The sequence below is a fragment of the Streptomyces sp. NPDC001700 genome, from assembly GCF_053596435.1.
The window spans coordinates 685,914-734,164 of the sequence record NZ_JBSFGE010000001.1 but is presented as its reverse complement, the minus strand read 5'-3'; the positions used below and the strand labels follow the sequence as shown (position 1 = coordinate 734,164).

42 protein-coding genes, 1 pseudogene and 1 riboswitch (1 of these 44 only partly in view) are annotated in these 48,251 nt (G+C 72.3%); of the genes and pseudogenes, 23 read left to right on the top strand and 20 right to left on the bottom strand.

Annotated features, from left to right (window positions below; translation table 11 throughout):
• Window positions 1–271: 271 nt before the first annotated feature.
• Window positions 272–409, top strand: a riboswitch (cobalamin riboswitch).
• A gap of 132 nt (window positions 410–541) precedes the next feature.
• The 8 genes from ACWC5C_RS03410 (at window position 542) to cobC (ending at window position 9,811) form a co-directional block, all read left to right on the top strand.
• Complete coding sequence (locus ACWC5C_RS03410; RefSeq protein WP_450873197.1) at window positions 542–1,504, top strand: cobalamin biosynthesis protein; 963 nt, start codon at window positions 542–544, stop codon at window positions 1,502–1,504.
• Entirely contained in the window at window positions 1,501–3,033 is a 1,533-nt protein-coding gene (locus tag ACWC5C_RS03405) for a cobyric acid synthase (protein ID WP_450873195.1), read from the top strand. Before ACWC5C_RS03410 ends, ACWC5C_RS03405 begins: the two co-directional genes overlap by 4 nt.
• A gap of 91 nt (window positions 3,034–3,124) precedes the next feature.
• Window positions 3,125–5,293, top strand: coding sequence for a putative cobaltochelatase (locus ACWC5C_RS03400; protein ID WP_450873193.1), 2,169 nt, complete (start codon window positions 3,125–3,127; stop codon window positions 5,291–5,293).
• Window positions 5,293–5,889, top strand: coding sequence for a cob(I)yrinic acid a,c-diamide adenosyltransferase (gene cobO, locus ACWC5C_RS03395; protein WP_385448225.1), 597 nt, complete (start codon window positions 5,293–5,295; stop codon window positions 5,887–5,889). The genes ACWC5C_RS03400 and cobO overlap by 1 nt, the downstream gene beginning before the upstream one ends.
• Window positions 5,883–7,325: a cobyrinate a,c-diamide synthase gene (locus tag ACWC5C_RS03390; protein WP_450873190.1), complete on the top strand. Its 1,443-nt coding sequence runs from the start codon at window positions 5,883–5,885 to the stop codon at window positions 7,323–7,325. The genes cobO and ACWC5C_RS03390 overlap by 7 nt, the downstream gene beginning before the upstream one ends.
• An 18-nt stretch (window positions 7,326–7,343) precedes the next feature.
• Window positions 7,344–7,817 carry a cobalamin biosynthesis protein gene (locus ACWC5C_RS03385; RefSeq protein ID WP_450873188.1) on the top strand — a complete coding sequence of 158 codons (474 nt, stop codon included), beginning with the start codon at window positions 7,344–7,346 and terminating at the stop codon, window positions 7,815–7,817.
• 64 nt (window positions 7,818–7,881) lie between these two features.
• Window positions 7,882–8,718: a sirohydrochlorin chelatase gene (locus tag ACWC5C_RS03380; RefSeq protein ID WP_450873186.1), complete on the top strand. Its 837-nt coding sequence runs from the start codon at window positions 7,882–7,884 to the stop codon at window positions 8,716–8,718.
• The gene (cobC, locus tag ACWC5C_RS03375; RefSeq protein WP_450873184.1) at window positions 8,708–9,811 is read left to right on the top strand and encodes an Rv2231c family pyridoxal phosphate-dependent protein CobC; all 1,104 of its coding nucleotides are present in this window, start codon (window positions 8,708–8,710) and stop codon (window positions 9,809–9,811) included. The genes ACWC5C_RS03380 and cobC overlap by 11 nt, the downstream gene beginning before the upstream one ends.
• 182 nt (window positions 9,812–9,993) lie before the next feature.
• Here the strand turns inward: cobC and ACWC5C_RS03370 are convergent, their stop codons facing one another.
• The gene (locus tag ACWC5C_RS03370) at window positions 9,994–10,896 is read right to left on the bottom strand and encodes an SCO1860 family LAETG-anchored protein (RefSeq protein ID WP_450873182.1); all 903 of its coding nucleotides are present in this window, start codon (window positions 10,894–10,896) and stop codon (window positions 9,994–9,996) included.
• A gap of 216 nt (window positions 10,897–11,112) precedes the next feature.
• The gene (locus ACWC5C_RS03365; RefSeq protein WP_450873180.1) at window positions 11,113–12,216 is read right to left on the bottom strand and encodes an amidohydrolase family protein; all 1,104 of its coding nucleotides are present in this window, start codon (window positions 12,214–12,216) and stop codon (window positions 11,113–11,115) included.
• A 136-nt stretch (window positions 12,217–12,352) separates the two neighbouring features.
• Here ACWC5C_RS03365 and ACWC5C_RS03360 point away from each other — a divergent pair, with 136 nt between their 5' ends.
• The 6 genes from ACWC5C_RS03360 to thpD all read left to right on the top strand — a co-directional run bounded on the left by ACWC5C_RS03360 (window position 12,353) and on the right by thpD (window position 17,474).
• Window positions 12,353–13,075 (top strand): SigE family RNA polymerase sigma factor, encoded by a 723-nt coding sequence (locus ACWC5C_RS03360; RefSeq protein WP_450873178.1) that lies wholly within the window; start codon window positions 12,353–12,355, stop codon window positions 13,073–13,075.
• Window positions 13,075–13,857 carry a hypothetical protein gene (locus ACWC5C_RS03355; RefSeq protein ID WP_450873176.1) on the top strand — a complete coding sequence of 261 codons (783 nt, stop codon included), beginning with the start codon at window positions 13,075–13,077 and terminating at the stop codon, window positions 13,855–13,857. Before ACWC5C_RS03360 ends, ACWC5C_RS03355 begins: the two co-directional genes overlap by 1 nt.
• 346 nt (window positions 13,858–14,203) lie before the next feature.
• Entirely contained in the window at window positions 14,204–14,752 is a 549-nt protein-coding gene (gene ectA / locus ACWC5C_RS03350; RefSeq protein ID WP_450873174.1) for a diaminobutyrate acetyltransferase, read from the top strand.
• A 121-nt stretch (window positions 14,753–14,873) separates the two neighbouring features.
• The gene (gene ectB / locus ACWC5C_RS03345) at window positions 14,874–16,136 is read left to right on the top strand and encodes a diaminobutyrate--2-oxoglutarate transaminase (protein ID WP_450873172.1); all 1,263 of its coding nucleotides are present in this window, start codon (window positions 14,874–14,876) and stop codon (window positions 16,134–16,136) included.
• A 41-nt stretch (window positions 16,137–16,177) separates the two neighbouring features.
• Entirely contained in the window at window positions 16,178–16,582 is a 405-nt protein-coding gene (locus ACWC5C_RS03340) for an ectoine synthase (protein ID WP_450873170.1), read from the top strand.
• A 4-nt stretch (window positions 16,583–16,586) separates the two neighbouring features.
• On the top strand, window positions 16,587–17,474 hold the full coding sequence (gene thpD, locus ACWC5C_RS03335) for an ectoine hydroxylase (RefSeq protein ID WP_450873168.1): 888 nt from the start codon (window positions 16,587–16,589) through the stop codon (window positions 17,472–17,474).
• 137 nt (window positions 17,475–17,611) lie between these two features.
• Here the strand turns inward: thpD and ACWC5C_RS03330 are convergent, their stop codons facing one another.
• Window positions 17,612–19,147 carry an aldehyde dehydrogenase (NADP(+)) gene (locus tag ACWC5C_RS03330; RefSeq protein ID WP_450873166.1) on the bottom strand — a complete coding sequence of 512 codons (1,536 nt, stop codon included), beginning with the start codon at window positions 19,145–19,147 and terminating at the stop codon, window positions 17,612–17,614.
• 132 nt (window positions 19,148–19,279) lie between these two features.
• Between ACWC5C_RS03330 and ACWC5C_RS03325 the strand changes: the two genes are divergently transcribed.
• The 5 genes from ACWC5C_RS03325 (at window position 19,280) to ACWC5C_RS03305 (ending at window position 24,174) form a co-directional block, all read left to right on the top strand.
• Complete coding sequence (locus tag ACWC5C_RS03325; protein WP_385448265.1) at window positions 19,280–20,050, top strand: IclR family transcriptional regulator; 771 nt, start codon at window positions 19,280–19,282, stop codon at window positions 20,048–20,050.
• A 111-nt stretch (window positions 20,051–20,161) separates the two neighbouring features.
• Window positions 20,162–21,181 carry a hypothetical protein gene (locus tag ACWC5C_RS03320; RefSeq protein ID WP_450873164.1) on the top strand — a complete coding sequence of 340 codons (1,020 nt, stop codon included), beginning with the start codon at window positions 20,162–20,164 and terminating at the stop codon, window positions 21,179–21,181.
• Complete coding sequence (locus ACWC5C_RS03315; RefSeq protein ID WP_450873163.1) at window positions 21,178–22,458, top strand: sensor histidine kinase; 1,281 nt, start codon at window positions 21,178–21,180, stop codon at window positions 22,456–22,458. Before ACWC5C_RS03320 ends, ACWC5C_RS03315 begins: the two co-directional genes overlap by 4 nt.
• Window positions 22,455–23,129 carry a response regulator gene (locus ACWC5C_RS03310; protein ID WP_450873161.1) on the top strand — a complete coding sequence of 225 codons (675 nt, stop codon included), beginning with the start codon at window positions 22,455–22,457 and terminating at the stop codon, window positions 23,127–23,129. The genes ACWC5C_RS03315 and ACWC5C_RS03310 overlap by 4 nt, the downstream gene beginning before the upstream one ends.
• Window positions 23,130–23,193: 64 nt before the next feature.
• Window positions 23,194–24,174 carry an aldo/keto reductase gene (locus ACWC5C_RS03305; protein ID WP_450873159.1) on the top strand — a complete coding sequence of 327 codons (981 nt, stop codon included), beginning with the start codon at window positions 23,194–23,196 and terminating at the stop codon, window positions 24,172–24,174.
• A 319-nt stretch (window positions 24,175–24,493) separates the two neighbouring features.
• On the opposite strand, the gene ACWC5C_RS03300 is transcribed toward ACWC5C_RS03305, so the two are convergent.
• The 13 genes and pseudogenes from ACWC5C_RS03300 to ACWC5C_RS03240 all read right to left on the bottom strand — a co-directional run bounded on the left by ACWC5C_RS03300 (window position 24,494) and on the right by ACWC5C_RS03240 (window position 39,794).
• Window positions 24,494–25,714, bottom strand: coding sequence for a right-handed parallel beta-helix repeat-containing protein (locus ACWC5C_RS03300; protein ID WP_385448634.1), 1,221 nt, complete (start codon window positions 25,712–25,714; stop codon window positions 24,494–24,496).
• A gap of 293 nt (window positions 25,715–26,007) precedes the next feature.
• The gene (locus ACWC5C_RS03295) at window positions 26,008–27,309 is read right to left on the bottom strand and encodes a pectate lyase family protein (RefSeq protein WP_450873157.1); all 1,302 of its coding nucleotides are present in this window, start codon (window positions 27,307–27,309) and stop codon (window positions 26,008–26,010) included.
• Between the two features lie 40 nt (window positions 27,310–27,349).
• On the bottom strand, window positions 27,350–28,174 hold the full coding sequence (locus ACWC5C_RS03290) for a rhamnogalacturonan acetylesterase (RefSeq protein WP_450873155.1): 825 nt from the start codon (window positions 28,172–28,174) through the stop codon (window positions 27,350–27,352).
• A gap of 101 nt (window positions 28,175–28,275) precedes the next feature.
• Complete coding sequence (locus ACWC5C_RS03285; RefSeq protein ID WP_450873153.1) at window positions 28,276–29,607, bottom strand: ABC transporter substrate-binding protein; 1,332 nt, start codon at window positions 29,605–29,607, stop codon at window positions 28,276–28,278.
• Window positions 29,604–30,536 (bottom strand): annotated as a pseudogene (locus tag ACWC5C_RS03280) (pectinesterase family protein); the annotation flags it as partial. The pseudogene ACWC5C_RS03280 and the gene ACWC5C_RS03285, both read right to left, overlap by 4 nt.
• 368 nt (window positions 30,537–30,904) lie before the next feature.
• Window positions 30,905–32,446 carry a family 43 glycosylhydrolase gene (locus ACWC5C_RS03275; RefSeq protein ID WP_450873151.1) on the bottom strand — a complete coding sequence of 514 codons (1,542 nt, stop codon included), beginning with the start codon at window positions 32,444–32,446 and terminating at the stop codon, window positions 30,905–30,907.
• Window positions 32,443–33,273 carry a DUF6807 domain-containing protein gene (locus ACWC5C_RS03270; RefSeq protein ID WP_450873149.1) on the bottom strand — a complete coding sequence of 277 codons (831 nt, stop codon included), beginning with the start codon at window positions 33,271–33,273 and terminating at the stop codon, window positions 32,443–32,445. Before ACWC5C_RS03270 ends, ACWC5C_RS03275 begins: the two co-directional genes overlap by 4 nt.
• Window positions 33,270–34,475: a Gfo/Idh/MocA family protein gene (locus ACWC5C_RS03265; RefSeq protein ID WP_450873147.1), complete on the bottom strand. Its 1,206-nt coding sequence runs from the start codon at window positions 34,473–34,475 to the stop codon at window positions 33,270–33,272. Before ACWC5C_RS03265 ends, ACWC5C_RS03270 begins: the two co-directional genes overlap by 4 nt.
• A 38-nt stretch (window positions 34,476–34,513) precedes the next feature.
• Complete coding sequence (locus tag ACWC5C_RS03260) at window positions 34,514–35,416, bottom strand: carbohydrate ABC transporter permease (RefSeq protein WP_450873145.1); 903 nt, start codon at window positions 35,414–35,416, stop codon at window positions 34,514–34,516.
• A complete protein-coding gene (locus ACWC5C_RS03255; RefSeq protein WP_450873143.1) occupies window positions 35,413–36,318 on the bottom strand; it encodes a carbohydrate ABC transporter permease in 906 nt (301 codons plus the stop codon). The genes ACWC5C_RS03260 and ACWC5C_RS03255 overlap by 4 nt, the downstream gene beginning before the upstream one ends.
• A gap of 115 nt (window positions 36,319–36,433) precedes the next feature.
• Window positions 36,434–38,176 (bottom strand): L-arabinonate dehydratase, encoded by a 1,743-nt coding sequence (gene araD, locus ACWC5C_RS03250; protein ID WP_450873141.1) that lies wholly within the window; start codon window positions 38,174–38,176, stop codon window positions 36,434–36,436.
• A complete protein-coding gene (locus tag ACWC5C_RS03245) occupies window positions 38,173–39,075 on the bottom strand; it encodes a dihydrodipicolinate synthase family protein (RefSeq protein ID WP_450873139.1) in 903 nt (300 codons plus the stop codon). Before ACWC5C_RS03245 ends, araD begins: the two co-directional genes overlap by 4 nt.
• Before the next feature lie 11 nt (window positions 39,076–39,086).
• Window positions 39,087–39,794, bottom strand: coding sequence for a GntR family transcriptional regulator (locus ACWC5C_RS03240; RefSeq protein ID WP_450873137.1), 708 nt, complete (start codon window positions 39,792–39,794; stop codon window positions 39,087–39,089).
• Between the two features lie 150 nt (window positions 39,795–39,944).
• On the opposite strand from ACWC5C_RS03240, the gene ACWC5C_RS03235 reads away from it, so the two are divergent.
• Window positions 39,945–40,475, top strand: a complete 531-nt coding sequence (locus ACWC5C_RS03235; RefSeq protein ID WP_450873268.1) for a kinase — start codon at window positions 39,945–39,947, stop codon at window positions 40,473–40,475.
• Here the strand turns inward: ACWC5C_RS03235 and bla are convergent.
• Complete coding sequence (bla, locus tag ACWC5C_RS03230) at window positions 40,472–41,389, bottom strand: class A beta-lactamase (protein ID WP_450873135.1); 918 nt, start codon at window positions 41,387–41,389, stop codon at window positions 40,472–40,474. The genes ACWC5C_RS03235 and bla overlap by 4 nt on opposite strands.
• 89 nt (window positions 41,390–41,478) lie before the next feature.
• Between bla and ACWC5C_RS03225 the strand changes: the two genes are divergently transcribed.
• Both ACWC5C_RS03225 and ACWC5C_RS03220 read left to right on the top strand, forming a co-directional pair.
• Window positions 41,479–42,396, top strand: a complete 918-nt coding sequence (locus ACWC5C_RS03225; RefSeq protein ID WP_450873133.1) for a LysR family transcriptional regulator — start codon at window positions 41,479–41,481, stop codon at window positions 42,394–42,396.
• Window positions 42,393–43,295 (top strand): serine hydrolase, encoded by a 903-nt coding sequence (locus ACWC5C_RS03220; protein ID WP_450873131.1) that lies wholly within the window; start codon window positions 42,393–42,395, stop codon window positions 43,293–43,295. The genes ACWC5C_RS03225 and ACWC5C_RS03220 overlap by 4 nt, the downstream gene beginning before the upstream one ends.
• Before the next feature lie 351 nt (window positions 43,296–43,646).
• Here the strand turns inward: ACWC5C_RS03220 and ACWC5C_RS03215 are convergent, their stop codons facing one another.
• Both ACWC5C_RS03215 and ACWC5C_RS03210 read right to left on the bottom strand, forming a co-directional pair.
• Complete coding sequence (locus ACWC5C_RS03215) at window positions 43,647–45,254, bottom strand: VWA domain-containing protein (RefSeq protein ID WP_450873129.1); 1,608 nt, start codon at window positions 45,252–45,254, stop codon at window positions 43,647–43,649.
• Window positions 45,251–46,441 (bottom strand): AAA family ATPase, encoded by a 1,191-nt coding sequence (locus tag ACWC5C_RS03210; RefSeq protein WP_450873127.1) that lies wholly within the window; start codon window positions 46,439–46,441, stop codon window positions 45,251–45,253. Before ACWC5C_RS03210 ends, ACWC5C_RS03215 begins: the two co-directional genes overlap by 4 nt.
• A gap of 83 nt (window positions 46,442–46,524) precedes the next feature.
• Between ACWC5C_RS03210 and ACWC5C_RS03205 the strand changes: the two genes are divergently transcribed.
• Window positions 46,525–47,028, top strand: a complete 504-nt coding sequence (locus tag ACWC5C_RS03205; protein WP_450873125.1) for a hypothetical protein — start codon at window positions 46,525–46,527, stop codon at window positions 47,026–47,028.
• A gap of 30 nt (window positions 47,029–47,058) precedes the next feature.
• On the opposite strand, the gene ACWC5C_RS03200 is transcribed toward ACWC5C_RS03205, so the two are convergent.
• Window positions 47,059–48,251 carry the end of a tetratricopeptide repeat protein gene (locus ACWC5C_RS03200; protein WP_450873123.1) on the bottom strand. The gene runs 2,002 nt beyond the window's last position, so only the last 1,193 of its 3,195 coding nucleotides appear in the window; its start codon lies off the right edge, out of view — the gene reads right to left on this strand; it ends in the stop codon at window positions 47,059–47,061.

The window sequence follows — 48,251 nt, the reverse complement described above, 5'->3', positions numbered from 1 at the left end:
TTATCTTCCCCGCCCACCCCCTATATACACCCCCCTCACCACACATTCTTCCCCCCCCCCCCCCCCGGGGGGGGGGGGGGCCCCCCCCCCCCCCCCACCGCCCCGCGGTCGTTGCTCCGGGTGCTCCTGCGCACCCGTAGGTCTGTGGGCCTGTGGGTCTGTGGGCCTGTGGGCCTGTGGGTCTCCGCACACTCTGGCATCGCAGGTCAAATGCGAGTTGACGGCCATTCGCACCCCATGGTGGACTTCCCGAGCCAAACGGCGGCAGGAGAGGAAGCCGGTGAGAATCCGGCGCGGTCCCGCCACTGTCACCGGGGAGCGCTCTCCCTCACCGCAAGGGGTCACGGCCGTCCGTTACGCAGGATGGCTGGAAGACCGGGAGAGCCGCGGATCCGGGAGCCAGGAGACTTTCACCGCCGGTCACGTCGAGCCAGGGCGCGGACCCTGAGTGAGGACATACCGCCATGCCCGGCATCGCCACGCCGCCATCAGCTCCATCCGTTCGTGTGCCCCGCCGCAGAGGCCTGACGGCGGTCTGAGGATGCGTGCCGACCACGCCTCGTACGCGTGCGGCGCCGCACTCGGCTTCCTCGTCGACCTCGCCGCGGGCGATCCGCGCCGCGGCCATCCGGTGGCCGCGTTCGGGCGCGCCGCCTCGGCCGTCGAGCGGCGGCTGTGGCGTGACCACCGTGGTTCCGGGGCGCTGCACACCGCGCTGTGCGCGGGCGGCGCGGCCGCCGGTGCCGCGCTGCTGGCCCGTACCGTACGCACCCTCGCGGGGCCCCGCCGTACGCCCGACGTCGCGCTGACCGCCGCCGCCACCTGGGCCGTGCTGGGCGGCACCTCGCTGGTCCGGGAGGCCCGGGCCATTGGTGACGCGCTGGCCGCCGGGGACGCCGACGCCGCGCGGGAGCGGCTGCCGCATCTGTGCGGACGCGACCCGCAGGCGCTGGACGAGCAGCAGATCGCGCGGGCGGTCGTCGAGTCGGTGGCCGAGAACACCTCGGACGCGGTGGTGGGCGCCCTGGTGTGGGGGGCCGTGGCCGGGGTGCCGGGGCTCGTCGGCTTCCGCGCCGTCAACACGCTGGACGCCATGGTGGGCCACAAGTCGGCCCGCTACCGCCGGTTCGGCTGGGCCTCGGCCCGGCTGGACGACGCCGCGGGCTGGCCCGGCGCCCGTCTCACGGCGGCCCTGGCCACGTTGGCCGGATCCGATCCGCGCGGCGCGTGGCGCGCCTGGCGCGACGACGGCGGACGCCACCCGAGCCCCAACGCGGGCCCGGTGGAGGCGGCGTTCGCGGGCGCGCTGGGCGTCCGGCTGGGCGGCACGCTGGCGTACGCGGGCCGGGTCGAGCACCGGCCCGTGCTGAATCCGGGCGGCCGTCCCGTGACGGCGGCCGACATCCCTCGCGCGATCGCTCTCTCGCGGCGGGTGTCGGCGCTCGCCCTGCTCATCACCGCCGCGGGCCGTTCCGCGGTCGGCCAGGAAAGGGTGAAGCGATGACCCTGGGGGGCGGACTGCTCGTCGCGGGGACGACCTCGGACGCCGGTAAGAGCGTCGTCACGGCGGGCATATGCCGCTGGCTGGCGCGCAAGGGGCTCCGGGTCGCCCCGTTCAAGGCGCAGAACATGTCGCTCAACTCCTTCGTCACCCGTGACGGCGCCGAGATCGGGCGCGCCCAGGCCATGCAGGCGGCCGCCGCGCGCGCCGAACCGAGCGCCCTGATGAACCCGGTCCTGCTGAAGCCCGGCAGCGACCGCAGCAGCCAGGTGGTGCTGCTCGGCAAGCCGGTGGGGGAGATGACCGCGCGTGGCTACCATTCCGAGCGGCGGCGCGAAGGGCTGCTGGAGACCGTCACCGAGTGCCTGAGCGAGCTGCGGCGCACCCATGACGCGGTGATCTGCGAGGGCGCGGGCAGCCCGGCCGAGATCAATCTGCGCCGTACCGACATCGTCAACCTGGGCCTGGCCCGCTCCGCCGGGCTGCCGGTCGTCGTGGTCGGGGACATCGACCGCGGCGGCGTCTTCGCGTCCTTCTTCGGTACGACCGCGCTGCTGTCCCGCGAGGACCAGCGGCATATCGCGGCCTATGTGGTGAACAAGTTCCGCGGCGATGTGAGCCTGCTGGAACCCGGTCTGGACATGCTGCGCGACCTCACCGGACGGCCGACCGTCGGCGTGCTGCCGTACGCGCACGGTCTCGGCATCGACGAGGAGGACGGGCTGCGCGTCTCGCTGCGCGGCACGGTGCGCGAGAGCGTCGTCGCACCGCCGTACGGCGCGGATGTGCTGCGGGTCGCGGTGGCCGCCGTACCGCTGATGTCCAACTTCACCGACGTGGACGCGCTGGCCGCCGAACCGGGCGTGATCGTGCGCTTCGTGGACCGCCCGGAGGAACTGGCCGACGCCGACCTGGTGGTGCTGCCGGGCACCCGGGGCACCGTGAAGGCGCTGGAGTGGCTGCGCGAGCGCGGGCTCGCCGACGCGATCGCCCGGCGGGCCACGGAGGGGCGGCCGGTGCTCGGCCTCTGCGGCGGCTTCCAGGCGCTCGGCTACGCAATCGATGACGAGGTCGAGTCGAAGGCCGGGACGGTCGCGGGCCTCGGGCTGCTGCCCGTACGGATCCGCTTCGCCACGGGTAAGACCCTGGCCCGGCCGGTGGGCGAGGCGCTGGGCGAACGGGTGGAGGGCTACGAGATCCACCACGGGGTCGCCGAACTGCTGGACGGCGGCGACGAACCCTTCCTGGACGGCTGCCGGGTGGGCTCCGTATGGGGCACGCACTGGCACGGCTCGCTGGAGAGCGACGGCTTCCGCCGCGCCTTCCTGCGGCGGGTCGCGGCGGCGTCGGGCCGGGCGTTCGTACCCGCGCCGGACACCCGCTTCGCGGAGCTGCGCGAGGAGCAGCTGGACCGGCTGGGCGATCTGATCGAAGAGCACGCGGACACGGACGCGCTGCTGAGGCTCATCGAGGGCGGCGTACCGGACGGGCTGCCCTTCGTGCCGCCCGGGGCGCCGGGAGGAACGGGTTGAGGACACCGGAACGGTCGGTACGACCGGGACGACTGGCGCCACCGGCATCACCGGCACGCGACCGCGCACGCACCGTAGGAGGTACCCGAGCATGACCACCACTGCCTACCCGTTCACCGCGGTCGTCGGAATGGACGACATGCGGCTCGCCCTGCTCCTCAACGCCGTCTCACCCGCCGTGGGCGGTGTGCTGGTGCGCGGTGAGAAGGGCACGGCCAAGTCGACCGCCGTGCGCGCGCTGTCCACACTGCTGCCGCCGGTCGATGTCGTCCCCGGGTGCCGCTTCTCGTGCGATCCGGCCGCGCCCGACCCAAGCTGCCCGGACGGTCCGCACGAGACCGTCACGGGGGACGCGCGCGCCGCCCGGATGGTGGAGCTGCCGGTCGGCGCCTCCGAGGACCGTCTCGTGGGGTCGCTGGACATCGAGCGGGCGCTGTCGGACGGGGTCAAGGCGTTCGAGCCGGGGCTGCTCGCCGACGCGCACCGCGGGGTGCTGTACGTCGACGAGGTCAACCTGCTGCACGACCACCTGATCGACCTGCTGCTCGACGCGGCCGCCATGGGCGCCTCCTATGTGGAGCGCGAGGGCGTCTCCGTACGGCACGCCGCGCGCTTCCTCCTGGTGGGCACCATGAACCCGGAGGAGGGCGAGCTGCGGCCGCAGCTGCTGGACCGCTTCGGGCTCACCGTCGAGGTCACGGCGTCGCGGGACACCGAGGAGCGGGTCGAGGTGGTGCGCCGCAGGCTGGCGTACGACGAGGACCCGGCCGGGTTCGCCGCGCGCTGGGCGCGCGAGGAGGGCGAGCTGCGGGACCGGATAGCCGCAGCGCGCGCCCTGCTGCCCGCCGTCCGGCTGGGCGACCGCGCGCTGCGGCAGATAGCGGCGGTGTGCGCGGCGTTCGAGGTGGACGGGATGCGCGCGGACATCGTGACGGCGCGTACGGCGACGGCGCTGGCCGCCTGGGCGGGCCGGACGGACGTACGCACCGAGGACGTGGGGCAGGCGGCGCTGCTGTCGCTCCCCCACCGGCGGCGGCGGGCGCCGTTCGACGCGCCGGGGCTGGACGAGGACAAGCTGGACGAGGTGCTGCGGCAGTTCGAGGACGACGAGCCGGAGCCCGAGCCGGAGGCCGCTGAGACCGAGGAAGGCCCCGATGACGACCCCGACGGGCCGGGCGGCGGCGGTTCCGACGGCGGAGACGGCCCCGAGGGGCCCGGCGGTGGCCGTCCGCAGGACGGCGGGCAGGAGCAGGCGCCGCCGCCCGGCGCGCCGGAGCCGTCCATTCCCGAGCAGCGGTCGGCCGAGCCCGAGGCGGCCGGGGCCGACGCCGAGCCCTCCGCGTCCGAGTCCGCGTCCGAGGAGGGCGGCGGGGCCGGTGGCGGCGGCGCCGAGCGGGCGGCCGTGGGCGCCGCGGATCCGTTCCGGACCCGGCGGCTGGACGTGCCGGGGCTCGGCGAGGGCGCGGCGGGGCGGCGGTCGCGCGCCCGCACCGCGCACGGCCGCACGGCCGGTGCGCGCCGCCCCCAGGGGACGCTGACCTCGCTGCACTTGGCGGCGACGGTACGGGCTGCCGCCCCGCATCAGCACGCGCGCGGGCGGCGCGGGCCCGGGCTGCTGGTGCGCCGGGACGATCTGCGGGAGGCGGTGCGCGAGGGCCGGGAGGGCAACCTCGTGCTGTTCGTCGTGGACGCGTCGGGCTCGATGGCCGCCCGTAAGCGCATGGGCGCGATCAAGGGCGCGGTGCTGTCGCTGCTGCTGGACGCCTACCAGCGGCGGGACAAGGTCGGCCTGATCACCTTCCGGGGGACGGGCGCGGAGCTGGCGCTGCCGCCCACCTCGTCGGTGGACGCGGCCGCCGCCCGGCTGGAGCAGCTGCCGACCGGCGGCCGCACGCCGCTGGCGGCGGGGCTGCTGAAGGCCCGCGAGGTGCTGCGGGTGGAGCGGCTGCGGGACCCCTCGCGCCGTCCGCTGCTGGTCGTGGTGACCGACGGACGGGCCACCGAATCGAAGAAGGCCACGGTGTCCGACGGGTCCACGCCGGTGGAGCGGGCCGGGCGCGCGGCGCGGCTGCTCGCGGGCGACGGGGTCGCCTCGGTGGTGGTCGACTGCGAGTCGGGGCCGGTGCGGCTGGGCCTGGCGGGGGCGCTCGCCCGCGATCTGCGGGGCACCCCGATCACCCTGGACGAACTGCGCGCGGACAGCGTGACGGCGCTGGTCCGCGATGTACGGACGGTACAGAACACACGAAGGGCAGCCTGATGCCGCAAGGAAAACCGTCCGTCGTCCCCGACGACGGACTGACCACCCGCCAGCGCCGCAACCGGCCGCTCGTGTTCGTGCACACGGGCGTGGGGAAGGGAAAGTCGACGGCCGCGTTCGGCCTGGCGCTGCGGGCGTGGAACCAAAACTGGCCGGTCGGTGTATTCCAATTTGTAAAGTCCGCGAAGTGGAAGGTCGGCGAGGAGCGTGCGCTGCGCGTCCTCGGCGACTCGGGCGAAGGGGGGACCGTCGCATGGCACAAGATGGGCGAGGGCTGGTCGTGGGTCCAGCGCGACATGGCTTCCAGCGAGGAGGCCGCACGCGAGGGCTGGGAGCAGGTCAAGCGCGATCTCGCGGCGGAGACATACCGGCTCTATGTGCTGGACGAGTTCGCGTACCCCATGCACTGGGGCTGGGTGGATCCTGAGGAAGTGGTGTCGGTCCTGCGCGACCGACCGGGCACGCAGCACGTCGTCATCACGGGGCGCAACGCCCCGGCGGCGCTGGTGGACTTCGCCGACCTGGTCACCGACATGTCCAAGGTCAAGCACCCGATGGACACCGGTCAGAAGGGCCAGCGAGGCATCGAGTGGTGAGAGTTCCCCGACTGGTCGTCGCCGCGCCCGCCTCCGGCAGCGGCAAGACGACCGTCACCGCGGGGCTGATGGCCGCCTTCGCGGAGCGCGGTCTGGATGTGTCCCCGCACAAGGTGGGCCCGGACTACATCGATCCTGGCTATCACGCGCTGGCCGTCTCCTCCGCCAGTGGCGCGGCGTTCGGTGGTGGGGCCGGGCGGCCGGGCCGGAATCTGGACGCCTATCTGTGCGGTCCGGACCGGATCGCCCCGCTGTTCCTGCATGGGGCGGCGGGCTGCGACCTGGCCCTGGTCGAGGGCGTGATGGGGCTGTTCGACGGGGCGGCCGGGCAGGGCGAGCTGGCCTCGACGGCCCAGGTGGCCAAGGTGCTGCGGGCGCCGGTGGTGCTGGTGGTGGACGCGTCCTCGCAGTCGCGTTCGGTGGCGGCGCTGGTGCATGGCTTCGCCTCCTGGGACCCGGAGGTGCGGGTCGCGGGGGTGATCCTCAACAAGGTCGCGTCCGACCGCCACGAGACGATGCTCAGGGAGGCGCTGGAAGGGGCCGGGGTGCCGGTGCTCGGCGCGCTGCGCCGGATGCGCGAGGTCGGGACGCCGAGCCGCCACCTCGGTCTGGTGCCGGTGGCCGAGCGGCGCACGGAGGCGACGGATTCGGTGGCGGCGCTGGCCGCGTGGGTGCGGGAGGGGTGCGATCTCGACGGGCTGATGGCGCTGGCGGGCAGCGCGCCTCCCCTGTCAGGACCGGTGTGGGATCCGGTGGCGGAGCTGGGCCCGGCGGCGGTGGCCGCGACGGAGGGACCACGGGCGCAGGGCATACGGGCGCGGGGCCCACGGCCGGTGGTCGCCGTGGCGGGCGGGGCCGCGTTCACGTTCTCCTACGCGGAGCACACCGAACTGCTCACCGCCGCGGGCGCGGAGGTCGTGCCGTTCGACCCGCTGCGGGACGAGCGCCTCCCCGCCGGGACCGGCGGGCTGGTGATCGGTGGCGGCTTCCCGGAGGTGTACGCACCGGAGCTGTCCGCGAACGAGCCGCTGCGCGCCGAGGTCGCCAAGCTGGCGGCGACCGGTGCGCCTATCGCCGCCGAGTGCGCCGGGCTGCTGTATCTGGCGCACTCGCTGGACGGCCGCCCGATGTGCGGAGTGGTGGACGCCGAGGCACATATGTCGGATCGGCTGACGCTGGGCTACCGTGAGGCCGTGGCCATTTCCGACACATCCCTCGCCGTCGCGGGGACCCGGGTGCGCGGCCATGAGTTCCACCGCACCACCGTCGAGCCGGGCGCCGGGCAGACACCCGCCTGGGGGCTCGTCCATCCGCAGCGCCGCGCCGAAGGGTTCGCCCCGGGCAACGTGCATGCCTCGTATCTGCATGTGCACTGGGCCGCGGTGCCCAGTGTGGCGGCCCGGTTCGTCGCCGGATGTGTGCCCGCCGCCGGATGACGGAGGCGGTGACCTGACGTGGACCATCCACAGTGGCCGGATCTGGTCGTCGGCGTCGGCGCGGGGCGGGGCGTGTCCGTGGGCGAGGTGGCCGGGCTGGTGGCGGCGGCCCTCGCCGGGGCGGGCCTTTCGCCCGGCGGCGTCGCCGAGTTGGCGACGGTCGAGGCCAAGACCGGGGAGCCCGGGCTGATGGCCGTGGCCGAGCGATTCGGCGTGCCGCTGCGTGGGTACGGAGCGGAGATGCTGGCCGCCGTCGAGGTGCCGAACCCGTCCAGGGCGGCGCTCACCGCAACAGGGACGCCCAGTGTCGCCGAGGCGGCCGCGCTGCTGGCCGCCGGGCCGGGGGGCGAACTACTCGTCCCCAAGCGGGCGTCGGCGCCCGGCGGTGGCAGGCCGTCGAGGGCCACCTGCGCGATCGCCCGCCGTATCGCCCGCCGTGGTCCGCAGGACGGCCGAAGACCTGCCGTGGCGTGTCCCGACGGCGCTCAGTAACGTCTCGGGGCGAGACTGCGCTTTGCACCGTGAGACCTGCTTTACCCTGCACCAAGGAGACCTCGTGACGACCCCGCCCGCGCTGCTCATCGCAGGCATCGGCAGCCGAGACGAGCGGCGCGCCGCCGCCTTCCAGGACTTCGTACGGGAGTTGGGCGCGCAGCACCCGGATCTGCCCGTGGCGGGCGGCCTCACCGGGCCGGGCGCGCCCCCGCTGTCCGACGCGGTGGCCCGGCTCGTCGGGGAGGGGGTGACCCGGTTCGTCGTCGTGCCCCTCAGTCTGATCCCGGTGGAACATCCGAGAGACGGGGTCGCCGCCGCGCTGGCCCAGGAGGCGGAGCGGCACGCGGACGCCTCGTTCGACTTCGGCCGCCCGCTGGGCCCGGACCCCCGGCTGCTGCGGGTGCTGGAGCGGCGGCTGGACGAGGCGCTGGGCGGCGGTCGGCGCTCCCCCTCGGACCGGGCGCAGACGACGGTGCTGCTGGTGGGCGACGGGTCGCCGCTGCCGGAGGGCAACGCCGAGGTGCACCGGGCCGCCCGGCTGCTGTGGGAGGGCCGTGGTTTCGCGGGCGTCGAGACGGCCTTCGCCTCGCTCGCCGCGCCGGACGTGCCCTCGGGCCTCGACCGCTGTGTGCGGCTCGGGGCGCGGCGGATCGTGGTGCTGCCGTATTTCCTGTTCGGCGGCGACGCGCTGGAGCGGGTGCGGCAGCAGGCGGAGGGCTGGGCGCTCGCCTATCCGGAGGCCGAGGTGGTGTCCGCCGATGTCATCGGCTCGACCACGGAGTTGGCGGAGCTGGTCCTGGAGCGCTACGAGGAGGCGGCCGGGGTGCCCGGGCGGGCGCGGCTCGACCCGGAGGCACACGCCCACTCCCACCCGGACCTCCACGCCGATGTCCGCTGACATACCCGCCGGCAAGGCGGCGGACAACGCGGCGGACGGGGCGGCCCCGGGGTTCGATCTGCGGCACCACGGGGACGCGGAGGTGCGGGGCGCCGACGCCGGGCTGACGGACCTCGCGGTCAACGTCCGGGCCGGTACGCCGCCGCGCTGGCTCAAGGACCGTATCGCCGCGTCCCTCGACGGACTGGCCGCCTACCCGGACGGGCGGGCGGCGCGCGCGGCGGTGGCCGCCTGCCATGCGGTGCCCGAGGGGCGGGTGCTGCTGACGGCGGGTGCCGCGGAGGCGTTCGTGCTGATCGCCCGCGCCGTCAGGGCCCTGCGCCCGGTGGTGGTGCATCCGCAGTTCACCGAGCCGGAGGCCGCGTTGCGGGACGCCGGGCACGCGGTGGAGCGGGTGCTGCTGGATGAGCGGGACGGCTTCCGGCTGGACCCGGCGGCGTTGCCGGACGACGCCGATCTGGTGGTCGTCGGCAACCCCACCAACCCCACCTCCGTGCTGCACCCGGCCGCCACGCTCGCCGGACTGGCCCGGCCCGGGCGGACGCTGGTGGTGGACGAGGCGTTCATGGACGCGGTGCCGGGCGAGCCCGCGTCGCTCGCCTCGCGCACCGATGTGCCGGGGCTGGTGGTGCTGCGCAGCCTCACCAAGACCTGGGGGCTCGCGGGGCTGCGCGTCGGCTACGTGCTGGCGGACCCCGAGTTCATCGCCGGGCTTGAGCGGGTGCAGCCGCTGTGGCCGGTGTCCGCCCCCGCCCTGGTGGCGGCGGAGGCGTGCTGCGAGCCCGCCGCGCTGGCCGAGGCGGCCCGGGCCGCCGAGCGGTCCGCCGCCGACCGCGCCCATCTGACCGGTCGCCTGAGCGAGTTCGCCGGGGCCGGGCTGCGGGTGTGCGGTCCGGCGGCCGGTCCGTTCGTGCTGATCCAGCTGCCGGGCGCGGCGGCGATACGGGCCCGTCTCCGCGAACTCGGCTTCGCGGTGCGCCGCGGCGACACGTTCCCGGGCCTGGGCCCGGACTGGCTACGGCTGGCCGTCCGCGACCGCGACACGACCGACCGCTTCGTCATCGCCCTGGCCAAGGCCCTGAACGACGCCTGAGCGACGGCCTGAGCCAACGGCCTGAGCCACGCCTGAGCGACGAAGGGCCGGGGCCTGCCCGGGCGATGGGAGACGCGCCGGGCAGGCCCAGGGGGTGTCCTGATCGGCAGGACGCCCCCTACGCCGGTACCGGGGGTCGGGGTGGGTCGACCACCGGCACCGGCCGCTGGGTGGGGTTGTGCCTACGCATCACCGCGCGTTCCGGAGGCCCGTCGGCGGCGGGCCATGAACACCGCGCCGCCGCCCGCGGCGAGCAGCACGGCGCCGCCTGCCACCAGGTACGGGGTGGCCGAGCTGCCGCCGGTCTCGGCGAGGTGCTCCGGCTTGGGCTCCGGCTTGGTCTGGTTGACGACCTCCGGCTCCTCCTCCTTGGCCGGGGCGCCGGGCGCCTCGCAGGTGGCGTGGGCCAGGGTGACCTGGCCCACGACCTCGGAGACGTTGAGCTTGAGCGGGTTCACCGAGACCTTCAGCGAGAGGGCGGTGGCCGCCGCGGTGCGCGAGGTGGTCGCGGTGCGCGACAGATCCAGGTTCACCTGGCCGAGGGAGGGCACGTCGACCTTGGTCGAGCCGCCCGCGGTCAGGGTGACCTTCTTGCCGAGCACGCTGACCGTGCCGAGCAGGTTGGAGTCGGCGGTCGGCTTCTTCCCGGCCGCGCACACGGCCTTCGAGGTGACCTGCTCCACCGTGATGAGCGGCACCCCGAGCAGCCCCGGCACGTTCACCTTGGCGTTGACGAGGTTGGAGTAGCCCTCGGACCGGGACTTGTCCGTGGCGGCGCGGGCCGTGGCCACATCGGCGCGCAGCACGCTGAAGGGGCGGTCGCCGTTGACCCCGGCGACCGTCGCGCTGAGCGCGGTCTTGCTGGCGGTCTTGGGCGCCTGCACTTCGTTCAGCGAGGTCACCAGCGGTGCGGTGACGGTCTTGTTGAGGAGCGAGACGCTCAGGTCGGTACGGAGCACTGCCGCGCTCGCCTTGCCGGCGGCGACGGTGTGGCCGGTCCGGGCGTGCGCCGTGCCCGCGGGCAGGACGCCCAGGACGGAGACGGCGGTGGCTGCGGAGACGGCCGCCAGACGGCGGGCGGGCATGCCGAAGAAGGTATTGCTTGAAAAGGACACGTGAGTTGACCCCCACAGGAGACATGGAGCCGCCGGCGCCTGCCGCGGGGGACTCCACGGGCGCCGACGGCCTCGACCACGCCATATTTGCGCACCGAGGGTAAACAGGCAGACACATGAAGTCCGTTCATCCCAAAGGGTGTTGTTCGCCGAAGCGTTCGACCTCGGAGTGCTCCCGTGCCCCGCTCAGAACACGCGGCCCCGTAGCACCACGTGGCGCGGCGCCGTCAGGACCCGTACGTCGTCGCGTGGGTCGGCGTCGTACAGCACGAGGTCGGCGGCGGCGCCCTCGGTGATGCCCGGTCGTCCGAGCCAGGCCCGCGCGCCCCAGGTGGCGGCCGACAGGGCGTCGCGCACCGGGATGCCCGCCTTCACCAGTTCGGCGACCTCCTGGCCGATCAGCCCGTGCGCGAGCGAACCGCCCGCGTCGGTGCCGGTGTAGACGGGGATGCCCGCGTCCCAGGCGGCGCGCACCGTGTCGTAGCGCCGCGCGTGCAGCCGCCGCATGTGGTCGGCCCAGCGCGGGAACTTGGCCTCGCCGCCCTCCGCGAGCCGGGGGAAGGTGGCGATGTTGACGAGGGTCGGCACGATGGCGACGCCGCGTTCGGCGAAGAGCGGGATGGTGTCCTCGGTCAGCCCGGTCGCGTGCTCGATGCAGTCGATCCCGGCCTCGACCAGCGGGGCCAGCGTCTCTTCGGCGAAGCAGTGCGCGGTGACCCGCGCCCCGAGCCGGTGTGCCTCGGCGATGGCCGCCTCGACCGCCCCGCGCGGCCAGCAGGCGGAGAGATCACCGGTGTCCCGGTCGATCCAGTCGCCGACGAGCTTGACCCAGCCGTCGCCCCGGCGTGCCTCCGCCGCCACGTAGGCGACCAGGTCATCCGGTTCGATCTCGTGCGCGTAGTTGCGGATGTAGCGCTTGGTGCGGGCGATGTGGCGGCCCGCCCGGATGATGCGGGGCAGGTCCTCGCGGTCGTCGACCCAGCGGGTGTCGGACGGCGATCCGGCGTCGCGCAGCAGCAGCGCCCCGGCGTCGCGTTCGGTGAGTGCCTGCTTCTCGCTCGTCGCGTCGTCCACCGCGCCATGGGCGTCCAGGCCGACGTGGCAGTGGGCGTCGACCAGACCCGGCAGCACCCAGCCGTCCAGCCGCCGGACATCCCGCGCCCCGGCCGGACGGTCGAAGGTGATCTTTCCGTCGACCACCCACAGTTCGTCCCGGACGCCACCGGCGTCCCCGTCCTCCGGGCCGACCAGGATCCGCCCCTTGATGTGCAGCACCGCGCTCTCCCTCATGTCACGCACTGTACGAGACGGGGCCAGGGCGCTGACCGGCCAATTCCCGGGCGGCGGACGGGCACCACTCGTACAACACGGGGAGCGCTGCTACGCTCACGCAACCCACCGGACGAGGGGCAGTGAGGAGGCCCGCGTGAGCACTCCTACGGATGGCCCGACACCCGCGGCCGCCTTACCGAAAAGCGACTTACGCGCGTCCGGCTTACCGGCCGCCGACGCGCAGGCGGAGTTCCGGGAGTTCTTCGAGCGCCACCACGCCGAGCTGGCCCGCCTCGCCCACCTGCTGCTCGGCAGTTCCGACGGGGCGGACGACCTGGCGGCCGACGCGCTGGTCGCGGTCTGGCACCGGTGGGACCGGGTACGGGTCGCCGAGCATCCGGCCGCGTACGCCCGGGGCGTGGTCGCCAACCTGGCCCGGTCCCGGATCCGCAGCCTGGTGCGCGAGCGGCGGCGGGTGGCGCTGTTCTCGTCGGAGCGCTCGGACCGGGTGGACGACCCGGATGTGTCCGCCGTGGTGGATGTGCAGGCCGCGCTGGTGAGGCTGCCGTTCCGGAAGCGGGCGTGTGTGGTGCTGCGGCACGCCTTCGACCTCTCGGAGCGGGATACGGCCCGCACCCTCGGCATCTCGGTGGGCACGGTCAAGAGCCAGACCTCCCGTGGCATCGCCGAGCTGGAGCGGCTGCTCGGCCCGCCCGACGACGACACCGAGCGGCCCTCGGCGGGGCCGCCGCCCCAGACGCAGCCCCAGACGCAGGCCCCCACGCAACCGCAGTCCCAAGCGCGGCCGCAGGAGACGGTACGGGGGCTCCGCCCCGGCCGTGTGGGCCACGCCGGGCACCCAGGAGGGAACGGTTGATGACCGACCATCGCGACGGCCGGCGCGATGTCGCGGCCGCACTGCGCGAGGCCGCCGACGCGCACCAGCCGGACCGGGCCCGGATGCTGGCCCGGGTCACCGCGGGCATGGCGGACGGCGAGCGGCGGTACGTCCGCCGGGTCCCGGCCCGGCAGTGGACCCGGGTGGTGGGCCCGGCCGCGGGGCTGGCCGCGGCGGTGGCCGCCGCCGGGATCGCGGTGGTGACGACCGACACCGCCGACGGGCCGCAGACGGTACGGACGTCGACCGAACCGGCCGCGCCGCCCGCGGGCGAGGGCGGCGACACGACGAGGCGGCCGGGCGGCGGCACGGAGGACGAGGCTGGTCGGCACACGCCGAGCGCCTTTCCCACTACGGTCGGTCCAAACCATCTCGCCGATCCGGCGGTGCGCTCGCGCGGGGCGATCAACGCCAATTCCAACCCGTACTGGGCGCAGAGTGACATCACGTTCACCAACAGCAAGCCGCTGACGTCGCTGACCGTGGAGCTGCGGGTCGCCGAGAACGGCGGGGTGCGCACCACCGGCTCCTGGAGCACGCTGCCCGCAGGCGACCTGGCCGTCTCGGTACGCTCCGAGGGCGGGGTGCTGGTCTACCGCTGGACGCTCCGGAAGGGAGCCACGGTGCCGGCCGGCCGCCATGTCTTCGCTGGGCAGTACAACCACGCCGAGGGCGACCGGGACGCCGGGCGGGACGGCTACTCCGCCTCCGGCAACGGCCCCTCCGGCGCATTCGCCGTCCGTGGCGACTTTCGGGTCTGAGTTCCGTGCGAGAAGCCCGGCGGAATGAATTCCGGAAGGCCTGAAGATAAATTCAGGGCGTTTTTCAAGTACATCTTCCCATGTCGTCTTCCCCCTCCCTCGACCTCTAAACGCACTTTTTTTAGTGGCCCACGACACGGTAATTCGGCACCATCACGCCCCCGTTACGTACATGTGACGCACTCCACATGCCGACCCTTTCACCCCGGTAACTCCCCCACAAATCCCCGCTTTTCGGCGATCCGCCGCGCGTACGCGCATCCGCGCGTGTTACCACATCGACCCCCCGCTACGTAACCCCTCTCCTCGATGCATTTTTCTATCCTGCTGGGTAAATTGAATTCGCATGACCGCCGCACAAGCAGACCGAGTAGGCGCCCGTAGCGAATTTGATTTGCCGGAGGGGCTCACCCTCGACACTCCACACGTCGAGGACGGAGCCGCGATCTGGCGAATCGCCCGCGACTCCAAGACTCTGGACCTCAACTCCTCCTACAGCTACCTCTTGTGGTGCCGCGACTTCGCCGCCACCTCCGTGGTGGCGCGCGACGCCGAGGGCGGACCGGTCGGCTTCATCACCGGCTACATCCGCCCTGAGCGGCCCGAGACCCTGGTCGTCTGGCAGGTCGCCGTCGACCAGTCGTGGCGCGGCCGCGGACTGGCCGCCACCCTGCTGGACGGGCTGACCGCGCGCGTCGCCGCGACGGGCGTCCGGGGAATCGAGACCACGATCACCCCGGACAACACCGCGTCGAACCGGCTGTTCACGTCCTTCGCCGAGCGGCACGGCGCGCCCGTCGAGCACGAGGTGCTCTTCGACGGCGGCATGTTCCCCGACGGAGGCCACGAGCCCGAGGTGCTCTACCGCATCGGCCCGCTCGCGGACCGCGACTGAGCCCCGGACACCCGAGGTCATCGCCGACATCCCCGATTTCCCGCCCCCGAACCCCCTGTACCCCCCGAGGGCGCACGCCCTCACCCCCTCACCCCTCGCACTCATCTCCCAGGAGAATGCTGTGACCATCACCCCGCCCGCCCTGAGCGTCTTCGAGGCCCTGGAGTCGGAGGTGCGCAGCTACTGCCGCGGTTGGCCTGCTGTGTTCGACCGCGCGCAGGGCAGCCACATGTACGACGAGGACGGCCATACCTACCTCGACTTCTTCGCCGGTGCCGGATCGCTCAACTACGGCCACAACAACCCGGTGCTGAAACGGGCCCTGATCGACTACATCGAGCGTGACGGCGTCACGCACGGTCTCGACATGTCGACCACGGCCAAGCGCGCGTTCCTGGAGTCCTTCCAGAACAACATCCTGCGCCCGCGTGACCTGCCCTACAAGGTCATGTTCCCGGGCCCGACGGGCACCAACGCGGTCGAGGCCGCGCTGAAGCTCGCCCGTAAGGTCAAGGGCCGCGAGTCGATCGTCTCGTTCACCAACGCCTTCCATGGGATGTCGCTGGGCTCGCTCGCCGTCACCGGTAACGCCTTCAAGCGCGCCGGCGCCGGTATCCCGCTGGTCCACGGCACCCCGATGCCGTTCGACAACTACTTCGACGGCACGGTCGAGGACTTCCTGTGGTTCGAGCGGCTGCTCGAGGACCAGGGCTCCGGCCTCAACAAGCCCGCCGCCGTGATCGTCGAGACGGTGCAGGGCGAGGGCGGCATCAACGTCGCGCGTCCCGAGTGGCTGCGCGCCCTGTCCGAGCTGTGCGAGCGCCAGGACATGCTGCTGATCGTCGACGACATCCAGATGGGCTGCGGCCGCACGGGTGCCTTCTTCTCCTTCGAGGAGGCGGGCATCACCCCGGACATCGTCACGGTCTCCAAGTCGATCAGCGGTTACGGCCTGCCGCTGGCGCTCACCCTCTTCAAGCCCGAGCTGGACATCTGGGAGCCCGGTGAGCACAACGGCACGTTCCGCGGCAACAACCCCGCGTTCGTGACCGCCGCCGCGACCCTGGACACCTACTGGGCCGACGGCCAGATGGAGAAGCAGACGCTGGCCCGCGGTGAGCAGGTCGAGCAGGGCCTGCGCGCCATCTGCGACGAGAACTCCGGTGTCAGCCACCGCGGCCGCGGCCTGGTGTGGGGCATGGAGTTCGAGGACAAGCCGCGCGCCTCCGCGGTGTGCGCCCGCGCCTTCGAGCTGGGCCTGCTGGTCGAGACCTCGGGTCCGCAGAGCGAGGTCGTCAAGCTGCTGCCGGCGCTGACGATGACACCCGAAGAGCTGGACGAGGGTCTGCGGATCCTCGCCCGGGCGGTCCGCGAGACCGCCTGAACACCCTCAGTAACGCAACTGCAGAAAGGTAGCGACTCACCGTGATCGTCCGATCCTTCAAGGACATCGAGGGAACCGACAGGCATGTAAAGGGCGCGTCGGGTACGTGGGAGAGCAAGCGGATCGTGCTCGCGAAGGAGCGGGTCGGCTTCTCCCTGCACGAGACCACGCTCTACGCGGGCACCGAGACGTCCATGTGGTACGCCAACCACATCGAGGCCGTCCTCTGCGTCGAGGGCGAGGCCGAGCTCACCAACGACGAGAACGGTGAGAAGCACATCATCACGCCCGGCACCATGTATCTGCTGGACGGCCACGAGAAGCACACCATGCGCATCAAAAAGGACTTCCGTTGCGTTTGTGTCTTCAACCCGCCGATCACCGGACGGGAGGACCATGATGAGAACGGGGTATACCCCCTGATCACCGAGACCGAGGAGGCATGATCCGATGACCACGGTCACTGACCTGTACCCGACCCGCGGTCCTCTCGAGGTGGCCACGCCCCGCGTGGACCCCGTCGTGTGGTCCGATCCCGGGGCCGAGGGTCCGATGCAAGCGTCCGAGCTGAGCGATTTCGATCGTGATGGCTTTCTGGCGATCGATCAGCTCATCACTCCGGATGAGGTCGCGGTCTACCGCGCCGAACTGGACCGGCTGATCGTCGACCCGGACGTGCGCGCCGACGAGCGCTCGATCATAGAGCCGAAGTCGCAGGACGTACGGTCGGTGTTCGAGGTGCACCGGATCAGCGAGGTCTTCGCCAATCTGGTGCGCGACCCGCGAGTAGTGGGTCGCGCACGGCAGATCCTCGGTTCGGACGTCTACGTCCACCAGAGCCGGATCAACGTCAAGCCGGGTTTCGGGGCCTCGGGCTTCTACTGGCACTCGGACTTCGAGACCTGGCACGCCGAGGACGGGCTGCCGAACATGCGGACCGTGTCGCTCTCGGTCGCCCTGACCGAGAACTTCGACACCAACGGCGGCCTCATGATCATGCCGGGGTCGCACCGCACGTTCCTCGGCTGCGCGGGCCAGACACCGAAGGACAACTACAAGAAGTCGCTGCAGATGCAGGACGCGGGCATTCCGTCCGACGAGGCGCTGTCCGGCTTCGCCGACAAACACGGCATCAAGCTGTTCACCGGCAAGGCCGGTTCGGCGACGTGGTTCGACTGCAACTGCATGCACGGCTCGGGCGACAACATCACGCCCTACTGGCGCAGCAACGTCTTCATCGTGTTCAACAGCGTGGAGAACACGGCGGTGGAGCCGTTCGCGGCGCCGGTGCGGCGGCCGGACTACATCGGGGCTCGGGACTTCACCCCGGTGAAGTGAGCCACCGATCCCCGTGACCGGGGATGGCCAGGGGGAGGGCGTGTGACGCCCTCCCCCTGGCCATCTGCGTTGTGCGGGGCCTTTCCCGGTGTTTCCCGGTGTTTCCCGGTGTCTTCCGGTGTCTTCCGGTGGGGCTGTCAGCCCTGCTGTTCCCGGAGGCCGTTCACCCGGCGGGGCAGCCCGAGCGGGTTCTCGTCGCGCAGCTCCGGCGGGAGCAGCGCGGGCGGGGTGTCCTGGTAGCTGACCGGCCGCAGCCAGCGCTCGATGGCGGTGCCGCCGACCGAGGTGGAGGTGGAGGTCGTCGCCGGGTACGGGCCGCCGTGGTGCTGGGCGGGGGCGACGGCGACACCGGTCGGCCAGCCGTTGACCAGGACCCGGCCCGCGAGCGGGGTCAGCTCGGCGATCAGCTCACCGGCCCGGCCCTCGGTGCCCTCGGCCTCGGCGGCGGAGATCTGGACGGTAGCGGTCAGGTTGCCCTGGAGGCGGCCGAGGACGGCGGTGACCTCGGCGTCGCTCCCGTACCGGGCGACGATGGTCACCGGGCCGAAGCACTCCTCCAGCAGCACATCGTGCGGCCCCTCCTCGGCGAGGCGGTGGGCCGGGACCGTGAGGAAGCCGGGGCTGACGCTGTGCTCGCCGCCGGAGCCCGGGGTCACCGGGGCGTCGACGTCCGCCAGCGCGGCGCGCTCCTTGACGCCCGCGACGAAGGCGTCCCGCATGCGGTGGTCGAGCAGCACCCCGGCGTCGGTGTTGCTGACGGCCTCGGTGAGCGACTTGACCAGCGCGTCCCCGGCCGCGCCCGCGGGCGCCAGCACGAAGCCGGGCTTGGTGCAGAACTGGCCCACGCCCAGCGTCATCGAACCGCCGAGCCCGGAGCCGATCTGCTCACCGCGCTCGGCGGCGGCCGCCTCGGTGACCACGACCGGGTTGAGGCTGCCGAGTTCGCCGTGGAAGGGGATCGGCACCGGCCGGGCGGCCGCCGCGTCGTACAGGGCGCGGCCGCCGCGGATCGAGCCGGTGAAGCCCGCGGCGGCGACCAGCGGGTGCTTGATGAGGTCGATCCCCGCGTCGAAGCCGTGCACCACGGAGATCACGTCGGCGGGCAGCCCGACCTGCTCGGCGGCCCGGCGCAGCGCGGAGGCGGCCACCTCGGAGGTCGCGGGATGGTCGGGGTGCGCCTTGACGACGACCGGGCAGCCCGCGGCGAGCGCGCTCGCGGTGTCGCCGCCGGGTACGGAGAAGGCCAGCGGGAAGTTGCTGGCGGCGTAGACGGCGACGACGCCGAGCGGCAGCTTGTAGCGGCGCAGATCGGGCCACGGCGGGGTCTGGGTGGCGTCCGCGTGGTCGACGTGGACGTCGAGGAAGGCGCCCTCGTCCACGACCTTCGCGAAGGACCGGAGCTGATAGCTGGTGCGGGCCAGCTCGCCGGTGAGCCGGGCCGGGCCGAGCGCGGTCTCCGCGTCGGCGGCCTCGACGAGCGTGTCGCGGGCCTCGTCGAGCAGATCGGCGGCGGTGCGCAGGAAGGCGGCGCGCACCGTACGGTCGGCGAGGGAGCCGCGCGCGGCGTCGGCCGCCCGCACCACCTTGTCGACCTCCTCCGCCGTGGCTTCGACCGCTACCTGCTCGCGCTGCTTTCCGGTTCGGGGGTCGACGCTCCACACTGGTGCTGACACCGCGGATTCCTCCTGCTGTGTTACCCGCTGCTTGCGTCCCGCACATCGGCTGTTGTTCGATATGCTGAACGCTGTCCCGGTTGATGAATTCCATCGGGACTCTATGGCTGGTCGAACAGAGGGGTCAAGGCGATGACAGCTGCCGAGACGGGCGGGGCCCAGGTCAAGTCGGCGGTCCGCACGGTCGAACTGCTGGAGTTCTTCGCCGGTAGGCCCGGCATGCACAGTCTGGCATCCGTGCAGGAGGCCGTGGGCTACCCCAAGTCCAGCCTGTACATGCTGCTGCGCACCCTGGTCGAGCTGGGCTGGGTGGAGACGGACGCGACCGGCACCCGGTACGGCATCGGGGTGCGGGCGCTGCTCGTCGGCACGTCGTACATCGACGGCGACGAGGTCGTGGCCGCCGCCCGCCCCACCCTGGACCGGCTCTCGGACGACACCACCGAGACCATCCACCTCGCGCGGCTCGACGGCACCAACGTGGTGTACCTCGCCACCCGCCAGTCCCAGCACTATCTGCGCCCCTTCACCCGCGTCGGCCGCCGCCTCCCGGCCCACTCCACCTCGCTGGGCAAGGCGCTGCTGGCCACGTACACCGACGAGCAGGTGCGCAAGCTGCTGCCGGAGACGCTGAGCCCGCTCACCGAGCACACGCTGACCGACCGCGAGAAGCTGATCGAGGAGCTGCACGTCATCCGCGAGCAGGGGTACGCGGTGGACCGCGAGGAGAACACGCTGGGCCTGCGCTGCTTCGGCATCGCCATCCCCTACCGCACCCCGTCCCGGGACGCCATCAGCTGCTCGGTGCCAGTGGCCCGGCTGACCGGGGCCCATGAGCAGATGATCAAGGACGCGCTGTTCGACGCCCGCGACCGCCTGACCCTGGCCACCCGCCGCCTCTGAATCTCGTGAGCCTCTTGGTCTGAGGGAGGACGTCCGTCTCCGCCGCACGGCGGAGGCGGATCACCGGACAGGGCGAGGTGCGACGGCAGCGGCGTCGCGAGGCTGGTGTCCATGACACAGCCCCACGCGACCACCGCTCCCCGCCGGGCGCTGCGCGCCATCGCCGTCCTCGCCTGCCTCCCCTACATCGCCCTCAAGGTCGCCTGGATCGCGGGGAGTCACGTCGGGATCCCCGAGGGCAGCGATCTGCGCCGCCCGGAGGAGCGCCCGGTCCTGCTCGCCTTCAACGGGGTCTCCGTCCTCATGGACGCCGCCGTCGTCGTCCTCGCCCTGCTCCTCACCCGTCCCTGGGGCGCGCGGGTCCCGGCCTGGCTGCTGGCGCTGCCCGTGTGGTGCGCGGGTGGGCTGCTCGCGCCGATCATGACCGGCTTCCCGGCCCAGCTGCTCGTCAAGGCGCTCGGCGACGGCGCCGGGGCGGGCGCGGTCGCCGACGACAGCCGGTTCCTCGCCGACTGGGTCTTCGGGCTGGTCTACGGCGGCTTCATCCTCCAGGGCCTCGCCCTCGGCGCCCTGTTCACGCTGTACGCCCGCGACCGCTGGGGCCATCTGTGGCGCGGCCGGATCGCCGATCTGCCCGCCGACAGCCCCACCCGCGGCGCCCAGCGCCTCACCGCCGTGGTCGCCACGGTGCTCACCGTGCCGCCCGCCGCGACCCACGCGCTGTGGGCGGGCGGTTCGACGGCCGGGCTGTCCGCCGCCCGGGCCGCGGACCGGACGAGCGACTTCTACGTCCTGGAGGCGATGTACGTCGTCTTCGCGCTCGCCACCGCCGCGGGCGCCCTGACGCTGGCCTTCCGCGCCGGACACCGCCTCCGGCTCGTCGTCCCGCTGGGCCTGGCCTGGATCGGGTCCGGGGCGCTGGCCTGCTGGGGCGCATGGCTGACGCTGACCGGTCTGGCCTCGGGGGACGGCGCCAAGGCACCGAGCGCGGTGATGAACATGACCTACGCTGTGCAGATGATCGTGGGCTTGCTGGTCCTCACGGCCGGGGCGTACTTCCTGGGCGAGCGGGGCGCGCAGGCGTCCAAGGCCCCGGTTTCCCCGCGCACGCTGGAGCTGCGGCCGCTGTGATCCGCACCCGATGGCGACGATGGACCCGTGCGGCCCTCGGGCGACGCACCCGGACGCGCTGGGTCCATCTGGTGCTCGGCGGCGCGCTGTTGATGCCGTACTTCCTGCTCACCACGGTCCTCCTCGGGTCGGTGCTCCGCACCCCCGGCCTCCTCACCTCCCTCCCCTGGCAACTGCTCGCCTTCGTCGCGGCCCTCCCGCTCGCCGCGCTGACCGCGCTCTTCCCCCTCGTACGCCCCCTGGAGGTCACGGCCGCGCGGGCGCTGTGCGGACTGCCGGAGTCCGCCGAACTCGCCGCCGGGCCCGCCTCCTCGTGGGACGCGCGCCAGCGCACCGCCCTCTGGTACGCGCTGCATCTGGCGGTCGGCGGGCTGGTCAGCGGGCTCACCCTGGCCGTGCCGCCCGCCGCGCTGCTGCTGATCGCGCTGCCGGTCAGCGGGTCGTCGTACGGGGCGGAGCTGGGCTGGCCGGGCGCCTTCGCCGGGGGCCGGGTCGCGCTGGCGCCCGCCACCGGGGTGCTGCTGCTGGCGGTGCTGGTGGTGGTCGCGGCGGGCGCCGGGGCGCTGCTGGCCCGCTGTGCGCCCGCACTCCTCGGGCCCGCCCCGGCCGACCGGCTGGCGGCCGCCGAGGAGCGGGCGGCCCGGCTCGCCTCCCGTAACCGCCTCGCCCGTGAGCTGCACGACTCGGTCGGGCACGCGCTCAGCGCGGTGACGCTCCAGGCGGGCGCGGCCCGCCGGGTCCTGGACGCCGATCCGGGCTTCGCCCGGGAGGCGCTGGAGGCGATCGAGGAGACGACGCGTGGCGCGGTGGCCGAACTGGACAGTGTGCTGGGCCTGTTGCGCGAGGAGCCCGACGGAGCCGGGCCGGGACCGGCCGCGCCCTCCCCCTCCCCCACCCTCGCCGACCTGGACGGGCTGCTGGCCCGTACCCGCGCCGCAGGCGTCACCGTCGACCTCGGCGGGCCCCCGCCGGGCGGGCTGCCGCCGGGCGTCTCGCGCGAGGCGTACCGCATCGTGCAGGAGGGGCTGAGCAACGCCCTGCGGCACGCCGGACCAGTGCCGGTGCGGGTCCGTATGACCATGGACGGCAGCGAGTTGGAGATCAGGATGGAGAACCCGGTGAGCGGGTCGGCCGCCCGGGCGCGCCGCCCCGGCGGCGGGCGCGGGCTGCGCGGCATCGCCGAGCGCGCGGCGCTGCTGCGCGGCAGCTGCGCCTGGGGCGCCGACGACGGCCGGTGGCGGCTGACGGTCCGGCTCCCCCTGGGGGCCGCCCGGTGACCGCCGCGCCGACGCCCCTGCGGATCGTGCTGGCCGACGACGAGCGCTTGGTCCGCACCGCGCTGCGCGCGATCCTCTCCGGCGAACCGGACCTGGAGGTCGTCGGCGAGGCGGGCAGCGGCGCGGAGGCCGTCCCGCTGGTGCGCGAACTGCGCCCGGACATCGTGCTGATGGATGTCCGCATGCCGGACATCGACGGCATCCGCGCCACCGAGCAGATCCTGCGGACCGTACCGGAGCCGCCGCGGATCATCGTGGTGACCACCTTCGAGAACGACGCGTACGTGTACGACGCGCTGCGCGCCGGGGCCAGCGGCTTCCTCCTCAAGCGGGCCCGCGCGGACGATCTCGTCCAGGCGGTGCGGCTGGTCGCGCGCAGCGACTCGCTGCTCTTCCCGGCCGCCGTACGGGCCCTGGCCGCCGAACACGCCGCCGCGAGCGGTCGCGGCGCGGCGGCCCGCGCCCTGCGCGACCGCCTCTCGGAGCAGGAGGCGAAGGTGCTGCGGCTGATGGCCACCGGCCTGTCCAACGCCGAGATCGCCGACCGGCTGGCGGTGGGCCCGGCGACCGTGAAGACCCATGTGGCCGCCGTGCTCGGCAAGCTCGGCGTCCGGGACCGCACCCAGGCGGTGATCGCGGCGTACGAACGCGGTTTCGTCACTCCGGGCTGAGACAGGGCTGACATCCGGCGCTCGAAGTGGTCTTCTGTGGCCACTGCCGAGAGAGGAGACCGCCATGGAGTACGCACGACTGGGCATGTCGGGGATCAAGGTGTCACGGATCTGCCTGGGCATGATGAGCTACGGCGACCCCTCGTACCGGGCGTGGCAGCTGGACATCGACGCGTCCCGGCCGATCGTGCGGCGGGCGGTGGAGAGCGGGGTGACGTTCTTCGACACGGCCGACATGTACGCGGTCGGCCGCAGCGAGGAGATCACCGGCGAGCTGCTGGCCGAGTGCTTTCCGCACCGCGACGACTATGTGCTGGCCACCAAGGTCTACAACCCGATGGGCCCGGGCCCCAACGACCGAGGCCTCTCCCGCAAGCACATCCTGGCCGGGATCGACGCCTCGCTGCGGCGGCTGGGCACCGATCATGTGGACCTGTACCAGATCCACCGCTACGACCACGAGACGCCCATCGAGGAGACGATGGAGGCGCTGCACGACGTGGTGCGCGCGGGGAAGGCCCGCTACATCGGCGCGTCCTCGATGTACGCGTGGCAGTTCGCGAAGGCCCAGCACACGGCGGATACGCACGGCTGGACGCGGTTCGTCTCCATGCAGAACCACTACAACCTGCTGTACCGGGAGGAGGAGCGCGAGATGAATCCGCTCTGCCTCGACCAGGGCGTCGGCGTCATCCCGTGGAGCCCGCTCGCCCGTGGCCTGCTGGCCGGTACCCGCGACCGCGACCGCACCGGCCCCACGACCCGCGCCGCCAACGATCCCCTGGTCGAGCGGTGGTACGCGGACGCCGACTTCGACATCGTCGACGTGGTCCGCGAGGTCGCCGCGGAACGCGGCGTCTCCCCCGCCCAGATAGCCCTGGCCTGGCTCCTCAGCCGCCCCGCCGTAACGGCCCCCGTCGTCGGCGCCACGAAGACGTCCCACCTGGACGACGCGGTGGCAGCGGTGGACCTGACCCTCACGGAGTCCGAGACCACCCGCCTGGAGACCCCTTACCGCCCCCGCCCCATCCAGGGCCACCAATAGCCCCCGCTCCGCCCGTATGTTTCCCCGACCCCGCCCCTTCCCGAACAAAGGGCTCCGCCCCTTGGACCCCAGCCCTGCGGCCCACACGCGGGTGGCGGGGGCTGAGCGCCCGCGAGCGACGGTTGCGGCCGGGTCGCCGGGGACAAACCGGCCCGGTGGGTGCGCGGATGAGCGCCGGGAAGGGGCGGTCCGGGGAACACACCGCCGCCCCGCCCGCATACGGGCCCCAGGCCCGGCAGGGCGCCGGGGGCGGGGTGCGAGGGGCGGAGCCCCTTGTTCGGGAAGGGGCGGGGTGGGGGAAACTCACGCCGCCTGGCGGTTAGTTCATTGTTGAGCCTACTTCTGTGCTTCCGGCTACCACCAGGAAGCTGGTGACGGGCAGGGAGCCGTCCTGGCGGCGGGATTCGTAGGCCGTGGCCGGTTCGGTGGTGACGAAGGGCGGGGTGATCGAGGCGTTCGGGTTCCAGTTGTTGCCTCGGGAGACCGCCAGCTCGCCGGTGTCGGTCTGGCCGCGGCCGTTGGCGACGGCGAGGTTCTGCTGGAGCAGGACGCGGGAGTCGGGGAAGGAGTAGCCCTGGCCCTCGTTGGCGTAGGCGGTGGTGCGCAGGAGCCGGAGGGCGCCGGTGTTGCCGCCCGCGGCGAAGCCGTTCTTGGAGTTCTTCCAGGCGGCGGAGGCCCGCACGACATGGGCGGGGGCAGGCGCCGCGGCTGTGTCCGCGCCGAGCTGGAAGCCGCTGCCGTCGCCCTCGAAGTCGCGGATGCCCCAGCGGTTGACGCCGTTGCCCCAGGCCCAGGAGTGGTCGATGGCGACGGGGTTGGCCCACATCCACAGGTCGACGCCGTCGTCGCTGTTGTCGAAGAAGCGCGACCCGGTGACGACGTTGCCGGAGCCGGAGCCATGGGTGATCGCGAGGCCGTCGGCTCGCTTGCCGCCGGTGGCGTCGTCGTGGTTGCCGTAGGAGTCCAGGTTCCGGATGAGGTTGTCGTCGGTGTCGTCACCGCGCAGGGTGACCCCGGTGTCGCCGTTGCCGCGCGCCGTGAGGTTGTTGAAGACGCCGTGCGAGCAGGAGGTACAGACCAGACCGCCGCCGGGGGCGTTGCGCAGTTCGAGGCCGGAGACGGTCCAGTAGTCGGCGCTCAGCGAGAGCAGGGAGGCACCATCACGGAGCCGGGAGCCGTCGACCCGGACCTTCTCGCCCTGGTACGGGCGCAGGTGGACGCGGTCACCGGCGGTGCCGCTCACGGAGCTGCGCAGGGTCCGGGCCGGATGGTACGTACCGCCACGGACCTCGATCGTGGTGCCGGGCTTCGCCACGGCGAAGGCCTTCTCCAGCGTGCGGTACGGAGATCCCAGCGTGCCCGACTGGCTGTCGCTGCCGCCGGGCGCCACGTAGACGGCGGTCGGGACGGCGCTCGCGCCCTGCGGGGAGGCGGTCAGGTACACCCCGGCCACGGCCGACGCCACGATCACGGCGCCGCCGAGGGACAGCGTGCGGTCCTTGCGACGGCGATGGCGACCGCGGCTTCGCCTCACTCTCATGGCAACTCCTGTTCTGCGTCGAGAGAGCGGGCCGTGGGATCCTGAACGACCCGCTCCATGGCGTAGTTGCCGCCGATCCAGATTAGGTTGCCGCCGTCTCAAGGATTCTCAGATTACGGAATCGCGATCACCCAGCGATAGACCATGACAACTCTTGATCATTCTGAGACCAGTGTTGCCCGGTCGTCCAATTGAAGTTGACTCATGGCGTGAGGGGTACGTGAAGGGTGAAGGGGAGGCCAGGCGGGGCCAGTTGACGCCCGACCTCCCCCGTTGGAGGGCCCGCAGGGGCGTCAGAGGCGGCCCGCGCCCGCGTCCTTGCCGACGATGCCGGGCACCGCGCGCGGCGCGTCGACGCGCGGCCGCAGCGTCGGGGTCCAGCCCGCGTCGCCGCCCAGCTGCTCATCGGGGACCCCGGCGTTGTGGAGGGCCAGGAGGTCGGCCGCCTTGCCGCCGAGGTGGTTGTTCTTCGCGGTCAGCGCCGTACCCTTCCACTTCTTGATGATCGTCGCGGGGTCGACGGAGGACGGCACCGTGAAGGCGTTGGCCTCCGCGTAGAGCTGGGACTCGACGCCGACGCCCCAGCTGTACGCGTAGCCGTCGCGGGGCGCCACGAAGTAGTTGTTGTACGCGTCGACCTTGCCGAACCGCACCCTCGGCGCGCGCTCCACGATGTTCTTGAAGAGGTTGTGGTGGAGCGTGACGCGGAGCTTGCCACGGTCCGTGGCGCCCGCGCTGTCGCTGTTGCCGATCATCAGCGTCTTGTCGTGGTCGGCGAACACGTTCCAGGAGGCGGTGACGAGGTCCGCGCCGCGCACCACGTCCAGTTCGCCGTCGTGCTGCTGGAAGAGGCGGCCGAAGTAGCTGGGCTGGGCGCTGTCGGGGCGGCGGCCGTCGGTGAACGTGTTGTGGTCGACCCAGACGTGGGTGGCGCCGTACACCACGAGGTTGTCGTACTCGGAGTTCCAGTTGCCGTCGTCGCCGTCGGTGGGGTCCCAGGCCGGGAAGCAGTCGAAGGCGTCCTCGAAGGTGAGGTTGCGGACGATGACGTTGTCCACGCCCCGGATCTGCAGGCTGGCCCCCAACAGCCGGGCGTTCCGGCCGACGCCGAGGATGGTGGTGTTGGAGCCCACCTTCAGCTCGACGCGCTCGTACTGCCGGGCGGCGGACGCGGCGCGGGCGTCCTCCTGGGGACCGGACGGCGCGGTCTTGCCCCAGGTGGCGGGGTCGTACGCCGCCAGGTACGCGTCCAGGGAGTACCCGTTCGTCGCGTAGTCGGCGCAGGACAGCGGCTTTCCGGCGGCGTCGGTGTTGGCGTCGATCGTTCCCTTGACGTAGATCAGCCGTGGGGTGGCGTCGCCGTCGCCGAGGGCCTTCACCAGCTCGGCGCGGTTGGTGACCGTGAAGGTGTGCGCCTTGTCGGCCTTGGCGCCGCCGGTGGTGCCGCCGTCGGCGGAGGCCCAGCCGTCACCGGCCGGGAGGACGCCACGAGCGGTCTGGGCATCCTGGGCGGCGGCCGATGGGCCCACGGCCACGCCGAGGGCGAGTGCGGCGCAGCCGAGCACGGCGGCCACACGGGCATGACGTCTGAACATGACGGCTCCTGATGAGCGAAAGGGAGGGGAAAAAAGGGGGCTACCAGCTGATCCAGCTGTCCGGGATCGCGGCGTCCAGCCGCCGGATGTCGCGCGGCCGCAGCACCCGCCGCGCCGCCAGCTCCCGCGCGACGAGCCGGGCCACCTCGATCGCGCCGTGCGGCTGGAAGTGGGTGTTGTCCTGGAGCCCGGCCGGGTAGTTGGGCGACTCCCCCGGCTCCAGCCAGTTGAAGTAGCCCTGGGTGGCCTCGGGCCCGAGCCGCTGCCACAGCGCGATGCTGGACGCCTGGACGTCGAGCAGCGGCACGCCCTCGACGCGGGCGAGGCGGCGTACGGCATCGGGGTACGCGCCGTGCGTGGGCAGGGCGTTGCCCGCCGCGTCGAACTTGCGGCGCTCCACGGAGGTCAGCAGCACGGGGCGGGCGCCGCGCTCCCGCGCGCCGTCGAGGTAGCGCCGCAGATACTGCGGATACGTGGTCTGCGGATCGGTGCCGCGCGCCGGGTCCTCGATCTTCTCGTCGTTGTGGCCGAACTGGACGAGGAGGAGGTCGCCGGGGCGGAGGGCGGCCAGGATGGGGGCGAGCCGTCCCTCGTCGTAGAAGCTCTTGGAACTGCGGCCGTTGACGGCGTGGTTGGCGACCGTGAAGCGGTCGTCCGCCAGGAAGAACGGCAGGGCCATGCCCCAGCCGGTCTCGGGCGCGGCGGTGGGCTGCTTGGTCGCGGCGGTGGAGTCGCCCGCGACGTAGACGGTGGTGCGGGGGCGCGGGCGGGGGCGGGAGTGCGCCTGGGCCGTGCCGGTGGCGGCGGCGAGGGTGAGGGGCAGCGCGGCGAGGGAGGCGGCCGCGTGTCTTCGGGTCACGGACATGGGGATGCCTTTCTCACGGTGTGTGTGGGGGGGGAGGCGTACGGGGCGGCCACCGGTGCGGTGCGGCCGCCCCGTACGCCGGTTCAGGGGCCGGACCGCCGCTACTGGTGCTTCTTCCAGTCGGCCTGGGCCGTGTTCAGCTCCTTCGCGACCTTGTCGCAGAAGGCCTTGGCGGTCATCTGGCCGAGCAGCACCTTCTGGAAGCTGGGCTCGTTGTCGGCCTTGCTGATGTTGTTCCAGTCCGGGAGGTAGTACGGCAGCTGGACGACCTTGGTCTGCGGGTCGTTCAGCGACTCCAGCGCGGCCTTGGTCGGCGGGGCCTCGCTGATCCAGGCGTCGTCGGCGGCGCCGACGTTGGCGGGGATCGCGCCGACGTCCTCGTTCCAGAGGCTGTTCATCTCCGGGGAGGCCGCGAACTCGATGAACTTCCAGGCGGCCGCCTTGTTCTTGCTCGCCTTGAAGAGGCCGAGGCCGTCGACCGGGTTGGAGACGATCGTGCGGGCCGATCCGGCCTGGGCGGGCGGCAGCGGTATGCCCGCGATCTTGTCCTTGCCGAGCTGCTTCACGTGGTCGACGTAGGAGCCGAGGTTGTGCTGCAGCATGCCGATGTCGCCCTGGTCGAACTGGGCGACCATCTTGGCGAAGTCGTTGTTCAGGTCGGCGGAGGGGGTGACCTTCTTGAAGAGGGCGATGTACTTCTCCAGCGCCGCGACGTTCTTGGGGTCGTTGAGGGTCGTCTTGTCGCCGTCCCAGAACGAGGAGATGCCGGACTGGGCGTACATCATGTCCAGCGCCTGGGCGACCGAGCCCGCGCCGCCGCGCAGGGTGAAGCCGAACTTGTTCTCGCCCTTGTCGGTCAGCTTGTCGGCGGCCTCGTAGAAGGCGTCCCAGGTGGTGGGGGCGGGCAGCTGCGCCGATTTGAAGAGGTCGGTGCGGTACCAGAGGGTGCCCTGGTTGGCGGAGGTCGGGACGGAGAACAGCTCCTTCTCGTCGCCTCCGGCCGCGCGGACGCTGTCCACCATGTTCTTGATCAGCTTGCCCTTGAGGGAGCTGTCCTCGATGCGGTCGGTGACCGGGTCCAGGGCGCCCTGGGCGGCGAGGTTCGCCAGGTACGCGGTGCCGACGCCGCCGACGTCGGGGAGGCTGTCGCCGCCGCTCTGGATGGCCGTGTCGTACTTCGACTGCACGTTGGTGATCGGGATCGGAACGTACTTGACCTTGATGTTCGGGTTCTTGTCCTCGAACTTGGCGATGATCTTCTTCCAGACCTTCGTCCGGGGACCGCCGTTGTTGTCCCAGAACGTGATGGTGCCCTTGCCGGACCCCTCCTCGCCGGTGGACGATCCGTCGTCGCCGCAGGCGGTGGCGGTGAGCGCGAGGGTGAGGACGGCGGCGACCGCCGCGGCGCTGCGGGTGCTTCTTACTCTGCTCATGAAGCGCATCTCCTGGTGTGGTGTTGGGGTGCCCAGCCGTCCGTCCCGGCGAGGTAGTCGGCGACCTCGTGGTCCGCGGCGTCGGCCTCGTCCAGCTGCGGCCGTGTCGCGGCGGGATCCTCCGGCCCTGCCGCGCCCGGTCCGGTGTTGCGGTACTCGGTGAAGCGGGCCTCCTGCCACGGGAATCCGCTCATGTCCGTCCAGGGGGCGGACTTGATCGCGGCGGGGAGGTACGTGTCGCGGATGAGCACCTGGGCGATCGCGTCCGGCTCGCCGCCGGGGTGCCAGGGCCGTCCGAGGTGGAAGGTCCGCGCTGGTGCGTCGCTGACGATGCGGCTGCGGGTGATCAGGAAGCCGTGGGGGTTGTTCTTCCAGGTGCTCGCGGCGGTGATGTAGCCGTTGTTGGTGTCGCTGCCGCGGGTGAGGGCCTTGATGGTGGAGCGCTCGATGACGGTGGTGGCGCGGCCGTAGATGAAGTCGACGTCGCCCTCGATGTACGCGTCGCGGATGTAGACCCGGCTGTTCGTCGTCAGCTTCGGGCTGTCCGTCATGAGGGTGTCCTGATTGCCCAGGAAGGCCGTGTCCCGGAAGACGATCCGGTCGCCGGTCGTCTTCATGGCCAGCGCCTGTTCGCCCTTGAGGTCGTGGGCCGCCTCGTCGAAGTCGTTGACGAAGGTGAGACGGCGGGCCGTGACGTCGCTCGCCGCGATGAGGACGGTGGCGCTGCCGGTGGATCCGCCGTACTCGGCGGGGGTGTCGTGGACGATGGTCGTGTCGGTGCGGTGGCGGCCGGTGCCGAGGAGGGTGAGGTGGGGTTTGTCGGCGGGGATGCGGACTTGTTCGCGGTAGGTGCCGGGGGCGATGGCGAGGGTGATGTGCTTGTCGTTGCCGGACGGTACGGCGTCGATGGCGGCCTGGACGGTACGGAAGTCGCCGGTGCCGTCGGCGGCGACGCGCAGTGTCTCTGACGCCCTCGCCACTGCGCTGGGCGCGCCCCCGAGGACCACGAGCAGCCCGGTGACCACCAGGGTGAGCGCCGCCGCGGCAGCGGCACGTGGCCGCCGGGGTGAGCGCCGCCGTGGCCAGGGTGCGTGGCCGGGTGCGGGCCGGGTTGTGCCCACCCGTTCCGCCCCGCGGAACGCCTGCCCACAACCCGGGCAACATGGCGCAGCCCCCGGCGCAGGGCCTAGGAGCGCAGACCCCTGCGGGTCCGGGGCCGAGGCCCGGGCGGAGGCCTGTGGGGGTCTGGGGGCGGAGCCCCCGGTTTCGGGAAGGGGCGGGGTGGGGGACATCTGCATCACTCCGGGACTGGCGTCGCGTGGAAGGTGCGGAAGGCCGCGTGGCCCGGGGCGCCTTGGCCCGGTGGGGCCGTGGCGAAGAGGGACAGGTGGGCGGCCACCCAGCGCCACGGGGTGGCCGCGAAGACCGGGCCCGACGGGCGGAAGCCGTCCCCGGTGTCGGCGGAGAAGCGGCAGCGGGCGCCTGGGGAGACCTCGACGCGGAGGCGGGCCCGGCCTGCGGGAGCCGGGCGCGGGTGGGCTGCGTCGCGTTCCCGCTCGGCGGTGGTGCTGGCGAAGCGGTGCACCAGGTGGACGCCGTCCGCCGTCCGCTCCAGGCCGATCCAGCCGAACGCGTCTCCCAGCACTGCCAGTCCGGCCCGGGCGCCGACGGCGTCACTGTGCAGGGTCAGGTCGACCGTCACAGTGAAGGATTCGGCGGGGAGGCGTTGCACCAGGGCGTTCGGGAGCCCGCGCAAGTCGTCCGCCCGCTCGTGGCGGTGGCAGGTCAGCCAGAGGCCCGGCCCGTCGTGGGCGATCGTCCAGCCCGGCTCCGGGTTAGCGGTCCAGGACCATTGGGGGCCGTATTGGCCATCAGGGAAGGTGTCGTCCACAGCGGGGGCGCAGACGGCAGCGGTAGGACCCTTCGGCTTGCGGTACCAGGACACCGGCTCGCCCTCGTCGCCGACCACCGGCCAGCCCGCCTCGTCCCACCCCATCGGCTGAAGGTGCACCACCCGCCCGTACGCCCCGCGCTGCTGGAAGTGCAGGAACCAGTCCTCGCCCGCCGGGGTGTCGACCCAGGCGCCCTGGTGCGGGCCGTTGACCTCCGTACGGCCCTGGGCCAGGATCGTCCGCTCCTCGTACGGGCCGAAGAAGTCCCGTGAACGAAGGGCCCCCTGCCAGCCGGTCTCGACGCCACCCGCCGGGGCGAAGATCCAGAACCAGCCGTCGCGCCGGTAGAGCTTGGGGCCCTCCAGGGTGAACCACCCCGGGATGGCGTCGCCGTCGACGACGATCCGGCCCTCGTCGAGCACAGCGGTCCCGTCCGGGCTCATGCGGTGCCCGGTGAGCCGGTTGTTGACGCCGGAGCGGGACTTGGCCCAGGCGTGGACGAGGAAGGCGTTGCCGTGTTCGTCCCACAGTGGACAGGGGTCGATCAGCCCCTTGCCCGCCTTGATCAGGTGCGGCGCGCTCCACGGACCGCGCGGATCAGAGGCGTTGACCTGGTAGACCCCCATATCCGGGTCGCCCCAGAAGATCCAGAAGCGGCCGTCGTGGTGCCGGATGCTGGGCGCCCAGACGCCGCAGTCGTGGCGCGGGAGGGCGAAGGCGTCGGCGGGTTCGAGCCGGTCCAGGGCGTGCCCCAGGATGCTCCAGTTGACGAGGTCCCGGGAGTGGAGGATCGGCAGTCCGGGGGCGCGGCCGAAGCTGGAGGCGGTGAGGTAGTAGTCGTCGCCGACGCGGACGACGTCCGGATCGGACCAGTCGGCGTTGAGGATGGGATTGCGGTACGTACCGTCCCCGAGGTCAGCTCGCCACAGCGGCACAGGCCCGCTCATACGGCCGCCCCCTTGTCCGACAGCTGCCCCGCGATCCGCGCCGCCTCGTCCCGCGCCAGACAGCCGTCCGCGATCGCGGTGACGATGCGCCGTGTCACGGTGTCGGCGGGGGCGATGGTCAGCGGCCGGTCGGAGGCGGCGAGGGCCGAGCCGACCCCCGGCTGGTCACCGGTGCGGACGTACCAGGGCGCGGACCGGGTCTCGCCGGTCGCCCCGGCGAAGACCAGCGTCCAGTCCTCGGCGGCCAGCGCCACCCAGTCCGCGGCCCGCCCGTGCACGGCGGCCTCGCCCTCGCCGCCCGCGCTGAAGACCCTCGGCGGCTGCGGGCGGCGCGGCGCGCTCCAGAAGAAGCCACCACCCGCCCCGGAGACGTCCTGCCCGGTCACATTGGTGAGCGCCGTGGTGAAGTCCAGCGCCCAGCACCCCGCCGACAGCGGCCGCACCGCGACCGTGCGCCGCTCCAGCAGGAGTTGCCGTCCGCCCGCGCCCCAGGACAGCTCCTCCACGAAGCCGTCCGGGTCGCGCAGCAGCCACCCCAGGTGGCGCTGGCTGCCGTACGTGGTGACGGGGCTCGGACCGCCCCCGAAGTTCCGCCCGGCGACGTCCGGTACGGCCATGGACACGCCCAGCTGGGCGGCGGGATGGCCCCCGCCCCCGGTGCGCAGATCGGTGACGGTGATGCCGCCGAGGGTCCGTACCGGGTGCAGATACGGGCGCGGGGCGAGCGTCCCGGCGAGCTGCGGCCGGTGGATGTACGTACCGACGGGCCGGTTCTCGTGGCGCAGCACGGTGCAGGGGGGACGGTTGGGGGTGAAGGGTGCGTTCATGGGTGCGGGACCTCCGCGGGGGGTGCGGCCCAGGGGGCGCGCAGTTCGGAGTACAGAGCGAGGCGCTCGGCCCCGGCGGTGACCAGCTGGTCGATGCCGGTGACGACGCGCCGCTTCGCGCCCGCGGAGCCGCCCGCACCGGGTTCGGTGCGCCAGGCGTCCACGGGCAGCGGGACCGGTGCGGGGGCGGTACGGACCGCCTCGACCACGCGCATGAACGCGCCGGTGCGGTCCGGTGGGACGAGCAGTTCGGTGCCGTCGCGCACATGAGCCGCCAGGTTCTCCAGCAGATCGGTGCGCTCGTAGAGGGTGGTCTCGGGGGGCGCTCCCGCGCGCTCGACCCGGACCCGGTCCTGCTTGTACCAGAAGGTGATACGGCCCTGTTCGCCGTGGACCACGACGTACGGCTCGCCGGGCTCCCGCGCGCACAGGGTGACGGCGGCGGTGATCGTCGTATCCCAGCAGGTCCGGACCCGCAGGCAGGAGGTGTCGTCGGCCTCGATGTCGTTGGCCCGGTACAGCTCCAGTTCCAGGGCGGTGATGTCCTCGGCGCGGTCGGCGCCGTCGATGCGCAGGGCGGTGGCGACGGCGTGGGCGAGGGGGTTGGTGAGGACGCCGTCGATGACGTCACGCCCGTCCAGGGTGCGGTGCCCGGCCCAGGGGGCGCGCGTGTAGTACGTCTCGTCGCGCGACCAGGCCCCGGCGGCGCCGATGCCCCGTACGGTCCCGATGGCGCCGTCGGCGATCAGCTTCCGGATGGCGGGCACGGCGTGGGAGCCGAGGGACTGGAAGCCGATCTGGCACGCGGCGCCGCGCTCCGCGAGCCCGTCGCGCAGCCGGGTGAACTCGGCGTACGAGGGCGTGGGCGGCTTCTCCAGCAGTACGTGCGCCCCCTGCTCGGCGGCGGTGAGGGCGAGGTCGGCGTGGGTGTGGATCGGGGTGCAGATGACGGCGATCCGGGCGCCGGTACGGGCCACCAGCGCACCCAGGTCCCCGGACTGCTCCAGCCCGGCCCCGGCACCGGCCTCCCCGAACCCCTCCCCCAGCTCCTCGGCGTCGAGCGGCCGGAGTTCGCACACCCCGGCCAGCCGCACCAGCCCTTCCCCCACCAGCCGCCGGATGTTCTCCAGGTGCCAGCGGCCATGCCCCCGTGCCCCCGCGAGAACGACGGGTACGGGCGTGTCTCCCTGCGTCGTGCCCATGGTCGGACCTCCTTGTCCGCGTACTGACTGACGGGTGCTCAGCCCTTGACGGCGCCCGCGCTGAAACCGGTGATCAGCCACTTCTGGATGAAGGCGAAGACGATGACGACCGGCACCGCCGCGATCACCCCGCCCGCCGCCAGCGCCCCCAGGTCGACGCTGTCGGCGCCGATGAGGGTGTTGAGGCCGACCGGGATGGTCTGCATGTCCTGCGAGCTGAGGAACATCAGCGCGAACAGGAAGTGGTTCCAGCTGTGGACGAAGGCGAAGGAGCCGACCGCGATCAGCCCCGGCCGCAGCAGCGGCAGCACCACCGCGCCGAAGGCCCGCAGCCGCCCGCAGCCGTCGACCCAGGCCTGTTCCTCCAGGGAGACCGGCACGTTCCTGATGAAGCCGCTGATCAGGATGATGGACAGCGGCAGTTGGAAGACCGTCTCCGCGATGATCACGCTCCCCAGCGAGTTGATCATCTGGAGGTTCTTGAAGATCTCGAAGAGCGGTACCAGCATCAGCGCGCCCGGGATGAACTGCGAGGCGAGCAGGGCCAGCATGAAGCCCTTCTTGATACGGAAGTCGAAGCGGGCGAGCGCGTAGCCGCCCGCGAGCGCGACCAGCGTCGTCATCAGCAGCGACGCCACGCCGACGATCATGCTGTTCTGGAAGAACGTCCCGAAGGCGCGCTCGTTCCAGACCTTCGCGAAGTGCTCCCCGGTGACCGGCCACGGCACCAGCGAGGTGGAACCCGCCGGGCGGACCGCGAAGAGCAGCATCCAGTAGAAGGGAACCAGTGTGAACAGCAGATACAGGCCCAGCGGCGCGTAGATCTGCCAGCGCGGCACGCCGTCGTCCACCGAGCGGCGGCTCCGCTTGCCGGGGGCGGCGGGCGGGGCGGGGGCGGCTACGGCCGGGACGGTGCCCTTTTCGGCGAGTGCGGCTCTCACTTGGTGTCGCCTCCGAACTTGCTCAGGCGCAGATAGAGAATCGAGCAGAAGAGGAGGATCACGAAGGCCACGGTGGTCAGCGCGGAGGCGTAGCCGAAGTCGTGGCCGTTGATCCCGGTGTTGGCGACGTACAGCGGCAGCGTGGTGGTCTGCCCGGCCGGTCCGCCGCCGGTGAGGGTGTAGAGCAGGTCGACGTTGTTGAACTCCCACACCCCGCGCAGCAGGGTCGACAGCACGATGGCGTCCTTCAGATGCGGCAGCGTGATGTGGAAGAACTGCCGGGCCCGCCCGGCGCCGTCGACCGAGGCCGCCTCGTACAGGTCCTTGGAGATGGACTGGAGGTCGGCGAGGATGAGGATGGCGAAGAAGGGGACGCCGCGCCAGAGTTCGGCGAGGACGGCGGCCCAGAACACGGTGCCGGTGTCGGAGAGCACGGAGGTGCCGTACGTACCGATCCCGGCGTCCGCGAGATAGCGGCTGATGCCGGTCGACGGGTTGTAGAGCAGCATCCAGATGGTGGTGGTCAGCACCCCGGAGACGGCCCACGGCGAGAAGACCAGGGCGCGGGCGATGCCGCGTCCGACGAAGGTCTGGTTGACCAGCAGGGCCAGCGCGACGCCGAGGACGAGTTGCAGCAGCACCTCGGTGACGACCCATTTGCCGCTGAACGCCAGCGTCTCCCAGAACTGCGGGTCGTCGGTGAAGATGCGGGTGAAGTTGTCGAGGCCCGCGTAGCCGTTCCGCCAGGGCTTGGTGACGTTGTAGTTCTGCAGGCTGTAGTAGAGGACGCTGAGCATCGGATAGGCGATGAAGCCCAGCATCAGCAGCCCGGCGGGGGCGATCAGCAGGTACGGGAGGCGGCGTGGTGTCGCTCCCGTACGTTTCGCCACGGCGTTGGCCATGACTGCTTCTCCGTTCTCAGGGGGAAGCGCTTACTGCGGCGATCTGCCTGCGCGGAAGCGCTTTCCGTACGACGTTCGAGATACCGTGCAAAAATTTTTCGCTCAGCTAGCGGGCTCAGCCCGCGTACGGTTCCGGCACCGCGCCCTCCCGGGCCAGGAAGCGGAAGTCGCAGCCGGTGTCGGCCTGGGTCATCTGCTCCTGGTAGAGCGCCCCGTAGCCGCGTTCGTAGCGGGGCGGCGGCGCCGTCCAGTCCGCCCGGCGCCGCTCCAGCTCGGCGTCGTCCACCTCAAGACGCAGCACCCGCGCCGCGACATCGAGCGTGATCAGGTCGCCGTCGCGGACGAGCGCGAGCGGTCCGCCGATGTACGACTCGGGCGCGATGTGCAGCGCGCAGGCGCCGTAACTCGTGCCGCTCATCCGGGCGTCTGAGATCCGCACCATGTCCCGCACCCCCTTCTTCAGCAGGTGGTCGGGGATCGGCAGCATGCCGTACTCGGGCATGCCGGGCCCGCCGAGCGGACCGGCGTTGCGCAGCACCAGCACGGTGTCCTCGGTGATGCCGAGGGCGGGGTCGTTGATGGTGGCCTGCATCGTCTTGTAGTCGTCGAAGACGACGGCGGGCCCGGTGTGCTTGAGGAGATGCTGATCGGCGGCGATGTGCTTGATGACCGCGCCGTCCGGGCACAGGTTGCCGCGCAGCACCGCCACTCCGCCCTCCTCGGCGAGGGGGTTCTCGCGCGGCCGGATGACGTCCGGGTTGTGCACGAGGGCGCCGTCGAGCTGTTCGCGCAGGGTGGTGTGGGCGGCGGTGGGCCGGTCCAGATGCAGCCGGTCGGTGAGCCGGGAGAGGAAGCCGGGCAGTCCCCCGGCGAAGTGGAAGTCCTCCATCAGATACCGGCCACCGGGGCGGAGGTTGGCGAGGACGGGCACCGTACGGGCGATCCGGTCGAAGTCGTCCAGCGTGAGCCGCACCCCGGAGCGCCCGGCCATGGCGATCAGGTGGATGACGGCGTTGGTGGAGCCGCCGAGCGCGAGCACGGTGGTGACCGCGTCCTCGTACGCGTCCCGGGTGAGGATCTCGGAGAGCCGCAGGTCCTGCCAGACCAGCTCGACGATGCGCATCCCCGAGGCCGCGGCCATCCGCTCGTGCCCGGAGTCGACGGCCGGGATGGACGAGGCGCCCGGCAGGGTCACGCCCAGCGCCTCGGCGGCGGCCGTCAGCGTGGACGCGGTGCCCATGGTCATGCAGTGGCCGGGCGAGCGGGCGATGCCGCGCTCCAGCTCGGCGATCTCGCAGTCACCGATGAGCCCGGCCCGCTTGTCGTCCCAGTACTTCCACATGTCGGTGCCCGAGCCCAGCACCTCGTTGCGCCAGTGCCCCGGCAGCATCGGCCCGGCGGGCACGAAGAGGGTCGGCAGATCGGCGGTGGCGGCGCCCATGAGCAGCGCCGGGGTGGACTTGTCGCAGCCGCCGAGCAGCACGGCGCCGTCCACCGGGTACGAGCGCAACAGCTCCTCGGTCTCCATGGACAGCAGATTCCGGTACAGCATCGGAGTCGGCTTCTGGAACGTCTCGGAGAGGGTGGAGACCGGGAATTCGAGCGGGAATCCGCCCGCCTGCCAGACCCCGCGCTTGACCGCCTGCGCGCGGTCGCGCAGATGGACGTGGCAGGGGTTGATGTCGCTCCAGGTGTTGAGGATCGCGATGACCGGCTTGCCGAGGTGTTCCTCGGGGAGGTAGCCGAGCTGGCGGGTGCGGGCCCGGTGACTGAAGGTGCGTAACCCCTCGGTGCCGTACCACTGGTGGCTGCGCAGCTCCTCGGGCCGTCTGCGCGGGCGGTCCGTGGCGCCGGTCATAGCGCCCATCCCTGTATGAGGGCCGCGACCTCGGCGCGCTGCGGCTCCGGCAGCAGGCGGCTCGGCGGACGGACGTCGCGACGGCACAGGCCGAGCGCGGCCAGCGCCTCCTTCACCACGGTCACGTTGTTGGCCGACTGCCGCGCGGCGCGCAGATCCTCGAACGGCCGGATCTGCTCCCACACCTTCATCGCGGCCGCGTAGTCCCCGGCACGCAGCGCGCCGAGCATGTCGAGCGACAGCTTCGGGGCGACGTTGACCAGGCCGGAGGTGAAGCCGGTGGCGCCGACGGACCAGTACGAGGGCGCGTACAGCTCGGCGAGCCCGGCCACCCACACGAACCGGTCGAGCCCCGCGTCCCGCGCGAACGCCGCGAAGCGGGCCGCGTCCGGGACCGCGTACTTCACGCCGATCACGTTCGGGCACGCCTCGCCGAGACCGGCCAGCGCCTCGCCCTCGATCAGCGGGTTGCGCAGATACGGCACCACGCCCAGCTCAGGGACCGACTCGGCGATCTCGCGGTGGTAGTCGACCCAGCCGTCCTGCGACACGTACGGGTGCACCGGCTGGTGCACCATCACCATCTGCGCCCCGGTCTCGCGGGCGTGCCGCGCGGCGTCCACCGCCGTCGCCACGTCCTGCCCGACCCCCACCAGCACGGCGGCCCGGCCGCCCGCCTCCTCGACGCTCAGCTCGGTGCACAGGCGCCGCTCCTCCAGGGTGAGGGCGTAGAACTCGCCGGTGTTGCCGTTGGGGGTGACGGCCCGTACGCCGCCGTCGAGAAGCCGACGCAGCAGGGCGCGGTAGGTGGTCCGGTCGACGGCGCCGGTGGCGTCGTACGGGGTCACCGGGATCGCCACGACGTCCGCGAGCGCGGTTCTCAGCGGTGTGAAGTCCATACGGACCCTCTCTAGTGTGTGTCCGGGTGCGTGTTGTCCGGTCGGGTGTCCGGTCGTGTGTCCGGGTGCGTGTCCGGGTGCGTGTCCGGGTCGGGGAAGGCCCGCTGGACGAAGGACGAGATGTGGTGGTGCAGCGCGCGGGCGGCGCCGTCGGCGTCCCCGTCGAGCGCGCGGGCCAGGATCTCCCGGTGCTCCCGCGCCTCCCGCTCCCAGGACGGCACCGCCTGCCAGGCGACGGCCGACACCAGCGCCGCCTGGTCGCGCAGTTCGTCGAGCATCCGGGTCAGCAGCGGGTTGCCGCAGGGGAGGTAGAGCGAGCGGTGGAAGTCCCGGTTGGCCAGCGACCGGTCGGCCTGATCGGCCGCCGCGTCCGACCGCTCCAGCGCGGCCCCCGCCGCCGCCAGGCTCGCCCGCGCGGTGACGGTCCGCCGCAGCGCCTCGGGCTCCAGCAGCAGCCGTACGTCGTATACGGCGCGCGCCATCGCGGTGTCGACGGTCCGTACGGTCGCGCCCTTGTACGCGCTCATCACCACGAGCCCCCGGCCCGCCAGGGTCTTCAGCGCCTCCCGCACCGGCGTCTTCGACACCCCGAACTGGGCCGCCAGCTCGGTCTCCACGAGCGGCTGCCCCGGCCGCAGCCCTCCCGTCAGGATGGCGTGCTTGACCGCTTCCAGCACGTACTGAGTACGGGACGGAATCGGGCTGGGGGCGATGTCCATGGGGGCTCTCAGATCTCACGTATCGCGTCTCATATATGACGTACGAAGTACGACGCGATGAAGTTAGGGCGGCCCCGGGGATTCGTCAACGGTCCTGACGAAACTTCAACTTTCCGCGCGAGTAACGCGATTGGCACGCGGCACGGCATGATGACCGACATGATGGTCGGCTCTCCGGCAACGCGGCTGATCCTGCTGCGCGGCAACTCCGCGTCCGGCAAATCCTCCGTCGCCGCCGAACTGCGCGCCCTGCATGGCCGCGGCCTCGCCCTGGTCTCCCAGGACACGCTGCGCCGCACCGTGCTGCGCGAGCGGGACGTCGCGGGCGGGGCGAACATCGGCCTCATCGACACCGTCGCGCGCTACGCCCTCGACCACGGCTACCACGTGGTGGTCGAGGGCATCCTGTACGCGGCCCACTACGCCCCGATGCTCGACGCCCTGCGCCGGGACCACCGGGGCCGCACCCATGCGTACTACCTCGACGTCCCGTTCGCCGAGACGGTGCGCCGCCACGCCACGAAGCCGCAGGCGGCCGAGTACGGGGAGGCGGAGCTGCGCGGCTGGTACCGCCCGCTGGACCTGCTGCCGGGCTCCATGGAAACCGTGATCCCGGCGGCGAGCGCCCTTGAGGAGACGGCGTCCCGCGTACTGCGGGAGGCGGGCCTGGCGCCGCCTTAGGACAGTGTGTCGGCCACGACCGACGCCGTCTCCGCGATCAGCTTGTCGTCGTGCTCGTCGTCCTCCCCGGAGCGGTTCGTCAGGACCGCCATGACGATGGGCGCGGCGCCGGGGCGCCACACCACGGCGATGTCGTTGCGGGCGGCGTAGTAGAAGCCGCTCCCGGTCTTGTCGCCGACGATCCAGCCCTTCGGCACCCCGGCCCTGATGAGGGCGTCGCCGGTGGTGTTGGTCTTCAGCCACGTCGTCAGCTGGGCGCGTTCGGGCTTGGGGAGGACGTCGCCGAGGACGTACGCGCGCAGATCCTTGGCCAGGGCGCGCGGCGTGGTCGTGTCCCGCGTCTCGCCCGGAACCCACTTGCTCAGCTCGGGCTCGATGCGCTCCATCCGCGTGACGTCATCACCCACCCTCCTGATCTCGCGTTCGAGCCCCTTGGGCCCGCCGAGCGCGTCGAACATCAGGTTGGCGGCGGTGTTGTCGCTGTAGCGGACGGCGGCGTCGCACAGCTCGCGCAGGGTCATGCCGGTGTCGACGTGCTTCTCGGTGATGGGCGAGTTGTCGATCAGGTCGTCACGGGAGTACGTGATCACCTTGTTCATCCCGCTCAGCGAATGCGTGCGCAGCACGGCCGCGGCGGCGATCGCCTTGAACGTGGAGTGGAACCCGAAGCGCTCACCGTCCCGGTAGGCCACCTCGCGTCCGGTGCCGGTGTCGACGGCGTAGAGGCCGAGGCGGGCGTCGAACTTCCGCTCCAGGGCCTGGAGTTCGCCGGAGTACGGCGCCGTGGTGTGCGCGATCGGCGTCGTCGTGGCGGCGGCGGGCGCGGGGGTGTTCTGGCCGCAGGCCGCGACGGGAACGAGAAGCAGCGCGGCGAGCGCGCCGAGCGCGGCGCGGCGGGCAGGGCTGAAGGGCATGGGCAACCTCCAAGACGTGCGGGTCGTGAGTGCGGGAACACCTTCACCGCCGGGCGCTCATGCGGTCCAATACGCTGGAGCGCCCCTTCATGCCGATCTGGCATAACATCCAGGGCGTGGATCTTGTAGGGGCATGCCGTGCGTTCGTCAGCGTGAGCGAGCACGGGAGTTTCACGGTCGGGGCGTCCGCCGCCCGGATGTCCCAGTCGGTGGCGAGCCGTCGCGTCGCCGCCCTGGAGGAACGCTTCGGTGAGCCGCTGTTCGAGCGCACGTCGCGGCGGCCCGTCCTCACCCCGTTCGGCCGGGACATGCTGCCGACGGCACGGCAGCTCGTGCAGGCGGCGGACGTACTGCTGCACGAGGCCGAGGCCGTCAAGCGCAAGCCGTGGCGGCTCGCGGTGCCCGGCATCTGCTCCACGGCCGGTCTCGCCCGCCTCGTCGCCGAGGCCCGGGGGCTCGGCGTCACCCTGGACCTCCGGGTCGCGGCACCGGCGCGGCGCGGTGAACTCCTCCGTGCCGAACAGGTGCGCGCGGCCCTGCTGGCGGTGGTGCCGGACGACGCGGCGTGGCGCGTACCGCTCGGGCTCGCCGGTGCCGTCGATCCCGGTGTGCGGCGCGTCTACCTGGAGACGCTGCGGGTCGGACGGGCCTCCTCCGGCCCGGCCCGGCGCGTCTGGATCCAGCCGGAGGACGACGTTCCGCACATCCGCGACCCACTGACCCGGCTGCGCGACGCGGTCGGCCTGCGGCCCGCCCAGCTCGTCACCGCTACCGACCTGACCACGGCCGTGGCGGAGGCCCTGCACACCCGGGACGTACTGCTCTGCTCCCGCGCACAGGCCGCCGAACTCGGCCTGCACTGGCGGCCCGTGGGCGAGCTGGCCCTCAGCCGGGGGTACGCGCTCGCCGCCGCGGAGGGCAGCCCACAGCACATCGAAGCGCGCCTGGGCGAGGCGATAGCCCGCTGCCTGGGCGCCAAAAGCGCTAGAACGGAATCTGGCTGGTGAACACCGAAGCCCTCCTCCACGACATGCGGCAGCAGCTGCACGACGGCGGCCTGCGCGGCTGCCTGCTCGTACGGGACCTGCACACGGGCGAGGAGCTGGGCATCGACCCGGACACCCAGCTCCCGTCGGCCTCCCTGGTCAAGATCCCGCTCGCTCTGGCCACAGCGGAACGTATCCGGCGGGGCGAGCTGGACGGGGCGACGCTGCTCGACGTCCAACCGGGGCGGATCACCACGCCCGGCCCCACCGGCCTGAGCCGCTTCCGCCACCCCGCGCGGGTGGCGATCGACGACCTCCTTTACCTGAGCACGTGCCTAAGCGATGGCACGGCCGCAGACGCACTCTTCGCCCAAACTCCACCCACTCAAGTAGCGGACTTGTTGCACGAGTTCGGCTTACGGGACATCACCATCCGCCACACCATGAGCGAACTGTCCGACACCCCGGTGGAACGCTTCGACGCCACCCAGGTCGATCTGGCCCACGCCCTCGCCATCGGCGCCGGTACGGGCGGCCGCGGCCACCGGGTGCCGCAGCTCGACACGACCCGCGCCAACACGGGCAGCGCCCGCTCGTACGTCGACCTGCTCCAGGCCCTGTGGACCCCGTCGACGATCCACCCCGAGGTGGCGGAACGGGTGCGGGCGCTCATGGCCCACAACGTCCTGCGCCACCGCCTCACCCCGGACTTCAGCTCGGACGCCACGAAGTGGTCCTCGAAGACCGGCACCCTGCTGAACCTCCGCCACGAGGTGGGCGTGGTCGAACACGCCGACGGCCAGACCTTCGCCATCGCCGTCCTGACGGAGTCCGAGGTCCCGGCCTCGATCCAACCCGGAGCGGAAGCCCTGATGTCCCAGACGGCCCGAACCCTACGCGACCACCTCCGGCAGTTGTAGGTGCGCCCCAGGGTGCCCCTGACCGTTTCACGGGCGCGTGCGGGCCGGTGGCCGGGTTGTGCCCACCCGGCCGCCGAGGGGCGAAGCCCCCTCCCGATGCTCGACAAGCCGGGCCGAGACGGATACACCCGGCACCCCCGCCCCGCGTAGCCCTCACCCCATCCGACGCTTGAACAGCCAGGCCCGGGAGCGGAGATACCCCACCACCCAACCCCTCCAGCACCTGAACAACCAGGCCCGGGAGCACAGATGCCCCACCATCCAGCCCCTCCGGCGTTTGAGGAGCGGGGTCCTGGGGCGGAGCCCCGGGTTCGGGAAGGGGCGGGGTGGGGGAAGAACCACCCGCCCCACCTAGATCACACGAAACAGCTCCGCCGCCACCCGCACATCCCCAAGGTCCTCGACAGAGCGCAGGTTGTCGCACAACGCCTCCAAGACCGAGCCCGCCCCCGCAACCCCCGGCACCCCCACCGCCACGCCGAAGACCCGGAACCCCAGCACCCGCTTGGCCTCGTTCCACCCCCGCATCCACTCCTCCGAGACCCCACACTCGTCATCGGTGATCATCACGATGTCCCCCCGCCTCCGCGCGGCATCGTTGAACTCCTCCCCCAGCAGGTCACGGGCCACCGTCAGCGGTGCCTCGTAACTCGTACCGCCCCCCAGAAAGGTCTCGGCGAAGTCGAGCACCCGGTCGACCCCCGCAGGCTCCCCAGCCAGGAAGCGGAAGACCTGGATCTTGTCGGCGGCGGAGAACAAGATCCCCACGAAGTCGCGCCCCGCCGCACGGGCCTGATCCAGCAGGGCCAAGGCACACGCCTTGGCCCATGCCTCCCGCGTAACCCCACCCGGCCCGGCCTCGTACATGGAGTGCGAGGTGTCGACGCACGCGATGATGGCCCCCTGCCCGGTGGTCTGCTCGCCCTGGCTGTCGTACAGCATCAACTCCCCGGCGGCGTAGCGCGCGGCGAACACCGCGCGCAGCTCCGGCAGGCCGAGGTTGGCCAGCTCGGAGGGGATGACGCGGGAGAGGTCGTCGCCGAGCGTGACGCCCACCAGCTCCCCGGCGGCGTTCTCCACCTTGCGGGCGCGCTCGCCATCGGCCATCTGCCGGAAGCGGCCGATCAGTTCGGCCCACTGCGCGAGTCGGCCGGTCCGCAGCCGCTCGGCGAGCCGGGCGCGCTGCTCGAACGGCATACGTTCCAGCTCGTCGCCCCCAACCCCCCACGCCCGCATCAGCGCGGCCTCCTCCCGGACAGCCTCGGCAGCCCGCGCCGCCGCGTTCCGCGCGGCGGCGCGGAGGCCGGGGGCGGCCGCCGCGAGGGCCTGCGCGGCACCGTCGGCGGCCCGCCGCGCGGCGCCCTCTGCCGCCTCGGCGGCCTCAAGAGCCCGGCCCACCGCATCCGCAGCGGCCCCCGACACAACACCGTCCTCCCCAACCCCCTCCGCAGCCCGCTGAAGCGCCTCCCCCACCCCACTCGCCGCTCCATCAGCCTCCCCCTGGGCCCCCTGCGCCCGCTCACCGGCTCGCTGCGCCTCCCGCGACCGCTCCAGCATCCCCCGCAGCGCGCCAGCCTGGGCGAGTACGGCCATGGCGGCGGCGTACGGATCACCGGCCGTCTCCCGGCGCAGCTCCGCGAACTCCCGTGACTCCACCAACACCGTGATGACCTGGTGGTTCACCAGCCGCGAGGGGGCCATCTCCTCGGGCTCCCGCACCCGAGGCCCGACCTTGTACGCGGCGAGGAACACATCCACCAACAGGTCAGTGGCGTACGCGTAGCCCGCGCCCAGCTCCTCCGCCACCTCCCGCAGCCCGGCCGACTGCTCGTACGTATCGCGCCACGTCACCCGGTCGAACCGGTCCGCGACCACCGCCGCCGTGTGCCGCCGGGGCACAGCGGCGGACCGGGCCAGCCACTTCCCGCCTCGGCTCGCCAGCTCGTCGAGGGTGCTCACAGCTGGGCCTGCACCATGTTCGCGTCCATGCCAAGCGCCTCGGTGAGCACGCGGGCGCGGACGGCGCGCTGACGCCCCGTCACGCGGTCGATGGCGGCCGTGGAACGGCCCGCGCTCGCCGCGTCCGCGCGCAGCTTCTCCAGCCGCTTGCCCGCCATGGCGAGCTGGTTGTGGGCCTTCTTGATGACCCACTCGCTCAGCGCCTCACGCGACCGCCCGGCCATGGCGTCGAGCTGCGCCTCCAGCTCCTCGATGGCATCGGCCAGGTCGAGCGCCTCCTTGGCGTCCGGGTTGACCAGCTGCAGCACCTCGCGCTCGACGGTCGGGCGCTGCGCGGGCGAGTCCCACAGCACATGGGTCAGCACCGACAGATCGGTCTCGCCGACCTCCGCACGGCCGTCGAGGTACGCGGACGCCTGCAGCAGCCCCACCGCCTGCCGCCAGCGGCGGTCGGAGGCGACGAGTTCCTTGCGCCGCAGGGCGGCCCGCAACGTACACACCGCGTCCACGATCCCGTCGGATACGTCCACCGCCGGTACGGCCTCGCCCACCGCGTGCTGCAACGCCCCCAGCTCAACCGTCGTCCGCTCCGGCGCCACCGGACGGCTGACGGCGGACCGCACGAGCGCGGCGAAGTTGGACGGATCCGCCAGATACCCGACCTCGATCCGCACCAGCAGCCGGTCGTAGATCGCGGCCGTATCCTCCCCGCTGGGCAGCTCATTGCTCGCCGTAATGGCCCCGATCAGCGGACACCGGATCGGCTCGCCGCCGCTCTCGGGGTGGTAGATCCGCTCGTTGAGGAAGCCCAGCGTCTCGTTCAGCGCCGCCGTGGAGCACTTGAAGATCTCGTCGATGAAGGCCACATGCGCGGTCGTGGCGCGGCCGTCGTACACCTGCCGGTACTCGCCCCGGGCCAGCGCGGCCACGTCGATGGGGCCGAACATCCTGGTCGGCGCGGTGAACTTCGACAGCAGGATCTCCCAGTACGCCGCCCCCTCGACCCGCCCCGTCAGCTCCCGCGCCATCTCGGACTTCGCCGTCCCGGGCGGCCCGAGGACGAGTGAGTGCTGCCCGGCCAGCAACGTCACGATCAGCGTCCGCACCACGTCGTCCCGCTCGTAGAACCGCTCCGCCAGCTCATGGCTGATCGCCCGCAGCCGCGTGGCCGTGTCCTGCGCGTCCATATCCAACGCCACCCTTCACTCTCGGACTTGAACCTACGACGGCGGACCTTTACGACGGATTCGGGGCACCGTACGGTCGGCCCATGGACTGGTTGGGGCCCGTGAACACGCTGATGGGCGCGGGCATCGGCGTCGGAGCGACGCTCCTGGCCGACCGCCTCCGCTGGCGCCGCGAGCGCGAAGCGCTCCGCCAGGACACGCGCCGCCAGGCGTACGCGTCGTTCATGGCCGCCCTCTCGGAGGCGTACACGCGCCTGCACGTGATCGCCCGCGAGGGAGGCGGTGCGGAGGAGGCGGGGCGGGCGGCGCACGAGGCGTTCGCGTCCAGCAGGGTGTATCCCCTGCGGTACGAGCTGGCGCTGATCGCGCCGTGGGAGGTGATGGAGCCGACGAACGAGGCCTTCTGGAAGGCCCGCGCCCTGCGCGACTTGGTGGCGACGGGTGCCACTGCGGAGGCCCCGGCTTTCGGCGAACACATCCGCGCGTACCTGGCGGCGGCGGAGTCCGCCCAGACGGCGATGCGGCGGGACCTCGGCACCTCCTGGCCCGACCGGGACGGGGGCCCGAGGCCGCCGGGCGCCGCCTGAGGCGCGTGCCGTTGCCCTGGCCGCTCCGGCTCAACCGGCGGATTCCTCCAACCATCGCAAGGCTCTCAGCGAATTCTCAAGTTCAGCTTGGTGGACCTCGGGCCGGGCCTGAGCCAGCTCGCGCCGGATCTCCACCGCCTCAACGATCGCCTCCAACGCCTCCTCCCGCCGACCCAGAACACCCAGACTGATGGCGAGATTGTTAAGCCCCGTGGCGAGGTTGGGCCGAAAGACGTCAGGCCGACCCCGGACCAGCTCGCGGTACACCTGCACCGCCTCAACGATCGCCTCCAACGCCTCCTCCCGCCGACCCAGAGCACTCAGCCGGTTGGCGAGGTTGTTAAGGCTCCTGGCGAGGTCCGGCCGGAAGGCATCGGCCCGATACCGGACCAGCTCACGCCGGATCTCCACCGCCTCAATAATCATCTCCAACGCCTCCTCCCACCGCCCCAAATCGCCCAGCCGGACAGAGAAATTGTCCAGGCTGGCCGAGAGATTCGGCCGGAAGGCATCGGCTCGATCCTGGGCCAGCTCGCGGTACACCCTCACCGCCTCGCCAATCGCCTCCAACGCCTCCTCCCGCCGACCCAGACCGGCCAGACCGATGGCAAGGTTGTGCAGGCTCATGGCAAGGTCGGGCCGGAAGGCATCGGCTCGCCCCTGGGCCAGCTCGCGGTACACCTCCGCCGCCTCAGCGATCGCCTCCAGCGCCTCCTCCCGCTGTCCCAGACCGGCCAGTCGGCTGGCGAGGTTATTTAGGCTCATGGCGAGGTCCGGTAGGAAGGCGTCGGGCCGGGACCTGGCCAGCTCGCGGTACACCCCCACCGCCTCACTGATCACCTCCAGCGCCTCCTCCCACCGGCCCACAGCGCCCAAAGAGTTAGAGAAATTGTTCAGGCTCAGGGCGAGGCTGGGCTGGAAGACATCAGGCCGATCCCGAACCAGCTCACGCCGGATCTCCACCGCCTCAACGATCGCTTCCAGCGCCTCCTCCCACTGTCCCAAATCGCCCAGCCGGTTGGAGAGGTTGTTCAGGCTCCTGGCGAGGTCCGGCCGGAAGGCATCGGCCCGATAGCGGACCAGCTCACGCCGGATCTCCACCGCCTCAACGATCGCCTCCAGCGCCTCCTCCCACCGCCCCAAATCGCCCAGCCGGATGGAGAGGTTGTTCAGGTTGGTGGCGAGGTCGGGCAGGTTGGTGGGGTCGTGAACGGTGCAGGTGC

Bases quoted from the DNA above. Each gene is read 5' to 3' on its own strand.
- ACWC5C_RS03410 (WP_450873197.1), top strand. From the start codon at position 542: ATGCGTGCCGACCACGCCTCGTACGCGTGCGGCGCCGCACTCGGCTTC.
- ACWC5C_RS03405 (WP_450873195.1), top strand. From the start codon at position 1,501: ATGACCCTGGGGGGCGGACTGCTCGTCGCGGGGACGACCTCGGACGCC.
- ACWC5C_RS03400 (WP_450873193.1), top strand. From the start codon at position 3,125: ATGACCACCACTGCCTACCCGTTCACCGCGGTCGTCGGAATGGACGAC.
- cobO (WP_385448225.1), top strand. From the start codon at position 5,293: ATGCCGCAAGGAAAACCGTCCGTCGTCCCCGACGACGGACTGACCACC.
- cobC (WP_450873184.1), top strand. From the start codon at position 8,708: ATGTCCGCTGACATACCCGCCGGCAAGGCGGCGGACAACGCGGCGGAC.
- ACWC5C_RS03370 (WP_450873182.1), bottom strand. From the start codon at position 10,896: ATGCCCGCCCGCCGTCTGGCGGCCGTCTCCGCAGCCACCGCCGTCTCC.
- ACWC5C_RS03365 (WP_450873180.1), bottom strand. From the start codon at position 12,216: ATGAGGGAGAGCGCGGTGCTGCACATCAAGGGGCGGATCCTGGTCGGC.
- ACWC5C_RS03355 (WP_450873176.1), top strand. From the start codon at position 13,075: ATGACCGACCATCGCGACGGCCGGCGCGATGTCGCGGCCGCACTGCGC.
- ectA (WP_450873174.1), top strand. From the start codon at position 14,204: ATGACCGCCGCACAAGCAGACCGAGTAGGCGCCCGTAGCGAATTTGAT.
- thpD (WP_450873168.1), top strand. From the start codon at position 16,587: ATGACCACGGTCACTGACCTGTACCCGACCCGCGGTCCTCTCGAGGTG.
- ACWC5C_RS03325 (WP_385448265.1), top strand. From the start codon at position 19,280: ATGACAGCTGCCGAGACGGGCGGGGCCCAGGTCAAGTCGGCGGTCCGC.
- ACWC5C_RS03320 (WP_450873164.1), top strand. From the start codon at position 20,162: ATGACACAGCCCCACGCGACCACCGCTCCCCGCCGGGCGCTGCGCGCC.
- ACWC5C_RS03305 (WP_450873159.1), top strand. From the start codon at position 23,194: ATGGAGTACGCACGACTGGGCATGTCGGGGATCAAGGTGTCACGGATC.
- ACWC5C_RS03300 (WP_385448634.1), bottom strand. From the start codon at position 25,714: ATGAGAGTGAGGCGAAGCCGCGGTCGCCATCGCCGTCGCAAGGACCGC.
- ACWC5C_RS03295 (WP_450873157.1), bottom strand. From the start codon at position 27,309: ATGTTCAGACGTCATGCCCGTGTGGCCGCCGTGCTCGGCTGCGCCGCA.
- ACWC5C_RS03290 (WP_450873155.1), bottom strand. From the start codon at position 28,174: ATGTCCGTGACCCGAAGACACGCGGCCGCCTCCCTCGCCGCGCTGCCC.
- ACWC5C_RS03285 (WP_450873153.1), bottom strand. From the start codon at position 29,607: ATGAGCAGAGTAAGAAGCACCCGCAGCGCCGCGGCGGTCGCCGCCGTC.
- ACWC5C_RS03275 (WP_450873151.1), bottom strand. From the start codon at position 32,446: ATGAGCGGGCCTGTGCCGCTGTGGCGAGCTGACCTCGGGGACGGTACG.
- ACWC5C_RS03270 (WP_450873149.1), bottom strand. From the start codon at position 33,273: ATGAACGCACCCTTCACCCCCAACCGTCCCCCCTGCACCGTGCTGCGC.
- ACWC5C_RS03265 (WP_450873147.1), bottom strand. From the start codon at position 34,475: ATGGGCACGACGCAGGGAGACACGCCCGTACCCGTCGTTCTCGCGGGG.
- ACWC5C_RS03255 (WP_450873143.1), bottom strand. From the start codon at position 36,318: ATGGCCAACGCCGTGGCGAAACGTACGGGAGCGACACCACGCCGCCTC.
- araD (WP_450873141.1), bottom strand. From the start codon at position 38,176: ATGACCGGCGCCACGGACCGCCCGCGCAGACGGCCCGAGGAGCTGCGC.
- ACWC5C_RS03245 (WP_450873139.1), bottom strand. From the start codon at position 39,075: ATGGACTTCACACCGCTGAGAACCGCGCTCGCGGACGTCGTGGCGATC.
- ACWC5C_RS03240 (WP_450873137.1), bottom strand. From the start codon at position 39,794: ATGGACATCGCCCCCAGCCCGATTCCGTCCCGTACTCAGTACGTGCTG.
- ACWC5C_RS03235 (WP_450873268.1), top strand. From the start codon at position 39,945: ATGACCGACATGATGGTCGGCTCTCCGGCAACGCGGCTGATCCTGCTG.
- bla (WP_450873135.1), bottom strand. From the start codon at position 41,389: ATGCCCTTCAGCCCTGCCCGCCGCGCCGCGCTCGGCGCGCTCGCCGCG.
- ACWC5C_RS03225 (WP_450873133.1), top strand. From the start codon at position 41,479: ATGCCGATCTGGCATAACATCCAGGGCGTGGATCTTGTAGGGGCATGC.
- ACWC5C_RS03210 (WP_450873127.1), bottom strand. From the start codon at position 46,441: ATGGACGCGCAGGACACGGCCACGCGGCTGCGGGCGATCAGCCATGAG.
- ACWC5C_RS03205 (WP_450873125.1), top strand. From the start codon at position 46,525: ATGGACTGGTTGGGGCCCGTGAACACGCTGATGGGCGCGGGCATCGGC.